This is a genomic window from Streptomyces sp. BBFR2, assembly GCF_044497305.1.
Lineage (GTDB): Bacteria > Actinomycetota > Actinomycetes > Streptomycetales > Streptomycetaceae > Streptomyces.
Window position 1 is genome coordinate 286814 of record NZ_CP172415.1, and the last position, 56667, is coordinate 343480.

Annotated in this window: 46 protein-coding genes (2 of these 46 only partly in view); 23 read left to right on the top strand and 23 right to left on the bottom strand. The window is 73.9% G+C overall.

The window, feature by feature from the left end; translation table 11 throughout:
• Positions 1 to 3294: the 3' portion of a type VII secretion protein EccCa gene (gene eccCa / locus ACGH2B_RS00985; protein WP_399082484.1), read on the top strand. The gene continues 801 nt to the left of window position 1, outside the view; the window shows 3294 of its 4095 coding nt (coding positions 802–4095); the start codon falls outside the window, past its left edge; its stop codon occupies positions 3292 to 3294.
• 204 nt (positions 3295 to 3498) lie between these two features.
• Here eccCa and ACGH2B_RS00990 read toward each other — a convergent pair whose 3' ends face one another.
• Positions 3499 to 6285 carry a SpoIIE family protein phosphatase gene (locus ACGH2B_RS00990; protein WP_399082487.1) on the bottom strand — a complete coding sequence of 929 codons (2787 nt, stop codon included), beginning with the start codon at positions 6283 to 6285 and terminating at the stop codon, positions 3499 to 3501.
• Between the two features lie 476 nt (positions 6286 to 6761).
• Between ACGH2B_RS00990 and ACGH2B_RS00995 the strand changes: the two genes are divergently transcribed.
• Entirely contained in the window at positions 6762 to 7448 is a 687-nt protein-coding gene (locus tag ACGH2B_RS00995) for a TetR/AcrR family transcriptional regulator (protein WP_399082490.1), read from the top strand.
• Positions 7449 to 7598: 150 nt separating this feature from the next.
• On the opposite strand, the gene ACGH2B_RS01000 is transcribed toward ACGH2B_RS00995, so the two are convergent.
• Complete coding sequence (locus tag ACGH2B_RS01000; RefSeq protein WP_399082493.1) at positions 7599 to 8606, bottom strand: DUF6214 family protein; 1008 nt, start codon at positions 8604 to 8606, stop codon at positions 7599 to 7601.
• A 415-nt stretch (positions 8607 to 9021) separates the two neighbouring features.
• Positions 9022 to 9393 carry an ArsR/SmtB family transcription factor gene (locus tag ACGH2B_RS01005; RefSeq protein ID WP_399082496.1) on the bottom strand — a complete coding sequence of 124 codons (372 nt, stop codon included), beginning with the start codon at positions 9391 to 9393 and terminating at the stop codon, positions 9022 to 9024.
• A 269-nt stretch (positions 9394 to 9662) separates the two neighbouring features.
• Between ACGH2B_RS01005 and ACGH2B_RS01010 the strand changes: the two genes are divergently transcribed.
• Positions 9663 to 10319, top strand: a complete 657-nt coding sequence (locus ACGH2B_RS01010; RefSeq protein ID WP_399082499.1) for an endonuclease — start codon at positions 9663 to 9665, stop codon at positions 10317 to 10319.
• Between the two features lie 35 nt (positions 10320 to 10354).
• Here the strand turns inward: ACGH2B_RS01010 and ACGH2B_RS01015 are convergent, their stop codons facing one another.
• The 3 genes from ACGH2B_RS01015 to ACGH2B_RS01025 all read right to left on the bottom strand — a co-directional run bounded on the left by ACGH2B_RS01015 (position 10355) and on the right by ACGH2B_RS01025 (position 16498).
• Positions 10355 to 12733: a phosphoketolase gene (locus ACGH2B_RS01015; protein ID WP_399096606.1), complete on the bottom strand. Its 2379-nt coding sequence runs from the start codon at positions 12731 to 12733 to the stop codon at positions 10355 to 10357.
• Between the two features lie 1673 nt (positions 12734 to 14406).
• Entirely contained in the window at positions 14407 to 15321 is a 915-nt protein-coding gene (locus ACGH2B_RS01020) for a hypothetical protein (RefSeq protein WP_399082502.1), read from the bottom strand.
• 361 nt (positions 15322 to 15682) lie between these two features.
• Complete coding sequence (locus ACGH2B_RS01025; RefSeq protein WP_399082505.1) at positions 15683 to 16498, bottom strand: SigB/SigF/SigG family RNA polymerase sigma factor; 816 nt, start codon at positions 16496 to 16498, stop codon at positions 15683 to 15685.
• Between the two features lie 408 nt (positions 16499 to 16906).
• On the opposite strand from ACGH2B_RS01025, the gene ACGH2B_RS01030 reads away from it, so the two are divergent.
• Positions 16907 to 17095, top strand: coding sequence for a DUF6381 family protein (locus ACGH2B_RS01030; RefSeq protein ID WP_399082508.1), 189 nt, complete (start codon positions 16907 to 16909; stop codon positions 17093 to 17095).
• 170 nt (positions 17096 to 17265) lie between these two features.
• On the opposite strand, the gene ACGH2B_RS01035 is transcribed toward ACGH2B_RS01030, so the two are convergent.
• Positions 17266 to 18078 (bottom strand): VOC family protein, encoded by an 813-nt coding sequence (locus tag ACGH2B_RS01035; protein WP_399082511.1) that lies wholly within the window; start codon positions 18076 to 18078, stop codon positions 17266 to 17268.
• Between the two features lie 577 nt (positions 18079 to 18655).
• Here ACGH2B_RS01035 and ACGH2B_RS01040 point away from each other — a divergent pair.
• From ACGH2B_RS01040 to ACGH2B_RS01055, 4 genes are all read left to right on the top strand, one after another.
• A complete protein-coding gene (locus ACGH2B_RS01040; RefSeq protein WP_399082514.1) occupies positions 18656 to 19198 on the top strand; it encodes a type 1 glutamine amidotransferase domain-containing protein in 543 nt (180 codons plus the stop codon).
• 152 nt (positions 19199 to 19350) lie between these two features.
• A complete protein-coding gene (locus ACGH2B_RS01045; protein ID WP_399082517.1) occupies positions 19351 to 19767 on the top strand; it encodes a DUF2795 domain-containing protein in 417 nt (138 codons plus the stop codon).
• Positions 19768 to 19805: 38 nt separating this feature from the next.
• Positions 19806 to 20468, top strand: a complete 663-nt coding sequence (locus ACGH2B_RS01050) for a phosphoribosyltransferase (protein WP_399082520.1) — start codon at positions 19806 to 19808, stop codon at positions 20466 to 20468.
• 45 nt (positions 20469 to 20513) lie between these two features.
• Positions 20514 to 20984 carry a DUF5709 domain-containing protein gene (locus tag ACGH2B_RS01055; protein ID WP_399082523.1) on the top strand — a complete coding sequence of 157 codons (471 nt, stop codon included), beginning with the start codon at positions 20514 to 20516 and terminating at the stop codon, positions 20982 to 20984.
• Positions 20985 to 21110: 126 nt separating this feature from the next.
• Here ACGH2B_RS01055 and ACGH2B_RS01060 read toward each other — a convergent pair whose 3' ends face one another.
• Positions 21111 to 21830, bottom strand: coding sequence for a DNA polymerase ligase N-terminal domain-containing protein (locus tag ACGH2B_RS01060; RefSeq protein WP_399082526.1), 720 nt, complete (start codon positions 21828 to 21830; stop codon positions 21111 to 21113).
• Positions 21831 to 22124: 294 nt separating this feature from the next.
• On the opposite strand from ACGH2B_RS01060, the gene ACGH2B_RS01065 reads away from it, so the two are divergent.
• The 3 genes from ACGH2B_RS01065 (at position 22125) to ACGH2B_RS01075 (ending at position 25248) form a co-directional block, all read left to right on the top strand.
• Positions 22125 to 23222: an NADH:flavin oxidoreductase/NADH oxidase gene (locus ACGH2B_RS01065; RefSeq protein WP_399082529.1), complete on the top strand. Its 1098-nt coding sequence runs from the start codon at positions 22125 to 22127 to the stop codon at positions 23220 to 23222.
• A 138-nt stretch (positions 23223 to 23360) separates the two neighbouring features.
• A complete protein-coding gene (locus ACGH2B_RS01070) occupies positions 23361 to 23942 on the top strand; it encodes a DUF4352 domain-containing protein (RefSeq protein ID WP_399082532.1) in 582 nt (193 codons plus the stop codon).
• A gap of 220 nt (positions 23943 to 24162) precedes the next feature.
• Positions 24163 to 25248, top strand: a complete 1086-nt coding sequence (locus ACGH2B_RS01075; RefSeq protein WP_399082535.1) for a WD40/YVTN/BNR-like repeat-containing protein — start codon at positions 24163 to 24165, stop codon at positions 25246 to 25248.
• A gap of 133 nt (positions 25249 to 25381) precedes the next feature.
• Here the strand turns inward: ACGH2B_RS01075 and ACGH2B_RS01080 are convergent, their stop codons facing one another.
• Positions 25382 to 26059 (bottom strand): uracil-DNA glycosylase, encoded by a 678-nt coding sequence (locus ACGH2B_RS01080; protein WP_399082538.1) that lies wholly within the window; start codon positions 26057 to 26059, stop codon positions 25382 to 25384.
• A gap of 402 nt (positions 26060 to 26461) precedes the next feature.
• Between ACGH2B_RS01080 and ACGH2B_RS01085 the strand changes: the two genes are divergently transcribed.
• The 4 genes from ACGH2B_RS01085 (at position 26462) to ACGH2B_RS01100 (ending at position 30460) form a co-directional block, all read left to right on the top strand.
• Positions 26462 to 27466, top strand: a complete 1005-nt coding sequence (locus tag ACGH2B_RS01085; RefSeq protein ID WP_399082541.1) for a phospholipid scramblase-related protein — start codon at positions 26462 to 26464, stop codon at positions 27464 to 27466.
• A complete protein-coding gene (locus ACGH2B_RS01090) occupies positions 27459 to 28466 on the top strand; it encodes an N-acetylglucosamine kinase (protein ID WP_399082544.1) in 1008 nt (335 codons plus the stop codon). The genes ACGH2B_RS01085 and ACGH2B_RS01090 overlap by 8 nt, the downstream gene beginning before the upstream one ends.
• Before the next feature lie 383 nt (positions 28467 to 28849).
• Entirely contained in the window at positions 28850 to 29806 is a 957-nt protein-coding gene (locus ACGH2B_RS01095; protein ID WP_399082546.1) for a sirohydrochlorin chelatase, read from the top strand.
• A gap of 276 nt (positions 29807 to 30082) precedes the next feature.
• Positions 30083 to 30460: a nuclear transport factor 2 family protein gene (locus tag ACGH2B_RS01100; protein ID WP_399082549.1), complete on the top strand. Its 378-nt coding sequence runs from the start codon at positions 30083 to 30085 to the stop codon at positions 30458 to 30460.
• Positions 30461 to 30467: 7 nt separating this feature from the next.
• Here ACGH2B_RS01100 and ACGH2B_RS01105 read toward each other — a convergent pair whose 3' ends face one another.
• Together ACGH2B_RS01105 and ACGH2B_RS01110 are read right to left on the bottom strand one after the other, a co-directional pair.
• The gene (locus ACGH2B_RS01105; RefSeq protein WP_399082552.1) at positions 30468 to 31523 is read right to left on the bottom strand and encodes a lactonase family protein; all 1056 of its coding nucleotides are present in this window, start codon (positions 31521 to 31523) and stop codon (positions 30468 to 30470) included.
• Between the two features lie 177 nt (positions 31524 to 31700).
• Positions 31701 to 33197, bottom strand: a complete 1497-nt coding sequence (locus ACGH2B_RS01110; RefSeq protein WP_399096609.1) for an FUSC family protein — start codon at positions 33195 to 33197, stop codon at positions 31701 to 31703.
• A 537-nt stretch (positions 33198 to 33734) separates the two neighbouring features.
• On the opposite strand from ACGH2B_RS01110, the gene ACGH2B_RS01115 reads away from it, so the two are divergent.
• Complete coding sequence (locus tag ACGH2B_RS01115; RefSeq protein WP_399082555.1) at positions 33735 to 35528, top strand: coagulation factor 5/8 type domain-containing protein; 1794 nt, start codon at positions 33735 to 33737, stop codon at positions 35526 to 35528.
• A 143-nt stretch (positions 35529 to 35671) separates the two neighbouring features.
• Entirely contained in the window at positions 35672 to 36151 is a 480-nt protein-coding gene (locus ACGH2B_RS01120; protein ID WP_399082558.1) for an Lrp/AsnC family transcriptional regulator, read from the top strand.
• A gap of 67 nt (positions 36152 to 36218) precedes the next feature.
• On the opposite strand, the gene ligD is transcribed toward ACGH2B_RS01120, so the two are convergent.
• Positions 36219 to 37223, bottom strand: coding sequence for a non-homologous end-joining DNA ligase (gene ligD, locus ACGH2B_RS01125; protein WP_399082561.1), 1005 nt, complete (start codon positions 37221 to 37223; stop codon positions 36219 to 36221).
• A 74-nt stretch (positions 37224 to 37297) separates the two neighbouring features.
• Here ligD and ACGH2B_RS01130 point away from each other — a divergent pair, with 74 nt between their 5' ends.
• The 3 genes from ACGH2B_RS01130 (at position 37298) to ACGH2B_RS01140 (ending at position 40623) form a co-directional block, all read left to right on the top strand.
• Positions 37298 to 38362, top strand: coding sequence for an ATP-dependent DNA ligase (locus tag ACGH2B_RS01130; RefSeq protein WP_399082564.1), 1065 nt, complete (start codon positions 37298 to 37300; stop codon positions 38360 to 38362).
• Between the two features lie 238 nt (positions 38363 to 38600).
• On the top strand, positions 38601 to 39338 hold the full coding sequence (locus ACGH2B_RS01135) for a class I SAM-dependent methyltransferase (RefSeq protein ID WP_399082567.1): 738 nt from the start codon (positions 38601 to 38603) through the stop codon (positions 39336 to 39338).
• 205 nt (positions 39339 to 39543) lie between these two features.
• Positions 39544 to 40623, top strand: a complete 1080-nt coding sequence (locus ACGH2B_RS01140) for a chitinase (protein WP_399082570.1) — start codon at positions 39544 to 39546, stop codon at positions 40621 to 40623.
• Positions 40624 to 40650: 27 nt separating this feature from the next.
• Here ACGH2B_RS01140 and ACGH2B_RS01145 read toward each other — a convergent pair whose 3' ends face one another.
• The 3 genes from ACGH2B_RS01145 to ACGH2B_RS01155 all read right to left on the bottom strand — a co-directional run bounded on the left by ACGH2B_RS01145 (position 40651) and on the right by ACGH2B_RS01155 (position 43620).
• Positions 40651 to 41187, bottom strand: a complete 537-nt coding sequence (locus ACGH2B_RS01145) for a DUF4232 domain-containing protein (RefSeq protein WP_399082573.1) — start codon at positions 41185 to 41187, stop codon at positions 40651 to 40653.
• Between the two features lie 255 nt (positions 41188 to 41442).
• Positions 41443 to 42312 carry a D-alanyl-D-alanine carboxypeptidase family protein gene (locus ACGH2B_RS01150; RefSeq protein WP_399082576.1) on the bottom strand — a complete coding sequence of 290 codons (870 nt, stop codon included), beginning with the start codon at positions 42310 to 42312 and terminating at the stop codon, positions 41443 to 41445.
• A 204-nt stretch (positions 42313 to 42516) separates the two neighbouring features.
• A complete protein-coding gene (locus tag ACGH2B_RS01155; RefSeq protein WP_399082579.1) occupies positions 42517 to 43620 on the bottom strand; it encodes an NAD(P)-dependent alcohol dehydrogenase in 1104 nt (367 codons plus the stop codon).
• 436 nt (positions 43621 to 44056) lie between these two features.
• Between ACGH2B_RS01155 and ACGH2B_RS01160 the strand changes: the two genes are divergently transcribed.
• Positions 44057 to 46252, top strand: coding sequence for an FUSC family protein (locus ACGH2B_RS01160; protein WP_399096612.1), 2196 nt, complete (start codon positions 44057 to 44059; stop codon positions 46250 to 46252).
• Between the two features lie 109 nt (positions 46253 to 46361).
• Here the strand turns inward: ACGH2B_RS01160 and ACGH2B_RS01165 are convergent, their stop codons facing one another.
• The gene (locus ACGH2B_RS01165; protein ID WP_399082582.1) at positions 46362 to 47147 is read right to left on the bottom strand and encodes a LysR family substrate-binding domain-containing protein; all 786 of its coding nucleotides are present in this window, start codon (positions 47145 to 47147) and stop codon (positions 46362 to 46364) included.
• A gap of 59 nt (positions 47148 to 47206) precedes the next feature.
• On the opposite strand from ACGH2B_RS01165, the gene ACGH2B_RS01170 reads away from it, so the two are divergent.
• A complete protein-coding gene (locus ACGH2B_RS01170) occupies positions 47207 to 47617 on the top strand; it encodes a DUF5997 family protein (protein ID WP_399082585.1) in 411 nt (136 codons plus the stop codon).
• A gap of 62 nt (positions 47618 to 47679) precedes the next feature.
• Here the strand turns inward: ACGH2B_RS01170 and ACGH2B_RS01175 are convergent, their stop codons facing one another.
• Genes ACGH2B_RS01175 through ACGH2B_RS01195 form a run of 5 tightly spaced genes read right to left on the bottom strand, consistent with a single transcriptional unit; the run spans position 47680 to position 53010 of the window.
• Positions 47680 to 48888 carry an MFS transporter gene (locus ACGH2B_RS01175; protein ID WP_399082588.1) on the bottom strand — a complete coding sequence of 403 codons (1209 nt, stop codon included), beginning with the start codon at positions 48886 to 48888 and terminating at the stop codon, positions 47680 to 47682.
• Positions 48889 to 48892: 4 nt separating this feature from the next.
• Positions 48893 to 49456 (bottom strand): GNAT family N-acetyltransferase, encoded by a 564-nt coding sequence (locus ACGH2B_RS01180; protein WP_399082591.1) that lies wholly within the window; start codon positions 49454 to 49456, stop codon positions 48893 to 48895.
• Entirely contained in the window at positions 49446 to 50654 is a 1209-nt protein-coding gene (locus tag ACGH2B_RS01185; RefSeq protein ID WP_399082594.1) for a type III PLP-dependent enzyme, read from the bottom strand. Before ACGH2B_RS01185 ends, ACGH2B_RS01180 begins: the two co-directional genes overlap by 11 nt.
• Positions 50651 to 51967 (bottom strand): DUF6271 family protein, encoded by a 1317-nt coding sequence (locus ACGH2B_RS01190; RefSeq protein ID WP_399082597.1) that lies wholly within the window; start codon positions 51965 to 51967, stop codon positions 50651 to 50653. The genes ACGH2B_RS01185 and ACGH2B_RS01190 overlap by 4 nt, the downstream gene beginning before the upstream one ends.
• Entirely contained in the window at positions 51949 to 53010 is a 1062-nt protein-coding gene (locus ACGH2B_RS01195) for a phytanoyl-CoA dioxygenase family protein (protein ID WP_399082600.1), read from the bottom strand. The genes ACGH2B_RS01190 and ACGH2B_RS01195 overlap by 19 nt, the downstream gene beginning before the upstream one ends.
• Positions 53011 to 53657: 647 nt before the next feature.
• Between ACGH2B_RS01195 and ACGH2B_RS01200 the strand changes: the two genes are divergently transcribed.
• Positions 53658 to 55169, top strand: a complete 1512-nt coding sequence (locus ACGH2B_RS01200; protein ID WP_399082603.1) for a glycoside hydrolase family 3 protein — start codon at positions 53658 to 53660, stop codon at positions 55167 to 55169.
• Positions 55170 to 55297: 128 nt separating this feature from the next.
• On the opposite strand, the gene ACGH2B_RS01205 is transcribed toward ACGH2B_RS01200, so the two are convergent.
• Both ACGH2B_RS01205 and ACGH2B_RS01210 read right to left on the bottom strand, forming a co-directional pair.
• Entirely contained in the window at positions 55298 to 56116 is an 819-nt protein-coding gene (locus ACGH2B_RS01205) for an ABC transporter ATP-binding protein (RefSeq protein ID WP_399082605.1), read from the bottom strand.
• Positions 56117 to 56122: 6 nt separating this feature from the next.
• On the bottom strand, positions 56123 to 56667 hold the 3' portion of the coding sequence (locus tag ACGH2B_RS01210) for a FecCD family ABC transporter permease (protein WP_399082608.1). 532 nt of this gene lie beyond the right edge of the window; the window shows 545 of its 1077 coding nt (coding positions 533–1077); the start codon falls outside the window, past its right edge; its stop codon occupies positions 56123 to 56125.

Consider the following 56667-nt stretch of genomic DNA (forward strand, 5'->3'; position numbering starts at 1 on the left):
GAGGAGGACGCGACGGGTGAGGCCGGTGTGGTCCCGCTGGTCGCGGAGGACTTCGACGGGGTCGCCGACCATCTCGCCGCCTGGCTGACCGCCGCGCACGAGCAGGCCGCCGCCGCCCGCCGCACCTTCACCTCCGGCCGGGACGCCGCCGCCAACCGCCGCCGGCTGATCGTCCTGCTCGACGGGTACGACCCGCGCAGCGCCTGGGCCCGCTCCCCCATCGCCACACAACTGCTGGCGGACGCCGGTCCCGGTACCGGTGTCACCGTCGTGTGCGTGGTCAGCCGTGAGGCCGACGAGCCGACCCGGGCCGATGTCCGGGTGCACGTCGGCGACGAGGGCGAACTGCGCATCGAGAACCGCCGCAATGACCACCGCGGTGGTGGCGTCCCGTATGTCGAGGGCGCCGTCGCCGACGAGCCGGCCCCGGCGCTGTGCGCGGCGACCGCCCGCGCGCTGGCGCCGCTGCGGCTGTCCGCGGAGGGCGAGGAGATCCTCGCCCAGACCATGTCGCTGCCGAACCTGCTGGGCGTGCCGGACCTCGACTCGTTCGATCCGGAGGACCTGTGGATCGAACCGGACTCCGAGGACGTCCTGCGCTTCCCGGTCGGTTTCGACGCCGAGGGCAAGCCGCTCGCCCTGGACCTCAAGGAGGCCGCCCAGGGCGGTATGGGCCCGCACGGCCTGGTCGTCGGCGCCACCGGCTCCGGCAAGAGTGAGCTGCTGCGGACGCTGGTCGGCGGGCTGACCGCGATCCATTCGCCCGACATCCTCAGCTTCGTCCTCGTCGACTTCAAGGGCGGTGCGACCTTCGCGGGCGTCACCGAACTGCCGCACGTCGCCGGTCTGATCACCAACCTGGTGGACGATCTGGCCCTCGTCGACCGGGTCCGCGACGCCCTCCAGGGCGAGCAGCAGCGGCGGCAGAAGCTGCTGCGGGACGCCGGTAACCTCGACAACGTCCGCGAGTACCAGCTCCGCCGGGCCGCCGGGCAGACCGGTCCCGACGGCAAGCCGCTGGAGCCGCTGCCGTATCTCCTCGTCATCGTCGACGAGTTCGGTGAGCTGCTGTCCAGCCGTCCCGACTTCATCGACCTGTTCGTGCAGATCGGCCGGGTCGGCCGAAGCCTCGGTATCCATCTGCTGCTCGCCACGCAGCGGCTGGAGGAGGGCAAGCTGCGCGGTCTGGAGTCCAACCTCTCGTACCGGATCTGCCTGCGGACGTTCTCCGCGGCCGAGTCCCGCGCCGTCATCGGCACCCCGGACGCCTACCAGCTCCCGCCCATCCCCGGCTCCGCGTACCTCAAGGTCGCCGACTCGGTGTACGAGCGGTTCCGTGTCGCGCACGTCTCCGGGCCGCACGAGAGCGCCGAGGAGCGGAACGCCGTCGAGGGCCCGGTGTCCGCGGCTCCCGTCCTGTTCGGGCTGCGGCATGCGCCGGACCCGGACGCGGAACCGGCGCCCGAGCCCGAGCAGCGCGCCCGGCCGATGCTGACCGGTCCCACCGAGATGCAGGTGCTGGTCGAGCGGCTGCTGCGCTCCGGGCAGGCCGTCCACCAGGTGTGGCTGCCGCCGCTGCCGCGGGCGCTGCCGCTGGACGCGCTCACCGGTCCGCTCGCCGCGGTGCCGGACACCCCGGGGCTGCGCGCCCAGTGGTGGCCCGAGCACGGTTCGCTGAAGCTGCCCGTCGGCGTCGCGGACATCCCCGTGATGCAGCAGCAGCACCCCGTCGTCCCGGACTTCGCGCACGAGTACGGGCACCTCGCCCTCATCGGCGCGCCCCAGTCCGGCAAGAGCATGTTCCTGCGCACCCTCATGCTCTCCGCGATGGTCACCCACTCCCCCGACGAGGTCCAGTTCCTCTGTGTCGACTTCGGCGGCGGCGCGTTGCAGCCGTTCGACCGGGCGCCGCACGTCAGCGGGGTGGTCGGCCGGCACGACCTCGAACGGGTGCAGCGCGCGCTGGCCGAGGCGAGCCAGTTGCTCACCGAGCGGGAGCAGCTCTTCCGGGAGCTGGGCATCGACTCCGCGGAGGAGTTCCGGCGCCGCCGCGCGACCGGGCAACTGCCCGACGGCGTCCGGAGCGCCGACATCTTCCTGCTCCTGGACAACTGGGCCGGGCTGCGCGGCGAACTGCTCGACAAGATCGACATCGACGCCGTCATCCTGGACATCGCGGCGCGCGGTCTCGGCGTCGGCATCCACCTGGTGCTGACCTCCAACCGCTGGGGTGACCTGCGGCTGGCGCTGCGGGACAGCATCGCCGCCCGGCTGGAGCTGCGGCTCAACGACCCCGGCGAGTCCGAGATCGACCGCCGTGCGGCGCGCCGGTTCGTGTCCTCGACGGCCCCGGGCCGCGGTCTGGCCCCCGGCGGTGTGCAGTTCCAGGTGGCGCTGCCGCGGCTGGACGGGATGGACACCCTCGACGGGCTGGCCGAGGCGCAGCAGGACGCCCTCACCAAGATCGCCGACTCGTGGCCGACGGCCGCGGCGCCGCCGATCCGGATGCTGCCGGAGCGGATCTCCCGCACCGAGATGGCGGCGCTGCCCGCCGCCTCCGACCGCCCGTCGGCGGGCGTGGCGATCGGTGTGGCCGAGCAGGACCTGCTCCCCGTCCACCTGGAACTGACCGACGCGGATCCGCACTTCCTGGTGTTCGGCGACTCCGCCTCCGGCAAGTCGGCGTTCCTGCGTAGCTGGCTGACGGGGATGGCCGAGCGGTACTCCGCGTGGGAGGCCCGTTTCATCGTCATCGACTACCGGCGTTCGCTGCTCGGCATCGTCCCCGACGAACACCTCGGCGCGTACGCGGGCGACCCCACCGCCGCCGCCTTCTACGCCGAGCAGGTCGCGGAGAAGCTCGCCGAGCGGATGCCGCCGGCCGATGTCACCCACCAGCAGCTACGGGACCGCGACTGGTGGGAGGGGCCGGAGCTGTACGTCGTCGTCGACGACTACGACCTCGTCGCCAACGGGCGGCAGTCGCCGCTTGCGCCGCTCGTGGACTATCTGCCGCAAGCCCGTGAACTGGGCTTCCACCTGGTCACGGCGCGCCGGGTGTCCGGTTTCGCGCGGACCGCGATGATGGATCCGATGCTGACCCGGGTCAAGGAGCTGGGCGCCTCCGGGCTGGTGCTGTCCGGCGAGCCGAAGGAGGGCGTGATCCTGGGCTCCGAACGTGCCGAGCCGCGCGTCCCGGGCCGCGGTGTGCTGGTGCAGCGCCGCGCCCCGCGCACCGTGCTGCAACTCGCGCTCACCGAGGCGGACGCCGCCGAGCCGGGCGACGGCTACTGACCGCCGCACCGCGCTGAAGCCCGTACGTCTGTGGGGCCCGGTCCGCCGGGCCCCACAGGCATGTCCGGGGCCCGGCGCCCGTCCGTGGACGGGCCCGGGACGGCTCCCGCGCGCGCGGGCGGGCGGCGGCGGGAGGCGAGGTACGGCTCCCGCGCGCGGACGGGCGGCCGTCTCATCCGGCGCCGTCCTCATCCGCCGCCGCCCTCATCCGCCGTCGTCGTCCCACTGGTCGAGCAGGTCCGCGTCGCTCAGCGCGCCGACGGGCGGCACACCGGGCTCCAGAGCCTGTTCGGTCCACACCACCTTGCCGCTGTCGGGGTAGCGCGTCCCCCAGCGTTCGGCGAACTGCGACACCAGATACAGCCCGCGGCCGCCCTCGTCGGTCATCGCGGCCCGGCGCAGATGCGGTGCGGTGGGGCTGCCGTCGGACACCTCGCAGATCAGGCTGCGGCCCCGCAGCAGCCGGACGCGGACCGGGCCGGTGGCGTAGCGGATGGCGTTGGTGACGAGTTCGCTGAGGATGAGTTCGGTGGCGAAGGCGAGGTCGCCCAGGCCCCAGGAGTCGAGCCGCGCGGCGACCTCCGCGCGGACCTCGGCGACCGCCGCCGGATCGCCGGGCACGGCCCATTCGGCGACATGGTCGGCGTCCATCCGGCGGGTGGCTGCGACGAGCAGGGCGATGTCGTCGCCGGGCCGCGGCCCCACCATGGCGTCGAGGACAGCCTGGCAGGTCTCCCGCGGTCCGGCGCCGGGCAGCGAGGCGAGGACGTCGCGGAGGGCGGCGAGTCCGGTGTCGAGGTCACGGTGGCGATCGCCGATCAGCCCGTCGGTGAAGAGCACCAGCCGGCTGCCCTCGGGCAGTTCCAGGGTCAGCGTCTCGAACGGCTCCCCGCCGAGGCCGAGCGGCGGCGAGACGGGGACGTCGGGGAAGCTGACCGTGCCGTCGGGCAGGACGAGCGCCGGGCCCGGGTGCCCGTTGGTCGCCATGGTGCAGCGGCCGGACGCCGGGTCGTAGACCGCGTACAGGCAGGTCGCGCCGGAGACCTGGGCGGTGTCGGCGGCGCCGCTGTCGTCGATCCGGGCGACCAGTTCGTCGAGGTAGCCCAGGAGTTCGTCGGGCGGCAGGTCCAGGGCGGAGAAGTTGTGCACGGCGGTGCGCAGCCGGCCCATGGTGGCGGCGGCGTGCAGACCGTGACCGACGACGTCCCCGACGACCAGCGCGACGCGGGCGCCGGGCAGCGGGATGACGTCGAACCAGTCGCCGCCCACCCCCGCCTGCGCCGGGAGGTAGCGGTAGGCGACGTCCACCGCGTCCTGATCGGGCAGCCCGCCGGGGAGCAGGCTGCGCTGGAGGGTGACGGCGGTGGCGTGTTCGCGGGTGTAGCGGCGGGCGTTGTCGACGCAGACCGCGGTCCGTCCCACCAGTTCCTCGGCGAGTGCCAGATCGTCCTCGTCGAACGGTCCGGACGCCGCGGTGCGCCAGAACTCGGCCAGGCCCAGCACCCGGCCGCGGGCCCGTACCGGCACGCTGATCAGCGAGGCGAGGCCGAGGGCGTGGATCCGCTCGGCCCGCCCGGCGTCGACCGGCGCGGTGGCCCCGTCCGCGGTGGCCCCGGAGCGTCCGGGCCCGCCGGTCAGCTCCGGCACCTGGGACAGATCGGGCACGAGGACCGCCTCCCCCTCGGCGAGGGCCCGGGCGTGCGCGGCGGGCCGTACCGCGGTGACCGGCTCGCCGACGGGGAAGATGGCGCCGCCGCCGTCCGGCACCGCGGTCATCGCCGTCCGGCGCAGCGGATGGCCCGCGATATCCGGTTCGTCGCCGCTCAGCACCGGGTCGGCGAGGTCGATGGTGGCGACGTCGGCGAAGCGCGGTACGGCGACGTCGGTCATCTCGCGGGCGGTGCGCCGCACGTCCAGGGTGGTGCCGACCCGGGCCCCGGCGTCGTGCAGCAGCCGCAGCCGTTCCCGGGCGGCCTCCGCGCGGCCGGTGACCGCCTGGAGTTCGGTGGTGTCGCGGAGCGTGGCGACGCTGCTCGCCGTCCCGCCGGGCCCGTCGGTGAGGCGGACGTTGATGACCAGCATCCGGTCGCCCGCCGGGCGGACGGCGTCCGACACGGCACGGTGGTCGGTGAGCAGCGCGGCGACGGACGGCTCCAGGCCGAGTGCGGTCACCTGCCGCCCCTCGGCGTCCGGCCCGAGGTCCAGCAGCCGCCGCGCCTCGTCGTTGGTGAGCAGCAGCCGCCCGTCGGCGTCCACGATCAGCACCCCTTCGCGGACGGCGTGCAGCACCGCGTCGTGGTGCTCGTACATCCGCGTCATCTCGGCGGGCCCCAGACCATGGGTCTGGCGGCGCAGGCGGCGGCCGACGAGGACGGTCCCGGCGGCGGACAGCGCCAGAACGGCCGCGGCGCTCCCGAGCAGCACCGGCAGTTGCGCGGTGGTGCTGCTCTGCGCCCGCTTGACGGTGACGCCGACCGAGACCAGCCCGGCGGTCGAGCCGTTGCCGCGGGTGACCGGTACGACGGAGGTGACGGTGATGCCGTGGACGCCGGGGATGGTCCGGGTGAAGGCGCCCTGGGTGAGGGCGTCCTGGTACATGCCGCCGGCGTGCTGGCCGATGAGGGACGGGGAGGGGTCGGTGTAGCGGACCCCCTGCGGACTGAGGACGACGACGAAGTCCACATCGGCGACGTCGCGGATCGCCTCGGTGCGCGGCTGCAGTTCCGCGGTGGGATCCCGGCTGTCCAGCGCCTGTGCGGTGCCGGGCGCCCGGGCGAACGCCTCGGCGACGGCCCGGGAACGGTGCTGGGCGTCGCGGGTGCTGGCGCTGCGCGACTGCAGGAGCAGCCCCAGCGCGGCGACGCTCACGAGAACGACCACCAGCACAAGCTGCACCATCATCAGTTGTCCCGCGAGGCTCCGCGTGTTCCAGGGGAAGCCCAGGGCCCGCGGTGCAGCGGAGCCCGGTACCCGGTGCCCGTTCTTGCGCATGCGCTATCCGTCACCCGCCGGATCGCCACACACGCCTCGGTCGGATACCGGCCCGGCCCTGTGGCTGAGAAGCTGGAAGCATATCGACGCAAACATACTGATTTATCACTATGTTTCCGGGAGGCCGCGACCACCGCCACCCGTTCCGCCGCACCTCGATCGCCCATACCGCCCCTCCCGTACCCCAACTTTTCAGCCATTCAGGAGGTTTGCGGAGAAATCCGGAGGGAGTGCCGCATCACATGAGAAATGCACGGCGACGGCGTCCGAGGGGCCGGAATGCGAGGGCGCCCGCGCGCCGCGCCCTTGCGAACCCTCGCCCGGACGCGGCGCACGGGCGCCACCACGGCCCGGTTCGGACGATCCCCCGCGTCGTCCGAACCAGCCCGTACGGCCGGATTCACCCCTCGAAGAGCCAGGTATCCGGCGTGCGCTGAGTATACTGGCTGCCAGCCAGCCAACGCAGGAGTTACAGGATGTCCCCTCGCAGCGCATCGGTCAATGAAGAACTGCGGCGGCGTTCCCGCGAGCGGCTGCTCCAGGCGACGACCGACCTCGTGGGCGAGCGCGGCTACGACGCCACCACCCTCGGCGACATCGCCCTCCGGGCCGGCACCGCACGCGGCCTGGTCTCGTACTACTTCCCCGGCAAGCGGCAGCTCCTGCAGTCGGCCGTGCACCGTCTGATGCACCTCACCCTCCAGGAAGCGCTGGAGCGCGACCCGCGCCCCGAGGGCCCCGGCGCGGGGCGGGAGCTGATGGCCCGCGCCATCGACGCGATCCTCGGACTCACCCGTGACCACCCGCTGCTGATGCGCACCCACATGGCGGGCATCCTCACCGCCGACGGCTTCATCCAGTGCCCCGAGCAGCAGCGGCTCGCCCATCTCCTCCGCGAAACCGTCGTCGCCTACGGCTCCACCGACCCGGACGCCGACTACCCCCTGCTGCGTGCCCTGCTGATGGGCGCCGTCGTCCCCCTCCTCCTCCCCGGTGCTCCGACCCCCCTGCCCCGCCTGCGCGCCGAACTCTTCCAGCGGTACGGACTCGACTGGGAGTCCGGCTTCCCCCCGGAGGGGGCCTGCCCCGACGGACAGCCGGGAGCGCGGACGGCCGGGGCGCGGGTGGCCGCACCTCGGGACGGGGAGCCGGGGGCGTCCTAGGGCTCCGGCGCGGGCCTGTCGTCCGTGCCGCCCTCCGCGTCGGGCCACCGGTCGCCCCGGGGCGCGTCGGCGAAACCCCGCCCCGGATCGTGCTCCAGGAGGCGCGGCGGGGCCTCACCCGGTATCCCTACGGGGCCCCGCCCGGTTTCCCTACCGTCTGTGGTGCCGGGGCGTCAGCAGGCCCGCGTCGCGTGCGCCGGCGATCAGCCGCAGGGCCCGGCGCCGGCTCCGTCCGGTCGCGCTCATCACCGCCGCCACGGGATCCCGCCCATCCCGCTGCGCCTCGCGGTACGCGTCCGCCACCGCCTTGCACCGCTCCCCGGCCCGGGCCCTCCTCGCCCGCCCTTCGGCCCCGGCGGGGTCGGCGTCCTCGGTCCGGGAGGCGGACGAGGACGGGGCCGCGGTCTCCGTGGGACCGGCGGCGCTCCGGCCTGCGGGGGGCTCGGTGGCGGGAGTGCCGGGTGGTCCGGCGCCGGGGTCGGTGGGCGCACCGGCGTCCCGGTCGGCCGTGCGGGCCGCAGCGGGTGCGGCCGGTGGCCGGGCGCTCCGGTCGGCTGCGCGGTCCACGGCAGAACCGGCCGGTTGACCGGCGTTCCGGTCGGTGCGGTCCGTGGCGGGGTCCGCCGGTGGCCCGGGGGCGATGCCGGTGGCCGGTCCGGAGCCCGGAATCGCCGCCGGGGACGGTGCCGAAGCCGCCTCAGAATCCGTTTCCGGCGCCCTCTCCGGCGCCCTCGCCGCTTCCACCGCCCCGTGCGCCGGCTGACACGTCACCGCGTCCGTCGCGCGCGCCGCCGGCTCCGTAGCGGTGCCCGCATCGGACTCCACGTCCGCCCCGGCCAGCGGACCGGAAGCGGCGGACGGCATCGCCCCGTGCGCCTCAGGGCGGGCCCCGCCGCCCCGCGCGGCGCCGTCGGCCGGGCCGGAGGGGGCCGACGGATCGGTGGCGGGCGCCGGTACGGGCCGGGGCCGGCGGGCGCGGCCGATGGCGATGCGGCAGGCGTCGTCGAGCGGGCCCTCGATCCAGCGGGCGAGGGCGGCGAGGCCGCTGAGCGGCAGCGGGGGATCGGCCCGCAGGTCCTCCACGGTGATGCCGTCGTCCTCGACGGTGACCAGCACATCGATCCGGGCCCCGTCCGGGAACGTCAACCGGGCGCTCACCCAGGGCTCCAGCGGATCCAGCCGCGACGGCGCGGTACCGGCCGCCGCCGAGGGGCCGTCCCTGTCCGGGAGGCCCGCACCCTCGCGGGGCGGGGCGGCCGAGCCGTGTCCACGCAGCTCCCAGGCGGGCCAATCACCCCGCCCATCCTGCGCTTCATATCGTTCACTAACGGTATAAAAGTCGCTTTCCGACACGGGGGAAACCTAGCGCCCGCCCCGCCCGGCCCAGCCACGCGGCACGCTCATCGCACCGGGACTACCCCGATAGCGCAGCTCACCTCACCGGAGGAACGCGGCTCACCTGCCCGGAGGCCCGCCATCCGGCGCTGTTCACGGGGTACGGCGGCAGACCCGGCCACCCCGGACGGCGCCACGGACGGCGAGCGGCGCGCCCGATGACGGCCGACGCGCCGCTTCAGCGCTCGCCGAGCCGGTCGGCCTGGAGGCCGGCCGCGCGCAGGACGCCGTCGAGCAGACCGGGGAACAGCGCGTCGAGGTCCGCCGTCCGCAGGGCGTTCATCTTCGCCGTGCCCCGGTAGGTCTGCTGGATGACGCCGTTCTCCCGCAGGACGCGGAAGTGGTGGGTACAGGTGGACGGGCTCACCGGCAGCGGGATGTCCGCGCAGGCCAGCTCGGTACGTACGGACGCCAGGCGGCACACGATCCGCAGCCGCATCGGGTCGGCGAGGGCGTGCAGCACCTCGGCGAGACGGATGTCCTCGCGGCGCGGGTGCTCCAGGGAGCGCGTGCCGGTCGCGGTGCCGGCGGACGGCGTCTCGGTCGGCATGGCGGCTCCTGAGGTGCGGCGACGGGGATGGCGGACCGGCGGCCCGCGACCCTCATTGTACGAGGAACATCGTAATTCGCTGACCGCCGTCGGACGCCTTCCCCCATCGCCCGCACCGGCCGTCCCCGCTCCCCCGGGGCGTCCCGGCCACCCTGGTCCACCCCGCGCGCCGCCCCCGCACACCCGTGAGACAACGGAGAGAGGGAGGGAGAAGCCGACCGGAGCGACGGCCGCCGTGGCGCACGGGGCCGGGAGCGGAGGTGTGGAGGATGACGAGGAAGCGTGACCGGGACGTGGCCGGGGTCCTGCTGGAGCGGCACGGCAGGACGTACGCGGCGGAGGCGGGCATCCGGATGAAGGACACCCCGCAGCCGCTCTACCAGCTACTGGTGCTCGCGTTGCTGCTCAGCGCCCGGATCCGGGCCTCGGTCGCGGTGGCGGCGGCCCGCGAGCTGTTCGCCGCCGGGATGCGCAGCCCCCGCTCGATGGCCGAGGCCACCTGGCAGCAGCGCGTCGACGCCCTGGGCGAGGGCGGCTACCGGCGCTACGACGAGCGGACCGCCACCCAACTCGGCTCCGGCGCCACCCTGCTGCGCGACTCCTACGGCGGCGATCTGCGGCGGATGCGGGACGCGGCCGGCGGCGACCCGGACGCGATCGGCGACGCCCTCCAGGAGATCCCCGGCATCGGCCCGGCCGGAGCCGCGATCTTCCTCCGCGAGGCGCAAGGCGTGTGGACCGCCCTCGCCCCGTACCTCGACGGCAAGGCCCTCCAGGGCGCCGAACGGCTCGGACTCCCCCAGGACCCCGGGCGCCTGGCCGCACTCGTCCCCGACCAGGACATCGCCGCGTTCGCCGCCGCACTCGTCCGCGCCGCGCTCGACGCCCAGGTGGTCGACGACGTCCTCGACGCCTGCGGCGGCTGAACCGGAACGCCGCCGCGTATCCGGGCGGGCCGCCGTCAGCCGCCGTCCCACGCCCAGTCGGCGACCTCCGGGAGGTCCGTGCCGTGGCGGCGGGTCCAGGCGTGGTGGCGGGTACGGGCGTCGGCCATGGCCTGGCGTACCGCGACGGCGCGGGCGCCGAGTCCGGGCACCCGGTCCACGACATCCATGACCAGCCGGAACCGGTCGAGGTCGTTGCGCACCACCATGTCGAACGGTGTGGTCGTCGTCCCCTCCTCCTGATAGCCGCGTACATGCACGTGGTCGTGGCCGGTCCGGCGGTACGTCAGCCGGTGGATCAGCCAGGGGTAGCCGTGGTACGCGAAGATCACCGGCCGGTCGCGGGTGAAGACCGCGTCGTACTCGGCGTCCGGCATCCCGTGCGGATGCGCGTCGCGCGGCAGCAGCCGGGCCAGATCGACGACGTTGACGACGCGGACCGCCAGGTCGGGCAGGTACCGGCGGAGCAGCCAGGCGGCGGCCAACGCCTCCTGGGTGGGCACATCGCCCGCGCAGGCCAGCACCGCGTCCGGCCCCCGGCCGCCGTCCTCCGTCCCGGCCCACTCCCAGACGCCGACGCCCCGCGCGCAGTGCGCCCGCGCCTCTTCCAGGGTCAGCCAGTCGAACGTCGGCTGCTTGCCCGCCACGATCACGTTGACGTGGTCACGGGAGCGCAGGGCGTGATCCGCGACCGAGAGCAGGGTGTTGGTGTCCGGCGGGAGATACACCCGGACGACCTCGGGGCTCTTGTTCAGCACGTGGTCGACGAAGCCGGGGTCCTGATGGGAGAAACCGTTGTGGTCCTGGCGCCAGACATGTGAGCTGAGCAGGTAGTTCAGCGACGCGACGGGGCGGCGCCAGGGCAGCCGGCGGGCGGTGCGCAGCCATTTGATGTGCTGGTTGACCATCGAGTCCACGATGTGCGCGAACGCCTCGTAACTCGCGAAGAGTCCGTGCCGGCCGGTCAGCAGATACCCCTCCAGCCAGCCCTGGCACAGGTGCTCCGACAACACCTCCATCACGCGGCCGTCGCGCGCCAGATGCTCATCGGTCGGGAGCGTTTCGGCCTGCCACGCCTTGGCGGTCGCGCCGTAGAGCGCCTGGAGGCGGTTGGAGGCGGTCTCGTCGGGCCCGACGACGCGGAAGTCGCGGCGCGCGGCCGTCGCCGCCATCACGCCTTCGAGGAACGTGCCGAGGACCCTGGTCGGCTCGTGCGTCCCCCGCCCGGGGGCCTCGACGGGCACGGCGTACTCCTCCAGCGGCGGGATCGGCAGGTCGCGCAGGAGGAGCCCGCCGTTGGCGTGCGGGGACGCGCCGAGCCGGCGGTCGCCCACCGGGACGCGCGCCAGCACCTCCGGCCGCGGGCGCCCGTCCTCGTCGAACAGCTCGGCCGGGCGGTACGACAGGAGCCACGACTCCAGTTGCCGCAGGTGGGCGGGGTTCTCGCGGACGCCGGGCAGCGGCACCTGGTGAGCCCGCCAGGTGCCCTCGACCGGCACCCCGTCGACCTCGTGCGGGCCGGTCCACCCCTTGGGCGTACGGAGCACGATCATCGGCCAGCGGGGCCGCTCGGCCGAGCCGTCCGCGCGGGCCCGGCGCTGGATCGCGGCGATCCGGTCCAGCGCGCGGTCCATGGCGGCGGCCATCGCGAGGTGCACCGGTCCGGGCTCGTCACCCGTGACGTACAGCGGTTCATGGCCGTAGCCGCGCAGCAGCGCGTCCAGCTCCGCCTCGGGGATACGGGCGAGGACGGTCGGGTTGGCGATCTTGTAGCCGTTGAGGTGCAGGATCGGCAGGACCGCGCCGTCGTGCACCGGATCGAGGAACTTGTCCGCGTGCCAGGACGCCGCGAGCGGCCCCGTCTCCGCCTCACCGTCACCGATCACGCAGGCGACGACCAGCTCCGGATTGTCCAGCGCCGCCCCGTACGCGTGCGCCAGCGCGTACCCCAGCTCGCCTCCCTCGTGCAGCGACCCGGGCGTCTCCGGGGCGACATGGCTGGGCACGCCCCCGGGGAACGAGAACTGCCGGAACAGCTCCGCCATCCCCGCCGCGTCCCTGGAGACGTCCGGATACGTCTCGGAGTACGAGCCGTCCAGCCAGGACTGGGCGAGAACGGCCGGACCGCCGTGCCCCGGCCCCCAGATGCATACGGCGTCCAGGTCACGGGCCTTGATCACACGGTTGAGGTGGGTGTGGACGAGGGTGAGCCCGGGCGAGGTCCCCCAGTGGCCGAGCAGCCGGGGCTTGATGTGCTCGGGCCGCAACGGCTCGGTGAGCAGCGGGTTGCTCCGGAGATAGATCTGCCCCGCGGCCAGATAGTTCGCCGCCCGCCACTGCGCGTCCAGCTCCGCCAACTCGACGGGAGAGAGAGCGGTGGGCGCGGCGACCTCCATGGGGGCGGTGCCCTCGGGACCGGCTCCGTTCGTGCCGTCGGGCCCGGAAACCTTGGCGCCGTTGTTGCCGCCCTCGTTGGCGCCGTTGGGGTCAGTGCCATCGGTGGGGGCGCTGCCCTGGGCGGGGGCGCCCCTGCTTGCGGGAGGTACGGCGTCGACGGGGTCGGGAGGGTCGGTGGGGTGAGGCATCCGGGTCATCTCCTGGGATGGGGGCGCGGGGTGGTCTCCGTGGTCGGGTGGGCTCCGGGGCGGAGCGGTCGGGCTGGGGTGAAGTGGGCCTTGTCGGTTCGGGTCGGTTCGAGTGGGGGGCGGCTCGGACGGGCTGGTGTGGTGGGCTGCGGGCAGCCGGGAGGCCGCCGCCGGCCGACCCCTACCTGTCAGCATCGCTCCGGGCGGTCAGGGCCGCTCGGTCCGGACGGGCGGGTCCGGTCCCGGCGGGTCCGATCGACTCGGTTCCACCCCGGGCGGGCCGACCGGTTCCGTCAGTCCGGTGGTTCGGGTACGGACGGCTCGGCGTCGGTGTCGGGGTCGGCGTCCGGCCGGTGGCCCGGCTCGGGCCCGTCCGGCGATTCCGGCTCGTCGGCCCCCGGGCCCCGCGGCTGGCCGGGCACCGGACCTCGCGGCTGCGGGTCCCTCGGCACCGGGCCCGGCTTGTCGGGCACCGGCTCGGTCCCCGATCCGGCCACTCGGGCCCCTCCCGCCACTGCGTCGTTCGTCCTCATCGTCATCCCTTCCTCCAGAACTGTTCGGAACCGCCGCGCCAAGCCCTCCCGGCACCCGCCCCGGCCTGCGCCCTACCGGTCGGGTCATCAGCGCTGCCACCTGCCGGCTCCGGCGGCCACGGTCCGTCCGTACGTACAGACCAGCCCTGGGAGGCTCCGGCTCGGTCCGTACCACCTCACGCGAAGGAGTCGAAGTCCCCGTACGGACCGCCGGGATACGGCGGGCGGGCCCGGTACGAACGGCTCCCGGGAAGCGGAGGGATGCGCCTCCCGACCGATATGCGACACCTGGAAGTCAACGAGGACTCCGTCTCCGGATGCCGCTTCAGCCGACACGGAGGAGGACGCCGATGTCGCGACGATCCAGGGACCAACTCCGTCCGTACGCCCCCGACCAGCAAGTTTCAATTGTCGGAGCGGCCGGTCTGCGTCGCACACGGCGGCGCGTGGCACTCAGGACCGGCTTCGCCGATCGGGGCGCCGGTGGTCGCCCCGGGCCCCGGGCCGACCCGGGCCCGTCGCCCCGCGGCGACAACGACACCGGTCGAACCGGCCGTCACCAACCGTCGAGCCGATTCGGGCCACCCGTCGGCCATGCCTCCCGGTTTCCCGATTCCGCACGCCCCACACATGGCGACGGCGACCGCGCACCCGAGACCCCGTCCCCTCCCACGGGCAGGCACCAGGCCATATCCGGCGCCGACCGCCCACACGCAACGTTCACGGAGCCGGAGGAGCGGGGCGGTCCGGGCCGTCCCGGCGCACACGGAGACCCGTGGTGCGCGCCAGGCACCACTGAGACCGCAAGACAGCGGCGGCTCGGCCCACGACGGCGGCCGCCCCTGGCGGGAAAGGAAGCGTACGGCCATCGGGCAAGGCGTCCCGGCCGACAGCGAGACCGCTCGGCCGAGGCGGAGGCACTCGCCCGACGCCGAAGGCGGCCCACCCGCCTCAGTCGAGCGCTCGGCGTCCCGCGTTCCGGCCGTCGGTGTGCCGGCTGGATGCCGGAGGGGCCGGCAGACCTATCGGGTTGGGGAACGGCAGCAGTTTGGCGGCGAGGACGCGGTGGGTGACGGGTTTCAGATCTCTCAGGAGTTGTTCGGTCCGGGCGGTGGTGAGGGGTCTGAGCAGCCGGGCCGCGAGGTCGTCGGTGTGCTGCTCGATCTCCGCCCGCTCCGCCGCGCCGAGGGCCGTCACCGTGCCCTCGGCGTCGACCAGGCCGCGCAAGCAGAGGCGTGCCGTCGCCGCGGCCCATTCCTCCTCGGTCCAGCCGCGGCCGTCGCGCATCGGGTCCTCGGGGACGATTCCGCAGGCCACGGCCAGGACAAGGGCTTCGCAGCCGTCGAGTCCGTGGTCGGCGAGCACGGAGAGATGGGCGTCGCCGCGGAATTCGCGGAGGGTGGTGGCGAGTTGCCAGAGATCTTCGACCGGATCGGCGCGGTCGCAGAGCGCCTGATTGGCGGCGAAGAGCGGCCGTGCGGTGCGCGGGGCGGCGTCGGCCATGGCCCGGAGGGCGGGGGCCACCTTCGCGACGGACGCCTCGATCGCCGGATCGGCGGCCCGCAGCGCACCGGCGGCACAGCGGGCCCGCGCATCGAGGACCCGCTCCGGATGGACCACGTCCCAGGCCGCCGGGAGGGCGCGGGCCGTCATGGCGGGGGCGAACAGGCTCAGCAGTTCGGTGGCGCGTGCCGCGGGCACGGCGCCCAGGGGTGCGGTGCGGGCGGCGAAGTAGCCCATCCAGAAGCCCTTGAGGCCGATGGCTTTCCCGAGGCCGCGGCAGGTTTCGTCGAAGTAGCTGACGGCGTGCAGAGGCTCGGTCAGATGCCAGAGCGTCCGAGCGGCGGCTGACGCCTCCGCCGGCACTTCCGGCCGGGGCCGGCCCCGTTTCCGGCCCGCCGCACCACCCTGGCCGGCCCCGCCGTGTTCCTCGCTCCGGTCATGTTGTCGGCTGCGGTCCTGCACCTGCCCCTGCACCTCTCCCCCGCCCTTCTTCCTTGCGCTGCCTGCCAGTTGATGGCGTCGATGGGGCGAACGCTACCGTCGCGTAGACGGTGTGGGCACGGGTTTCGAGGAAGGTCAGGGGTTGCTCAGGGATATCCCTGAGCGCTCATGGTTGATGACGGTGTGTGATATCGGGGAGAATTCCGGCACGCGGCGGGAACTCACCGTCACCGGGAGTGGAACATCGCAGGTCCAGGCCCTGCCGCCGCTTCGCCGGTACCGGTCACGGCTGCGGGGCGAGGGCCTTCTCCCGTACGTACGCGCAGGAGCGGCGCAGCAGGCGGGAGACGTGCATCTGGGAGACGCCGACCCGGTCGGCGATCTCGCTCTGCGTCAGGCCGAGGTAGAACCGCAGATAGAGGATGTGGCGTTCGCGTTCGGGCAGGGTGCGCAGGCCGGTGGCGGCGGCTTCCCGGTCGTCGACCAGCCCGAGTGCCGGATCCTCCTGTCCGAGGAGGTCACCGAGGGTCTGCTGGGTGTCCTCGCCGCCGAGCGGGCGTTCCAGGGAGAGCGCGGTGAAGGTCTTCTGGGCGTCGAGACCGATGAGCACGTCCTCGTACGGCATACCGGTGTGGGCGGCGACGTCCTGCACGGTGATGGCGGAGTGGCCGGGGCGGTCGGAGAGTTCCTGGCGGGCCCGGTGGACGCGGGCGCGGAGTTCCTGGGCCCGCCGGGGGACGTGGACGGCCCACAGTTCGTCGCGGAAGTGGCGTTTGATCTCGCCGATGATGGTGGGGACGGCGAAGGCGCCGAAGGCGGTGCCGACGCCGGGGTCGAAGCGGTCGATGGCTTTGAGCAGGCCGAGCGCGGCGACCTGGCGGAGGTCCTCGTCGCTCTCGCCGCGGCCGCTGTAGCGCCGGGCGAGGCGGTGGGCCATCGGGAGCCACGCGCAGACGATCTCCTCGCGCAGCCGGGTCCGTGCGGGGCCGTCCGGGAGGGCGGCGAGCCGGTGCAGGGCGACGCGGGTGTCCGGGTCGAGTTGCGGCTTCCGGCGTCCGGTGGGCGCCTGCTGGGCGACGCGTCCGGTGTGGATTGTCATTCCCCTCACGCCTTCCGTTCCGTTCGGCGATCCGCGGTGTGCCTGGTCCGCGGTGCTGTTCCGGCGGCTTTCCGGTCGGTGGCCGGTCTCCGCGGGGCCGTGGTGCGGCTGTGCGTTTCCCGCTCGCCCCGCTCCTGTCCGGGGCTGGGGAAGTGGGTCCGGTAGCTGGGTGCTCGGGGCGTCTCCGCCCGTGGGCGCGGCGTTCCTTCACTCGTCCGCGTGATGTCCCTTCCACTGTGCCGCAGGCCGGAGCGGTACGCGCGACAGCGCCCGGCCACCCGTGACGGAAGGCGGGGAGGGGCGGTGACCGTGGGTGATTCTTCAAGGTGCCGATGGGGGCGGGCGCTGATTCGCTGGTGAGGGGGATGGCCGATACATGGTCCGGTCCGGACCGTTCGAGGAGTGATCATGAGCGCAGACGAGGTGAACAGCCGGCTCCGGCAGATGCGCGAGAAGGCGCAGCAGCTGGAGGACACGGCGCAGCACACCAGTGACCCCGCCGAACGCGACCGGCTCAAGGAGAAGGCGCGGAGGCTGCAGAGCCGCAGTGAGCAGGAGAGCGGTATGAGGAGCGGGGACATCCACCCGTCCCTGTGACCTTGTGAGGGCCCGGCGGCCGGGGGGGGCAGCGGTCGTCAGGGCCATGACCTCATGGACGCCCTCGCTCCGTGGTCGGACGTTCGCGTATCCCGTAGGCGACCCCCTTCGTGTCAGGGGTCGCCTACGGGGGTGTCCGCTCACCTACGGGAGGCCCGGTCGCGGAGGTGTCAGTCGTCCTCGGGGGCGTCCGTGACCGTGAAGAGGGCGCCGTGGGGGTCGCAGATCATGGAGCGCCCGCCGGGGCGTGGGGTCCGGGGGGCCGGGGACATGACGGTTCCGCCGGCGGCGACGGCCGCGGCGATGACGGCGGGCAGGTCGCGGACCTGGAAGTGGACGTGCCACCGGGGCCGCAGATGCGGGTCGGGGGCCTCCTCCACACCGCCGCCCCGCACCGCGGCGACGGGGCGCCCGTCCTGGCGGACGATGACCTGGTCGTCCTCGTAGGCGACGTCGCAGCCCCCGGGGCGCAGGGTGGCCCAGTCGAAGATCTCGGCGTAGAAGATGGCCGCGGCGAAGGCGTCGCGGGTGCGGAGTTCCAGGCAGACGGGGGCGCCTTCGCGGCCGATCGCCCAGCGCAGGGTCTGCCCCTCCCAGAAACCGAAGACGGCGCCGTCACGGTCGGAGGCGAGGGCGGCGCGTCCGGTGCCGAATTCGAGCGGGCCGACGGCGACGGTGGCGCCGCGTTCGCGGACGCGGGCGGCGACGTCGTCGGCGCTGTCGACGGCGAAGTACGGAGTCCACGCCGTGGTGGAGCGCAGACGCTGGGTGAGCTGGGCGATTCCGGCGACCGGGCGGCCGTCGTCCAGCGCCACGCAGAACTCGTCGCCGAGGCTGCCCTGCCGGAACTTCCAGCCGAGGACCTCGGTGTAGAAGTCCTGGGTGGCGCGCAGATCGCGGGTCATCAGGTTGACCCAGCAGGGCGCGCCGTGGACGGGGGCGGTGCGCGCGGCGGCGGTTGCGCGATGCTCAGCGGCCGACATGGTGGACATCTCCCTTTCGCGGGCCACGCGGTCAGCACTCCGCCGGGTCGGCGTGGTGCACTCGGGAACGGTGCGGGTGTGGGGCGGGCGGCCGTGGCCCGGGCGTGGCCGGGCGGCCGTGTCGCTCCAGGGCGAGGCGGCCCCTCTCCGACGGTACGCCTCCGGCGGGTACCCGGCGCGCTCGCGGGGCCGGGCGGGGCATCCGGCCCGGGGAGGGCCCGCGGAACCGTCGCCGGGATGCGATCTCGCCGTATCCGGAGTGCGATGGAGGGGGCCGGGGCGCGCATCGGCGACGAGGGGCGCGCGCGAGCGCTGCGGGCGCCCCGTGTGGCGGGGTCACGGCGCGGTACGTCCGCCCTTTGCGGGATTTCGGCGGGCAGCGGCTTCCGCGTTCCCGGAACGCGATGTGGCCCCACGTCCGGCAAGGGCCGCCCCTCCTCGGAAACGCACGTTCGGAGAAATATGCGTACGGGGGCGAAAGGCGGGGTTCACGGCAAGGGGAAGAGGTGCGGGGCAGGGGTCGGAATGAATCCGGCATTCGATGTATCCGGCGAATCGCAGCGAGAGGACGGACGACATGCAGATCGCGTTTCTGGTGGCCTCCGAGGGCGTGGAGCAGGTCGAGTTGACGGAACCGTGGCAGGCGGTGGTGGACGCCGGCGCGGTTCCGCATCTGGTCTCACCGTCGGGTGGGTCGGTGCAGGCTTTCCACCACCTGGACAAGGCCGATTCGTTCACCGTGAACCGCACATTGGACGAGGCGCGGGTGGAGGATTACGGCGCGCTGGTACTGCCGGGCGGGGTGGCGAATCCGGATGCGTTGCGGCTCGACGAACGAGCGGTCGCTTTCACCAGGGGATTCTTCGACGCCGGAAAGCCCGTGGCGGCGATCTGCCATGCGCCATGGATGCTGATCGAGGCGGATGTGGTGCGAGGCCGCACTCTCACGTCCTGGCCGAGCCTGGCGACGGATATCCGTAATGCGGGCGGTTCCTGGGTCGACGAGCGGGTGAAGATCTGCACCGGCGGTCCGAATACGCTGGTCACCAGCCGTAAACCGGACGACTTGAAGGCGTTCTGCGCGACGCTGGTCAATGAATTGGGCGATGACAGGCGGTGAATTCCCCGGCGGAAGGCCGTGGGGCGGTCGTCCGCCGCAGGCGCTGAAAGGCGCGCGGACGACCGGCCGAACGGCCGTTCGCGGGGCGGTTCCGGTGCGGGTCCCGTGCCCGCCGTCCGTCGCCGTCGACCCGTCGTCACCTGGAGGAGAGCATGGTCATGGAGCACGGCGCGGACAAGATCGGGCCCGCGCGGGACGAGATGATGAAGAAGGAACTACGGGCGGAGATGACGGCCGACCGGTCGCTGCGCGCCGCGGAGGAAAGGGAGCTCCAGCCCTCGGGTGAGGATCAGCCGGAGGTGGCCCAGGCACCCGAGAGTGTTTTCCGCGGGGGCACGCCGCGGGGAATGACGGAGGAGGACGTCGGTATCCGTTCCGAACTCGCGCGGCACCTCGGGCGGAGCATTTACCCGGCGGACAAACCGTCGGTGGTCGAAAAACTGCGCCGGGACCACGCTCCGGACCGTTTGGTTTCCCTCGCCGAAAAACTGCCGGCGGAGGATACGTATCCGAATGTGCAGAGCATCGCGCAATCCCTCGGCCTCGGTACGGAAAGGCGCCGGGGCTGACCGTGGACGGGGCGGATACGGCACCGGGAGGGCGGGGCGTGCGGTATTTCGACCGGCGGCACGCCGGGGAGGCACTCGCGACGCGCTGTCTGGCGCTGGCGCGCACCGGCGTGCTCGCCGACCCGCTGGTGGTGGCGCTGGTGCGCGGCGGTGTCCCGGTCGCGGCGGAGGTGGCACGGGCGCTGGGGGCGCCGCTGGAAGTTCTGGTGGCGCGGAAGATCGGGGTGCCGGGGCGGCCCGAGGTCGGGGTGGGGGCGCTGGTCGGTGAGGAGCCGCCGGTGTTCGACGCGGGTGCGCTGGCGGCGCTGGGGCTGACCGCCGAGCGGCTGTCCGAGGACGTCCGGCGGGAGCGCGCGGAGCTGCGGCGCAGGCAGGAGACGTACCGGGCGGGCCGGCCGCCGCTGGGCGCCGCCGACGTGGCGGGCCGGGCGGTGCTGCTGGTCGACGACGGGCTGGCGACTGGGGTGACGGCGCGCGCCGCGCTGCGGTTTCTGCGGGGGCTGGGCCCGGCGCGGCTGGTGCTGGCGGTTCCGGTCGGGGACGCGGCTGCGGCTGCGGCGCTGCGCGAGGAGGCGGACCATGTGGAGTGTCTGCACCAGCCGCGGAATTTCCGTGCGGTGGGTGAGTGGTATCTCGATTTCGACCAGGTGCAGGACGCGGAAGTCCTCAGTATTCTGCGGGGATCCGGCACCGCAGTGTGAGAAAGCAGGGTGAGAAACCCTCGCATCCGGAGAAGGAGAGCGGACATGCCCGACAGTGCGATGGGGGACGATGTCTATCAGCCGTCCGCTTCCGATCCGCAGGACAATCCCGATGACCTGGATATGGAGGACGCTCTCGACGAGCCGGATCTCGACCAGATACTGGACGAGGGATATTCACCGCCCGAGCGTCCGCTCGCGGTGAATCGCGGCACCACGGCGCGGGAACAGTCCGACGGCGAATCCCTGGAGCAGCGCCTCTCGGAAGAGGTTCCGGAGGTGTGGGAGCCGGACGGGGACGGCATCGGGGACCAGGTGGACGGTGACGGGGAGCCGGTGGACGACCAGGTCGGCGAGGAGCGCGCCGGGCGGCTGCTGACCGCCGAGGAGGGCTTCCCGCGGCACCGCAACGACGTCGTCGCGCACGACGTCGGGATCGACGGCGGGGCGGCGTCCGCCGAGGAGGCGGCGATGCATCTGTGCCCGGAGAGCGGCGAGGAGGCCACCGCCGGGTGAGGGCGGCACCCGGGGGCCGACAGGTGCCTGTCCCCGGCGCCACGCGTCCGGCCATACCGGGTCACGACCGCCGTACCGGGTGGTTCAGGCCCCGGACCGGGAGGCTCCGCCCCCGGGCCAGGTCGTTCAGGAGCCGTGCGGCGAACCGCCGTCCGCGGCATCGCGGGCGTCGGCGGCCACCTGCCCCAGGGTGCGGCCGCTGCGGACGGAGCGGGCACGCAGCGGATCGGGGGCGCCGTGAGCGGCCGCACGGCCGTCGTTCTCCTTGACCAGCAGCCAGGATTCCCGGTCGCCCGCCTCCTGGCCGGTACGGAAGCGGGTGAGCGCGTAGCCGCCGTGCAGTTTGGCGCCGTCGAGCCAGAAGGAGGCGTGGCCCCGCTCCAGCGCCTCGGCGAAACTGCCCGCGCGGTCCCGGCCCTTGCCCGGGAGGGGGCGGTAGGTGCCCTGGTCCCAGACGATGACGGTGCCCGCGCCGTATTCACCCCGGGCGATGACGCCCTCGAACTCCCGGTAGTCCAGCGGGTGGTCCTCGGTGGGCACCGCGAGCCGCTTGTCGCGCGGGTCGGCGGACGGCCCCCTGGGCACGGCCCACGACTTCAGTACGCCGTCGACCTCCAGCCGGAAGTCGAAGTGCATCCGGCGGGCGTCGTGGATCTGCACGACGAAACAGGGAGCCGCTCCGGGGGCGGCCGGTCCGCCCCGTGGCTCCCCGGTGCGGTCGAAGTGCCGCCTGTCCCGGTAGGCGGCGAGCCGGTCGGCGCCCTCCGGGGCGGCGCCACCGGCCGCCCCGGGGGCGCGCGAGGCGTTCCGCCCGCCCCGGTCGTGCGTCGTACCGTCGCCGTTCATGTCCGCTCCTCCGCCCCTCTGGCCACACCGGCGCGTCCACGGGGCCGCGCGCCCCGCACGCCCATGTTTGCGCCCGCCGGACGGGGCGGCCACCGCAGCGCGGCGGGGGCGTGCGCGCGGATACCGGGCTCGTCCGGGGCGGGCGGCGGCACCCCTCATCCGCCCGGCGCCCGGCAACTCGTACGAGATCCATCGTAGTTTGGCAGACGGCGTACTACGATGGCTATCGTATGAGCGGCGGGGCCCCCGGCCGCCGCCCTTCACCGCGGCCCTTCCACGTCAAGGAGACCTCCCTTGAGCACGCTCTTCACCCCGTACACCCTGCGCTCCCTCACCATTCCGAACCGGATATGGCTGGCGCCGATGTGCCAGTACTCCGCCGCGGAGACCGGGCCGCTCGCCGGGGCGCCCACCGACTGGCACTTCGCCCACCTCGCGGCGCGGGCACTGGGCGGGACGGGGCTGCTGCTCACGGAAGCCACGGCGGTCAGCCCGGAGGGCCGCATCAGCCCCGCCGACCTCGGGCTGTGGAACGACACCCAGACCGAGGCGTTCCGGCGGATCACCGACTTCGTGAAGTCCCAGGGCAGCACCATCGGCGTGCAGTTGGCCCACGCGGGACGCAAGGCATCCACCGCGGCCCCCTGGACGGGCGGCAAGCCGGTCGGCCCGGAGGCGAACGGCTGGACGCCCGTCGCCCCGAGCCCGCTCCCCTTCGACGAGATCAGCCCCGTCCCGGACGAGCTGACCACCGACGAGATCCAGCAGGTCGTCGCGGACTTCCGCGCCGCCACCCGCCGCGCCCTCGACGCCGGCTTCCAGGTGGTGGAGATCCACGGCGCGCACGGCTACCTCATCGGCGAGTTCCTCTCCCCGCACAGCAACCACCGCACCGACGCGTACGGCGGCTCCTTCGAGAACCGCACCCGGCTCGCCCTGGAGGTCGTGGACGCCGTACGGGAGGAGTGGCCGGACGACCTGCCGGTGCTCTTCCGGATCTCGGCCACCGACTGGCTGACGGAGAACCCGGAGGACCCCTGGGAGGGCTGGACCGTCGACGAGACGGTCCGCTTCGCCTCGGTGCTCCACGAGCACGGCGTCGACCTCCTGGACGTCTCCAGCGGCGGCAACGCTCCCCGGGCGCGCATCGAGAGCGCTCCCGGCTACCAGGTGCCGTTCGCGGCCCGGGTGAAGGCAGAGACGCCGCTGCCGGTCGCCGCCGTGGGCCTCATCACCGAGCCCGCCCACGCCGAGAAGATCCTCGCCGACGGGGAGGCCGACGCCGTGCTCCTCGGCCGGGAGCTGCTCCGCGACCCCTCGTGGGCACAGCGCGCCGCCCGGGAGCTGGGCGGCGAGGTGCACGTCCCGCACCCGTACCACCGGGCCGTCTGACCTGGCCGCCGGCCTCCGCCCCCACCGGGCGGAGGCCATGGGTCCGCCCTGCCTCCCGGCATGATCACTGTCACTCCGATGACGTAATCTGACGCCAATCGCGGGCAGGTCGGCCCGCCTGAACCGTCGGGGTACGCCATGCGTCCATCCATCCGTGCCGTCTCGCTCATCGCGGGCGCCGTCCTCACCGCCGGCCTGGCGACAGGCTGCTCCTCCTCGGGCGGCGACTCCGGGCCCACCGCGTCGAAGACCGGGGCCCCCGCCGGTGACCTCGCCGTTCAGCCCTCGGGGAAGTCCGGGAAGACCCCGATCACCATCGGCGAATCCGGGACGTACCAGGCCGTCGACAGTGCCTCGGGCGCGCGGACGCAGATGTCGGTCACGTTCAAGGACATGCGGGCGGTGCAGGCGTCGGAGATCCACGCCACCAAGCCGCCCAAGCACCAGTACGCCGTCTTCACGTTCACCGTGAAGAACACCGGCGACAAGAACGGCGCCTTCCACCCGCAGAAGCTCAAGTGGACCGACGGCCAGAGCCCGGAGCAGCCCGCCTTCACCAGCGAGAAGTCCGGCTCCGGGCAGAACCTCGACACCACGTACCGCCCGGGTCAGACCGTCACCAGCGATGTCGTCCTGGACATGCCCGGGGGCAGCGGAGCGCTCCGCTACTACGACGGCTCCGGCCCCGTCTCCCTCTCGTTCGAGGTACCGGCGGACTGACACCCCCGGCCGGAACGACGGCGCGCCGCACCGGAATCCGGTGCGGCGCGCCGTCGTGTGCGGGCTTCGCGCGGGCGGCTCCGGCGGTCGGCCGATGTCCGGTCCCCGCGCCCCGACGGGCCGTGTGAGCTGCGCCGATGGCGCGCCGGGACGCCGTTGTCAGTGGTCGGGTGCAGACTGGCGGCATCTGAGACAACGGCGTCGCGGAGGTGTTCGGATCATGACCGATGTGCTGCTCGCGGTAGGCACACGTAAAGGGCTTTTCGTCGGCCGCAGACGGCACGGCGCATGGGAGCTGAGCGGCCCCCATTTCCCCGCGCAGGCGGTGTACTCCATCGGGATCGACACCCGCCGGGAGACACCACGGCTACTGGCCGGCGCCGACAGCGCGCACTGGGGCCCGTCCGTCTTCCACTCCGACGACCTCGGCGAGACGTGGCACGAGCCCGCGAGACCGGCGGTGAAGTACCCGGAGTACACCGGCACTTCGCTGGAGCGGGTGTGGCAACTGCATCCGGCCGGCCCCGCCGCGCCCGATGTGGTGTACGCCGGTACGGAGCCCGGCGGGCTGTTCCGCTCCGAGGACCGCGGCGAGACGTTCGAGATGGTCAGACCGTTGTGGGAGCACCCGAGCCGGGAGCGGTGGGTGCCCGGCGGCGGCGGTCTCGCGGTGCACACCGTGGTCACCGATCCGCGTGACGCGGACGCGGTGACGGTCGCGGTGTCGGCCGCCGGGGTGTTCCGCACCACCGACGGCGGCGCCAGTTGGGAGCCGTCGAACACCGGGGTCAAGGTGTCGTTCCTGCCCGAGGAGTACCCCGAGTTCGGCCAGTGCGTCCACAAGATCGCGCAGGACGCCGCCAACCGCGACCGCCTCTACCTCCAGAACCACTGGGGCGTCTACCGCAGTGACGACGCGGGCGCCCGGTGGACGGACATCGGCGCGGGGCTGCCCACCGACTTCGGCTTCGCGGTGGCCGCCCATCCGCACCGCGCGGACACCGCCTACCTGTTCCCCATCACCGCCGACATCGACCGCGTCCCGGCCGGTCACCGGTGCCGGGTCTACCGCACCTCCGACGCCGGAGCCTCCTGGGAGCCGCTCTCCCGCGGTCTGCCGGAGGAGGACCACTACGGCACGGTCCTGCGTGACGCCCTCTGCGTGGACGACAGCGACCCCGCGGGCGTCTACTTCGGCAACCGCAACGGCGAGCTGTACGCCAGCGCCGACGACGGGGAGAGCTGGCAGCAGCTCGCCTCCCATCTGCCGGATGTGCTGTGCGTACGAGCATCGGCGGTGGCCTGAGGACACGGGGCTCCGTCCCCGGCGCCGGGCTCCCCTGCCCCGGGCCGCCCGCGTGGTGCGGGATCCGGGGCCCGGCGCCGTGCAGCACCGGGGCGCCCCCGTTCGGACGGGGCACCCCGGTGTGCGAGTCAGCTCACGGAAGTCGCCAGTCCACCGGCTGGGCGCCCTGGCGGATGAGGAGGTCGTTGGTACGGCTGAAGGGACGGGAGCCGAAGAAACCGCGGTCGGCGGACATCGGGGAGGGATGGGCCGATTCGATCGCCGGGTACGCGTCGAGGAAGGGGCGCAGATTGCGGGCGTCGCGGCCCCACAGCACGGACACCAGCGGCTTGCCGCGGGCGGCGAGCGCGCGGATGGCCTGCTCGGTCACTTCCTCCCAGCCCTTGCCGCGGTGCGCGCCGGGCTTGCGGGGCGCGGTGGTCAGCGCCCTGTTGAGGAGGAGGACGCCCTGCCGGGTCCACGGGGTCAGATCACCGTTGGACGGGCGGGGCAGGCCGAGGTCGGAGTGGAGTTCGCGGAAGATGTTCTCCAGGCTCCCCGGCAGCCGCTGGACCTCGGGCGCGACCGCGAAGCTCAGTCCGATCGCCATACCCGGTGTCGGATACGGGTCCTGACCCACGATCAGCACCCGTACGTCGTCGAACGGTTGCTGGAAGGCGCGCAGGACGTTGGCGCCCGCGGGGAGATAGGTCCGGCCGGCGGCGATCTCCTGACGGAGGAAGTCGCCCATCTCGGCGATACGTCCGGCGACGGGGCGCAACGCCTCGGCCCAGCCGGGTTCCACAAGTTCGTTCAAGGGTCGTGCTGCCACAACAACTCACCCTACCGGCCCAGCACCGGGGCCCGTTCCGCCCGCCGGGGTCCGGCCCGTCCATGACGGGTCGGGGTGTCGCGGGCGGGGCCGCCGGTACGGCCGGAGACATCGATGTTGCCGGTACGGCCGGAGCCTCCGGCACGGACCGGCCCGGGCGGGGCGGCCGGCCCGCCGAAGCCTGGTACGGCCCGCCCGCGCGGCCCGGTGCGGCCGGAGCCACCGGCGCGCACGGCCCGGCGCGGGACGGAACGGCCGGAGCCACCGGTGGGGCCGGCGCTCCCCACAGCCGGCGCCCCCGCCCCGAGTCTTCCCTTCCCGCCTCCCCACCGGCCCGGCCGACCGGTACGCGGGCCGGTGCCGGGGCCCTGCGGTGTCATCACGGCCCGGTACTGTGCCGCCATGACACATGCGAACATCCCTGCGGGCTGGTACGCGGACCCGCAGGGGACTCCTCACCAACTGCGCTGGTGGGATGGCGCCCGTTGGACCGAGCACACGCACGCCGCCGCCCCGCAGCAGCCGCAGGGCCAGGCTCCGGCCCAGCAGGCCCCCCAGCAGCAGGCCCCCCAGCAGCTTCCGCCGCAGCAGACGCCGCAGCAGCCGCAGGCGGCTCCGGCCGGTTCCGGTGCGCCGCAGCAGATGCCCGCCGGATCCGGGGCGCCGTACGGAGCGCAGCAGGCCGGGGCGCAGCAGGCCCCCTACGGGCAGCCCGGCCACCCCCAGGCGCAGGCGGCGCCCGGCCATCCCGGTGCGGCGCACCAGGTCCAGCAGCAGGCGGGCGTCGCCCCGACGGGTCCCGGCGGCGGGACGCTGTTCACCGAGCCGGTGCTGGTGGTGAACCAGAAGGCGAAGCTGATCGAGGTCTCCAACGAGTACGGCGTCTTCGACCAGAACGGCAACACCCTCGGCACGGTGGTCCAGGTCGGGCAGAGCACCGCGAAGAAGGTGCTGCGGGTGGTCTCCAGCCTGGACCAGTACATGACGCACAAGCTGGAGATCCGGGACGCGTACGGGCAGCCGCAGCTCGTGCTGACGCGGCCGGCGAAGTTCATCAAGTCCAAGGTGCAGGTGGCGCGTCCGGACGGGCAGCCGGTCGGTGAGATCGTCCAGCAGAACGCCATCGGCAAGATCAACTTCGGGATGATGGTCAACGGCCAGCAGATCGGCGCGATCAAGGCCGAGAACTGGCGGGCCTGGAACTTCGCGATCGTCGACCACACCGACACCGAGATCGCCCGGATCACCAAGACGTGGGAGGGCCTGGCGAAGACGATGTTCACCACGGCCGACAACTACGTCCTGCAGATCCACCGGCAGCTTCCCGACCCGCTGCTGAGCCTCGTCGTCGCCACGGCGCTGACCGTCGACACCGCGCTCAAGCAGGACTCCCGCGGTCTTGGCTGAGCCGCCGTACGCGGCGGGCCCGGTCGTCCTGGGCGTCGACTCGGGCGGTTCCGGGCTGCGTCTCGCCGTCGCACCGGTCACCGCACCGGACGCCCGGCCGGAGAACACGTACGCGTCGGACATCCCGGTGCGCACCGGGGAGCGCGGGATCGACGCGCGGCAGTTGCTGGACCAGTTGCTGCCCGCCGCCGAGAAGCTGCGGCAGGCGGCGGGGGCGTCCGGCTTCGCGGCGGTCTGTGTCGGTGCGGCCGGAATGGCGACGCTCGGGCAGGAGCTGCGGGACGTGCTGCCGCGGGCGCTGGCCGACGCCTTCGGGGCACACCGTCTGGCGCTGGCCGCCGACGCGGTGACCGGGTACGCGGGCGCGCTGGGGCAGCGGCCCGGTGTGGTCGTCGCCGCCGGTACGGGCCTGGTGGCGCTCGGCGCGGACCCGGCGTCCGGGTCCGGCTGGCGGCGGGCGGACGGCTGGGGGCATCTGCTCGGCGACTGCGGCGGCGGGGCGTGGATCGGCCGGGCGGGCCTGGAGGCGGCACTGCGGGCGTACGACGGGCGGTCCGGCGGCTCCCCGGCGTTGCTGCGGGCCGCCGAGGAGGAGTTCGGGCCGGTCGGGGGCCTGCCGGGGCAGTTGTATCCGCGGGCGGACCGGCCCGCGGTACTGGCGTCGTTCGCGCCGTACGTGGCGCGGGAGGCGGCCGGTGACGCGGTCGCCGCGGGCATCGTCCGCGCGGCCGCGGCGCAGATCGTGGACACGGCGGCGGCCGCCTGCCCTCCCGGGGCGGGGCGGACCGTGGCGCTGACCGGCGGGCTGTTCCGGCTGGGCGAGGTGTTGCGGGCACCGGTGCGGGCCGGGTTGGCGGCACGGTTGCCGGAGGCGGTGTGCATGGAGCCGGCGGGCGGCCCGCTCGACGGTGCGCTGCGGCTGGCCGCCGCGCTGGCCGCCGATGCGGTGCGGCTCCCGGTGGACGGCGCACTGCTCCGGATCGTCCGCCACGGGAAGTGAGTGCCCGGACGGCGTCCCGCGAGGCCGGCCCGTCGGCGCGGGTCGATGGCCGTTCGCCGCCGGGGCGGGACGCGCGGGCCGGGGAACGCCGCCGCGGTGACGGCGCCCGGCGGAAGGTGCTCGCTCCGGATCGTCCGTCATGGAGGGCGGGCGGTACGCCGCCGACGGCGCACCGCCGCACATCGGCGCGGCTCCACGGCCGTCCGCCGCCGGGGCGGAACGCACGGGGCCGGGGAAGCACCACCGCGGAAAGCCTCGTCAGGCGGTGATTCGGGCGGACTTCGGGTGGGCCACCGTGACGCGCGGGATAAATCGGGACGGATACCTCCCGACCGAACCCTCCCCCGGCAGTGTGTCAGTGCGAGGCGTTAGCATGCGGCGCCATGAGTTCCCCCACTGGGCCCGTACCTGGCTCGCCCCGCTTTGACGACGATTCCCCGAGCCCGGCGCCCGGCCTGCCCGTACGAATGCCGCGACCGCGGCAGTCCGGCCGGCACCGCAAGCCGGAGCCGCTCGCCGCACCCGAGGGCGCGCCCGTCCTGGTGCTGGCCGTGCCCGGCACCCCCACTTCCGCCGCCCGGTCCCTGGCGGAGGAGGTGTGCAGCATCGCCCGTTCCGAGCTGCCCGGCCTCGACGCCCGGATCGGTTACGTGGACGGCGACGGCGCGGAGTTCCCGGCGCTGGACGCGGTGCTGGCGCAGGCCGGTGCCGAGCACAAGGCGCGTGCCGCGCGGGGCGACGGCGCGCCCGCCGGTCCGGCCGCGGTGGTCGTGCCGCTGCTGGCCGGCCCCGACAGCTCGCTGCTGCGGCGGATACGCCAGGCGATGATGAACAGCGGTTCCGGTGCCGAGCTGACGGATGTCCTCGGCCCGCACCCGCTGCTCGCCGAGGCGCTGCACGTACGGCTCTCCGAGTCCGGGCTGGCCCGCGCCGACCGGGCGCGGCTGTTCACCGTCGCCACGGCGGCGGACGGCATCATCCTGGCCACGGTGGGCGGCGAGGAGGCCGTGCAGGCCGCGGGGATCACCGGCATGCTGCTGTCGGCCCGGCTGGCGGTGCCGGTGCTGGCCGCCGCGCTGGACGAGGACGGCGCGATCTCGCGCACCGCGGAGCAACTGCGGCTGTCCGGCTCGCGGCAGCTCGCGCTCGCGCCGTACCTGATCGGTCCGGAGATCTCCGACGGGCTGCTGGGGGCGGCCGCGGCCGAGGCGGGTTGTGCGTCGGCGGAGGCGCTGGGCGCCTACGGCGCGGTGGGCCGTCTGGTGCTGTCGAACTACGCCGCGGCGGTCGGCATCACGCTGCGGCCGGCCGGGGGCCCGCAGTTCGCACCGGCGCGCTGAGCCCTGCTTTCCGACGGCGGCTCCCCCGCCGTCCCCAGGCCATGAGGGCCGTTCCGCTTCGCGCGGGGCGGCCCTTCGCGCTGTCCGGCGGCGGGAGCCGGGAGCCGTCCGGCGTTCCGGGCGGCGGCCAGGCGGGCTCCCAGCCGCCGTCGCGGGCGGCCCGCCCCCGGACCACGGCCGCCGGGAGCCTACCGGTGCGCCGGAGGCCGGTCCGCGGGCTACGGTCGCCGTGAGGCCCCAGGCCCGCCGGCCGGGCCGTACCGGAGGGAAGTGCCGATGTCCGTCCCCGATGTGCCGCCGTCCGCCGTCGGCGCCGTCCGTGCCGTGTTCGCCGCCTGCCTCGCGCAGGACCGTCCCGCCATGGAGCGGCTGCTCGCCGCCGATTCCGTCTTCACCAGCCCGCGGGACGACCACCTGGACAAGGACGCGTTCCTCGCCCGCTGCTTCCCGACCGCCGGCCGGTTTTGCTCGTACGGTCTGCTCGACGTGGTGCCGGTGGGCGACGGGGCGGCGGCGAGCGGGGAGGTGTTCGTCCGGTACGCGTACGAGCTGGTGGGCGGCGGGCATTTCCGCAATGTCGAGGTGCTGACCGTGCGGGACGGGCTGGTCGCCGAGGCGCAGGTGTACTTCGGCGGTGCCTTTCCGCCGGGGTGAGCGGGGCTCAGGCGAAGACGACGCAGGAGGCCGCGGGCGCCGGCGTCGAGCCGGCGGGGGCGGGGACGCCGGTGGCGGGGTCGACGGTGAACCACGCCACGTCGCCGGAGCGTTCGTTGGCGGCGTAGAGGAAGCGGCCGGTGGGGTCCATCGCCAGGTCGCGGGGCCAGGTGCCACCGCAGGGCACGCTGGTCACGGGCGTGGCCTCGGCGCCGGAGGGATCGAGGGCGTGGACGCAGATACGGTCGCGGCCGCGGACCGCGGTCCACAGGAACCGGCCGTCCGGGGAGACCACCGCGGCGGACGCGTAGCAGGGCTCCCCCTCCTCCGGCCCGTCGCCGTCCGCGAACAGCGGGGTCTCCCCCAGGGGCGTCAGGGTGCCGTGGGCGGCGTCCCAGCGGCAGCGGGTGAGCGCGGGGGCGAGTTCGTTGACGACGTAGACGTGGCCGCCGCCGGGGTGGAAGGCGAGGTGGCGGGGGCCGCTGCCGGGGCGGAGGCGGACCTCGTCGCGGATCTGCGTCATGCCGGTGACGGGGTCGAGGACGCAGGTGCGGACGGAGTCGGTGCCGAGGTCGGCGGTGAGCAGCCGGGTGCCGCCGGGCGCGGCGTACACGGAGTGGGCGTGCGGGCTCTTCTGGCGCTCGGGGTCCGGGCCGCTGCCGTGGTGGGCGAGGACGGCGGCGGGTCCTCCGAGGGTGCCGTCCGGTGCGATCGGGAGGGTGCTGACGCTGCCGGAGCTGTAGTTGGCGGTGACGAGGTGTCCGGCGGTCAGGGCGAGGTGGGTGGGGCTCGCGCCGCCGACGGGGACCGGCGGGGCGAGGAGCACGGGCCCGTCGGGGGTGAGGCTGAAGGCGGCGGCCGCGCCGTGGTCGGTCTCGCTGACCGCGTACAGACGCCCGCGGTCGCGGCTCGGGGCGAGGAAGGACGGGTTGGTGACCTCAGCGGTGGTGTGCAGCGGGGTGAGCGCGCCGGTCTCCCGGTCGAGGGCGGCGGTGGTGATGCCCGCGCCGCCCGCCTGCGTGAACGATCCGATGTACGCCCGCAGGCCCTGGTCCGTGGTCACCGTGGTGCCGCCTCTCGTCCGGTCGCCCGCCGCCCGCGCCCCGGGCGGCACGGCGACGCTAACAGCCGGGGCGGCGCCGGGGGCGGGATCGCGGCCGGGGGCGCGGGGCCGTGGGGCGTGTCGTCGCCCCCGCCGCCGCGCGGGTGGACGGGCGGCTGCGGGGACGACGACGCGGGCTCAGGCTCCGGCGAGCGGGGCGCGCGGCGGGCTGGCCAGCGGCGCGGCGAGCGCGGCGAGCTTCTGCTCCAGGCCGTGCAGGTGGAGGAGCGGGCCGTCCCCGGCGGGCGGGGCGGGTGCGGGCACCGGTGCGGTGTGGCGGGCGGTCAGGGCGTCCACGGCGGCCTCGACGCGGCGCCAGGCGTCGGCGAGACGGGTGTCGTGCGCGGCGCCGGTCCGCTCGGCGGGGGCGAGCGCCGCGAGGGCGGCGACGTCGTGGGCGCAGGCGTCCAGCAGGGCGAGGACCTGGCGGGCGCGGGCCTTTCGGTGGCGGAGCGGGTTGAGGGGGTGGACCAGCGGCGCGAGGGAGAGGCGGACCTTGCCGAGGAGGGCCTCCAGCTCACCGATCCGTGCGGCCGGGTCCGCGTCGTGGGCGCCGCCGAGGCGGGCGACGGCCTGCGCGGTGCACTCGTGGACGCACCGTACGGCGCGCTGGATCCACGCGTTGGTGGTGGCGTGGGTGGTGACGGGCAGGACGAGGACGACGGCCACGGCGGCGGCGAGGGCGCCGACGCCGGTCTCGGCGAACCGCAGCCCGAGCAGCCCGGGGTGGAGGACGCCGAGGAGCCCGTAGAGCAGTCCGGCCATGACGGTCACGAAGAACATCATGTACGTGTACGACAGCGGTGCCGTGTAGAAGAGGCCGAAGACGCAGCCGGCGACGAGGACGGCGGTGGGGGCGGGGGCGCCGTGCAGCGGGACGGCGAGGAGGAGTGCGGCGGCGATGCCGGTGACGGTGCCCAGGACCCGGCGGAAGCCGCGGACCAGGGTCTCGCCGCACGACGCGGTGTTCACGAAGACCCACCAGACGGTGGCGACGGCCCAGTACCAGCGGTCGGCGGAGACGGCCTGGCCGACGGCGAGGGCGACGGCGCAGGCCACGGTCGCCTGGACGGCCTGCCGGGTGGTGGCGCGGGCCAGTCCCCTGCCGGGCGGCGGCGCGGCGGGCGCGGGGGCCGGGCGCAGGCGCCGTTCGTAGCACCAGGCACCGAAGCGGACGGCGGCGGACACGGCGACGGCGAGGAGCACCGCCGCGGCGAGCGGCGGCAGGTGACCGGGCGCGGCGTGCAGGAACTGCGCCATGAAGAACATCATGAACGCGAAGATCCCGAGGGCGTGGCCGCGCGGCCCCCAGCGGCGGGCGTAGACCCCGGCGGCGATGACGGCGAGGAAGGCCGCGTCGCGCCAGAGGGGGTGCCCGTGCAGCCCCGCCGCGAGCGCCAGGACGGGCAGCCCGGCGGCCGGCAGCAGCGCGGTGGTGACGGCCTGGCCACGCACCGTGGGGTCGGCGACGGTGAAGAGCGCCAGCAGTGCGGCGAGTCCCCCGGCGATGGCCCCGGTGAGGGTGTGGACGGCAAGGCCCGAGGCGGTGGTCGCCAGGCCGATGCCGAGGACGGCCCGGGTCGCGGCGCGCAGCCGCTGCCGTCCCGGGTCCGCTACCCACACCTTCCTCATCAGCAGCGTCATCCTCTTCAGCACCGCTTCCTCTCCGTACGCATCGGTGCGCGGTGGGCCGGGCGGCCGTCGCGCGCATGAAAAAGGCGCCGCGGAGTTCCGCAGCGCCATCGACGGGTCCATCTCAGCATCCGCCCGCCCATTGGTTCAACAGATGCCGGATCCACTGGGCCATTGGTACACCCCGGAGCGGAATACGCGGCTCCGGAGGGGGCCAACGGCCGGGCCGGGGGCGCTGCGGCGGGGCGCCACCCGGCCCGGGCGGGAAACGGGCACCGGCACCGCACCGACGGGCACGGCGGCAGGACCGGCACCCCTCCCCCGCCGCCGACATCTCCTGAACGCTGGTGCACCGGAGGTACGCCGCGCCCCCCGCCGCCGTGGATCGCATTCCCGCAGGCCAGTCGCGAGGCACCCGGAATGGGAACGACCGGGCCGGGCAGAAGGGTTGACGGTCCGTCCACACACCATGACGATGCTGCGCACGAGAGAGCGCTCTCCGGCACATCATGTGTTCACTGTCTGAATCAGGAGGGCTCCATGCCCACTCCCCCCACACCTGAGCGGCCGTCCGGCCTCCCGCGCCGTGCCGTCCTCGCGTCGATGGCCGCCGCGCTGCCGCTGGCGGGCCTGCCGGCCACCGCCTGCGCCGCCCCGCGCCCGGCCCCGGCGCGCGCCGCCGCGCCGCTGCCCGGCGGCGGTGACCTCGGCGAGAACGTCATCGTCCTCGACCCGGCCACGCCCGGTATCCAGGGCAAGCTCGACGAGATCTTCCGCAAGCAGGAGAAGGCGCAGTTCGGCACCGGTCGCTACGCGCTGTTCTTCAAGCCGGGCACGTACGACGGGCTCAACGCGCAGCTCGGGTTCTACACCTCGATCGCGGGTCTGGGGCTGTCGCCCGACGACACCACGATCAACGGCGATGTCACCGTGGACGCGGGCTGGTTCGACGGCAACGCCACCCAGAACTTCTGGCGTTCGGCGGAGAATCTGGCGCTGAAGCCGGTCAGCGGGACCAACCGGTGGGCGGTCGCGCAGGCGGCGCCGTTCCGGCGGATGCACGTCAAGGGCGGGCTGAACCTCGCGCCGGACGGGGACGGCTGGGCCAGCGGCGGCTACATCGCCGACAGCCGTATCGACGGCACCGTGGAGCCCCGCTCGCAGCAGCAGTGGTACACCCGCGACAGCGCGCTCGGCGGCTGGGAGGGCGCCGTGTGGAACATGGTCTTCTCCGGAGTCGAGGGCTCCCCGGCGCAGACCTTCCCCGACCCGCCGTTCACCACGCTGGAGCACACCCCCCTCTCCCGCGAGAAGCCGTTCCTGTACCTCGACGGCGACGCGTACAAGGTGTTCGTCCCCGAGAAGCGCACCGACGCCCGCGGCACGAGCTGGGGCAACGGCACGCCCCGGGGCACCTCGCTGCCGCTGGAGAAGTTCTACGTGGCGAAGCCGGACGCGGACGCGGCGACCCTCAACGCCGCCCTCGACCAGGGGCTCCATCTGCTGCTGACGCCCGGCGTCTACCACCTGGACGAGACCGTCGAGGTCAAGCGCCCCGACACCGTCGTGCTGGGCCTGGGCTACGCCACGCTGATACCGCGGAACGGTGTGACGGCGCTGAAGGTCGCCGACGTCGACGGGGTGCGGCTCGCCGGTTTCCTGCTCGACGCCGGGCCGGAGAACTCCCCCGCGCTGCTGGAGGTCGGCCCCGAGGGCGCGTCGGCGAGCCACGCGGCGAACCCGACGACGGTGCAGGACGTGTTCGCGCGGGTCGGCGGCGCCGGGCCCGGCAAGGTGACCTGCGCGATCGTGATCAACAGCAACGACACGGTCATCGACCACACCTGGGTGTGGCGCGCCGACCACGGCGAGGGCGTGGGCTGGGACGTCAACCGCGCGGACTACGGCGTACGCGTCAACGGTGACGGCGTGCTGGCGACCGGCCTGTTCGTCGAGCACTTCAACAAGTACGACGTGCACTGGCTCGGTGAGCGGGGCCGCACGATCTTCTTCCAGAACGAGAAGGCGTACGACGCGCCGAACCAGGCGGCGGTCCAGGACGGCGACACCAAGGGCTTCGCCGCGTACCTCGTCGACGGCGAGGTCACCGAGCACGAGGGCTGGGGCCTGGGCAGTTACTGCTTCTACAACGTCGACCCGTCGATCCGGCAGGACCACGGCTTCGCCGTCCCCGAGAAGCCGGGCGTCAAGCTGCACGGGCTGCTGGTGGTGTCGCTGGGCGGCAAGGGCCAGTACGAGCACGTCGTCAACGGGGTGGGCGGTCCGACGTCGGGCGACACCACCGTGCCGTCGACGGTGGTCTCCTTCCCCTGAGCCGGGCCGGGCGCGCGGCGGGCGGTCCTTCCGGACGGCCGGATGAGCGGGCCGGCGTACCCGGCGCGGCCTCACCACGCCGCTGAGCTGGGCCGTTGATACAGTCCCGGGGTCGGACACCGCCCCTGGAAAGGCCCTGGAACATGGCCGTGGACGCCTTGGACGCGAAGATTCTGGGGCTGCTGCTGGAGGCGCCGCGGACCAGCGTGCGGGAGTACGCACGGCTGCTGGGCGTGGCCCGCGGGACCGTCCAGGCGCGGCTGGACCGGATGGAACGCGACGGTGTCATCACCGCGTACGCTCCGCGTCTGTCCCCCGCCGCGCTGGACCACCCGGTGCTGGCGTTCGCCCATATCGAGGTGGAGCAGGGGCATCTGGAGGAGGTCGCCGACGCGCTGGCGGAGGTGCCGCAGATCATCGAGGCGTTCTCCACGACCGGCGGCGGCGATCTGCTGGCCCGGGTCGTCGCCCGGGACGCGGAGCATCTGGAGGACGTCATCCAGCGGCTCATCAGCCTGCCGGGCGTGGTCCGCACCCGCACCGAGGTGGCGCTGCGGGAGCGGGTGCCGCACCGGATGCTGCCGCTGGTGCAGGACGTGGGCGGGGCGGACCGGGGACGGTGAGAGCGGGGACGCGGGCACCCGCGCGCCTTTGGGCGGCGGCCGTCGGCGCCTCACCGTCCGGCGGACGTCATTTCCGCGCCCGGCTCGGCTGGACCCGCTTGGGTTCGCCCTTCATCTTCGGGTGTTCGGGCGGGTAGGGCAGATCGCCGAGGCCGTGGTCGCGTTCGTCGCGGGCGGCCAGTTCCAGCGCGTCGTCCAGCCGGAACGCCTCGTCGTCCATACCGGCGTGCAGATCGCCGAGGGCGGCGAACCGCTCCGGCATGGTGACGATGTCGAAGTCCTCGGGAACGGCGTCCGGGACCTCCTCCCAGGTCAGCGGCGCGGAGACTGGGGCGCGGGCGGAGGGGCGTACGGAGTAGGCGCTGGCGATGGTGCGGTCCCGGGCGGTCTGGTTGTAGTCCACGAAGATCTTGGCGCCGCGCTCCTCCTTCCACCAGGCGGTGGTGATCCGGTCGGGCGCGCGGCGCTCCAGTTCCCGGGCGACGGCGATGGCGGCGCGCCGTACCTGCGTGAAGTCCCACTCGGGGACGATCGGCACGAAGACGTGGAGACCGCGGCCGCCGGAGGTCTTGGGCCGGCCGGTCAGGCCCAGACCGTCGAGGACGTCGCGGAGTTCGAGGGCGGCGCGGACCGCGTCGGCGTAGTCGGTGCCGGGCTGCGGGTCGAGGTCGATACGGAGTTCGTCGGGGTGTTCGGTGTCGGCGCGCCGCACCGGCCAGGGGTGGAAGGTGAGGCAGCCGAGGTTGGCGGCCCACAGGACGGCGGCGGGTTCGGTGGGGCAGATCTCGTCGGCGTACCGGCCGCTGGGGAAGGCGATCCGGCCGGTGGGGATCCAGTCGGGGAGGTTCTTGGGCGCGCGTTTTTGGAAGAAGGACTCGCCGGTGACGCCGTCCGGGTGGCGTTGCAGGGTCGTCGGGCGGTCGCGCAGGGCGCGCAGGATGCCCTCGCCGACGGCGAGGTAGTAGCGGGCGACGTCGCCCTTGGTGAAGCCGCGTTCGGGGAAGAAAACCTTGTCCGGGTGGGTCACCCGGACCGTGCGGCCGCCCGCGGTCAGCTCCAGTGCGTCTGCCATGGGGCCACGCTAAGGGGACCGTGGCGGAGCCGCCCGGCGGGCGCCCGTCCGCCCTTCGCCGGACAATCCGGTGCATGGACCTCCCGGTGATGCCCCCCGTCAAACCGATGCTCGCCAAGAGCGCCGCGGCCATCCCGCCGGGCTTCCTGTACGAGGCGAAGTGGGACGGATTCCGGGCGATCGTCTTCCGCGACGGCGACGAGATCGAGCTGGGCAGCCGCTCCGGCAAGCCGCTGACCCGCTACTTCCCCGAGGTCGTCGAGGCGCTGCGGACGCGGGTGCCGCGCCGGTGCGTCCTGGACGGGGAGATCGTCATCGCCCGGGAGGGGCGGCTGGACTTCGACGCGCTGCTGGAGCGGATCCATCCGGCCGCCTCCCGGGTGCGCCACCTCGCCGAGGTGACCCCGGCGAGCTTCGTGGCGTTCGACGTCCTGGCGCTCGGCGACGCGTCGTTGCTGTCCGAGCCGCAGCTCACGCGGCGGACCGCGCTGGTCACGGCGTTGCGGGAGGCGGACGCGCCGGTCTTCACGGCGCCCGCCACCGACGACACGGAGCTGGCCCGGGAGTGGTTCGAGCGGTTCGAGGGCGCCGGGCTGGACGGCGTTGTCGCCAAACCGCCGCGGTCGCCCTACCGGCCCGGCGAACGGGTGATGACGAAGGTCAAGCACGAGCGGACCGCCGACTGCGTGGTGGCCGGGCTGCGGCACCACAAGAGCGGACCGGTGGTCGGCTCGCTGCTGCTGGGTCTGTACGACGACGCGGGGCGGCTGCAGCACGTCGGGGTATGCGCGTCGTTCCCGATGCGGCGGCGCCAGGAGCTGATGGCGGAGCTCACGCCGCTGCTGATGCCGTCGGTGGCCGGGCACCCCTGGGAGGCGTGGACGAGCGAGGAGGCCCAGGCGTCCGGCCGGTTGCCGGGCGGCCCGAGCCGGTGGACGGGCACCAAGGACCTGTCCTGGCTGCCGCTGCGCCCCGACCGCGTACTGGAGGTTGCCTACGACCACATGCAGGGCGACCGCTTCCGCCACACCGCGCAGTTCCGCCGCTGGCGCCCGGACCGCACCCCGGAGAGCTGCACCTACGCCCAACTGGCCGAACCGGTGCGGTACGACCTCGCGGAGGTCCTGGGGAGCGCGTGAGGACGGATGACGACGGCCGCAGGCGGGGCGGCCGGGTCCGCGGGGCGAACGGCCGTGCCGGGCGCGGCCCCCGGCACGCGCGGCCGGGCCCACGGCGCGAGCAGCCGCCCGGCCGAGGCGCCCGCCGACCCCACCGACCCCACCGACCCCACCGACCCCACCGACCGGCAGCGTCCACGACCCCACCGGACCGCGTCCACGACCGCCCGGCCGACCGCCGCCCCTATGCTGAGCCGCCATGTTCACCCGTGAAGGCCCCACGTTCCGCGAGCTGGCCGCGCAGGCGCTCTCCTCCGTCGAGCGGGGTTACGACCTGCTGGCCCCCAAGTTCGACCACACGCCGTTCCGTACGCAGCCCGCGGTGCTGGACGCGACGGCGGCGGCGCTGGCGGAGTACGGCCCCTTCGCGGACGGGCTCGACGTCTGCTGCGGCACCGGTGCGGGGACGGAGATGCTGCGGCGGGTGTGCGGGCGGCGCGTGGTCGGGGTGGACCGCAGCGCCGGGATGCTCGCGGTGGGCCGCGCCGCGCTCGGCGAAGGAGACGGCGGTGGCGACGGTCCCCGGACGGTGTGGGTGCGCGGGGACGCGCGGGCGCTGCCCTTCGCCCCGGTCTTCGATCTGGCGGTGAGTTTCGGCGCGTTCGGGCACTTCCTGCCGCGGGAGTGGCCGGGGCTGTTCGCGCAGGTGCGGGGCGTGCTGCGGCCGGGCGGCCGGTTCGTCTTCCCGGTCGTGGCGCCGGCCCGGCCCGGTTCGGCGGCGTACTGGGCGCTGTGGGCGTTCGACGGGGCGATGCGGGTGCGCAACGCGGTGTGGCGGCCGCCGTTCGTCATGTACTACCGGCCGTTCCGGCCGGGTGAGGTCCGCGCGGCGCTGGAGCGGGCCGGTTTCGCGGTCGGGCTGCGGGCGCTGCCGGAGCTGGGGACGCGGCCGGACGGTGCGCCGCGGTGCCGGCTGGTGGTGGCGCGCCGGGACTGAGCACGGCCGCGAAGCGGACGGCCGGGCCACACGGACGCCGGTGGCCCGTCGGCCGGCACCTCCGGAACCGTTCTGGTCCAGACCTATTGACGAGAGGTCTGGACCACCTTACGTTGTTGGCCGCCGCACCGCCGTACCTGCCCGTCCGGGCCCGCCGCCCGGTCCGCCACCGCGAACCATCGCCCCGCACGGACGAGGAGCCGCCATGTCCGGTCGTCGCACGTCACGCCTGCGCAGAGCAGGTCTGGCCCTGGCCGTCGCCGCGCCACTGCTGACCGCCGCCGTCCCCACCGCCCCGGCCGCCGCCTCCCCCGCGCCGCGCACCACGGCCGACTGCGGGGTGAAGCCCAAGCCCGCCGGAAAGGTCCTCCAGGGCTACTGGGAGAACTGGGACGGCGCCGCCAACGGCGTGCACCCGCCGCTCGGCTGGATCCCGGTCACCGACTCCCGGATGGCCGCGCACGGCTACAACGTCCTCAACGCCGCCTTCCCCGTGGTCCTCTCGGACGGCACCGCGCTGTGGGAGGACGGGATGGACGCGACGGTGAAGGTGCCGACGCCCGAGGAGATGTGCCGGGCGAAGGCCGACGGGATGACGGTGCTGATGTCGATCGGCGGCGCGACCGCGGGCATCGACCTCAGCTCGGAGGCGGTCGCCGACAAGTTCGTCGCCACGATCGTGCCGATCCTGCAGAAGTACCACTTCGACGGCATCGACATCGACATCGAGACGGGCCTGTCCGGCAGCGGCGACATCAACGCGCTCTCGCCCTCGCAGGCCAACCTGATCCGCATCATCGACGGCATCCTCGCCAAGATGCCCGACGGCTTCGGCCTGACCATGGCCCCGGAGACGGCGTACGTCACCGGCGGCAGCGTCACCTACGGCTCGATCTGGGGCGCGTACCTGCCCATCGTGAAGAAGTACGCGGACAACGGCCGGCTGTGGTGGCTGAACATGCAGTACTACAACGGCAGCATGTACGGCTGCTCCGGCGACTCGTACGAGGCGGGCACCGTCGAGGGGTTCACCGCGCAGACCGACTGCCTGAACAAGGGCCTGACGGTGCAGGGCACGACGATCAAGGTGCCCTACGACAAGCAGGTGCCGGGGCTGCCCGCCCAACCGGGCGCCGGGGGAGGTTACCTGGCGCCCGGTCAGGTGTCCCAGGCGTGGCAGCACTACAACAACGGCCTCAAGGGACTGATGACCTGGTCGGTCAACTGGGACGGTTCCAAGGGCTGGACCTTCGGGGACAACGCCAAGTCACTCCAGGGACGCTGATCCGGGGCCCGGCCACAGGGATCGGCCTCAGTTCACCTTCGGCTTCTTGGCGGCCCAGGCGGTCACGTCGAGCTTGTGGTTGTCGACGAGGTCGTCCAGGGCTATGACGCCGTGGGCGTTGCTGCCGGTCGGGGAGACCTGGAGGTACTTGGCCTGGGCGGCGTTCGCACCGCTGTGGGTCCAGGCGAGGTTGGCGTAGGCGGCCTTGCCCGGCTTGAGGGTGATGGCGCGGGCGCCACCGTCCTTGGAGTAGTAGGTGTTGCCGTGGTGCACGGAGGTCTTGAGGCCCGAGTGGCCCTTGCCCTCCAGCGCCAGGCCCGGGTAGCCCTTGATGACGCAGGTCTTCTTGCCGGTGTTCTTGGCCACCAGGTAGATGCCCGCGTGGTTCATCCCGCCGGAACCCTCGGGCAGGTACGCCTTGCCGACCTTCAGGGTGCCCGGGGCGCAGGCGGAGGCGGCGGTGGCGGTCGCGTCGGCCGGGGACGCGGAGGCGACACCCGCACCCGTGACGGCAGCCACGGCGACGGCGGCCGAGGCGAAGGCCGCGATACGCAGACCACGCATATTCATCAACTCCTGTTGTTTCACGGAACGTTCCGGGAAGCGGGGCGGGGCAGTGGTGACAACCGGCGGACCGGCGCCCCGCGCGCTTTCCCTGCGCGTGAGTCTGCTGGGTGTTTCTAAAGATCCACTAACACTCGGCTAACGTCGCGCGTTAACAATCCGATGAGCGCGAACGGCGCAGGGCCCGCCCATGACCTGCAGGTCATGGGCGGGCCCTCACCCCGTCCGGTCAACCGCCCCGGACGGATACCGCGATTACCGCTTGAAGCCGTAGTCCAGCAGCTTCTTGGCGTCCGCCGTGCGGTTGGCGACCGACGAGGACGTCAGGACGGTGCCGACGACGGTCTTGCCCCCACGGGTGGCGGCGAAGACGAGGCAGTACTTGGCCTGCGGACCGGAACCGGTCTTGACCCCGATGGCGCCGGAGTAGCTGCTGAGCAGGTTGTTGGTGTTCTGCCACGACATCGTGCGGTAGCCCCCGTTCTTCATGAGGGTGTGCCGCTTCGTCGCCTTCGTCCCCACGACCTTACGGAACGTGGAGTACCGCAGCGCGCTGGTGGCGAGCTTGGACAGATCGCGCGGGGTCGAGTAGTTCGAACCGTTGCTGATGCCGTCGAAGGAGTCGAAGTGCGTGTTCTTCATGCCCAGGCTCCGGGCGGTGGCGTTCATCTTGCCGATGAACGACTTCACCCGGGCGGCGCGGGTGGAGCCGCTGCCGAACTTGTCGGCGAGGGCGTACGCCGCGTCGCAGCCGGACGGCAGCAGCAGGCCGTACAGAAGCTGACGGACGGTGGCCTTGTCACCGACGATCAGGTGAGCCGAGGAGGCGTTGTTGCGGACGATGTAGTCGCTGTACGCCTTCTGGATCGTGACCTTGGAGTCGAGGTTCAGCCCCCTCTGGGCCAGCACCACCCGGGCAGTCATGATCTTGGTGGTGGAACCGGTGGAGCGACGGGTGTCGGCGGCCTTGTTGTAGAGCGCCTGACCCGTGCCGTAGTTCATCACGAAGCCGCCCTTGGCGACGATCGACGGCGCCTTGGGGGCGGCCGCCTGTGCCGGTGCGGCGAACACACCGGCGGACAGGACGGCACCGGCGGTTACGACTGCCGCGCCGGACCGCCGCATACCTTTGATACCAATTTTCAAGATTTGTACTCCAAATACCCTTGCGGGGCGGCCACATGGGAGGACCGCTCACTCCGAGGACACGCGGTAAGACTGTATGGGTGCATGTCCTAACGCATTCTTTACCACGTCCGAATTACCGGGGTGCACGGAGGGTGAACGGAATTGCCCGGCCCGGGTACCGGGCGGAGACCTGTATGTCCGTCATCCGGGAAAGATGACCACGGGCTTGACGACCGCTCCGTGGTGTGCCGCGTCGATCGCCTCGTTGATCTTCTCGACGGGGAACTCGGTGAGGAGCCGGTCGAAGGGGAAACGCCCCGCGCGGTGCAGTGCGATCAGCCGCGGGATGAATTCATGCGGATCCGCGTCCCCCTCGACGACACCGACCAGAGAGCGGCCGAAGAGCAGATGCCCCTGGTTGATGGTGATGTCGTTCTCGGCGCCCCGGAATCCGACGGTGGCGCAGACGCCCGGCGAGGCCAGACACTCCAGGGCCTGGCGCAGGACACCCGGCAGACCGACGCATTCGACGGAGTGGTCCGCTCCCCCGCCGGTGAGCCGGATGATCTCCGCGGCGGCGTCGGCGGCCACGGGATCGAGGGCGTGGGTGGCGCCCAGCTCCAGAGCGAGGGCGCGCCGGTCCGCACGGGGCTCGACGGCGACGATCACGGCGCAGCCGGCGACCTTCGCGGCCATCACCGCCGAGAGGCCGACGGAGCCGGCGCCGAACACGGCGAGGGAGCTGCCGGGCATCGGATCGAGGGTGTTGAGGACCGCGCCCGCGCCGGTCTGTACCCCGCAGCCCAGCGGGGCCAGCCGTGCCAGCGGCAGGTCGTCGTCGACCCGGATGAGGTTGCGCGGTGAGGTGATGATCTGGCCCGACCAGGACGACTGCCCGAAGAAGTGCCCTCGGAGCGGGGCGCCCCGGTAGCTGTAGGCGGTGCTCCCGTCCGCGCGGGTGCCGCCGAAGTTCAGCGCCATCACGCTGCGGCAGTGGACGTACTGCCCGGCGACGCAGCGGACGCACGCACCGCAGTAGGCGTAGCTGAGGACGACCCGGTCGCCGACCGTCACGCCGGTGACGTCCCGGCCGACCTCCGCCACCACGCCCGCGCCCTCGTGCCCGAGGATGAGCGGCAACTGCCCCTCCTGGGCGGTGGCCATCAGCCCCGTGTCGGTGTGGCAGACACCGGAGGCGGCCACCTTCACCCGTACCTCGTCCGCCCGGGGCGGCGCCACGTCGATGGTCTCGACGGAGAGCGGCGCACCGGTGGAACGCAGTACGGCGGCGACGGACTTGGGCATCGGGCAGCTCCTCGGGTCTCACGGACGGGTCGGCCGGTGGCGTCGCGCACGGCCGCGGCGGCGGATGTCGCGTACGGGACGGCGGTGCGCGGGCGCGCGCCCCCGCGTACGGCGCGAGCACCGTGCGCCCACCGGTCGTCACCATGAGTAACACGTCAACCCCTGCCGGTCCAGGCCGTGTTCGGACGGCGGACACCGGCGCGGCCCGGCTCCGCGCGCCCGGCGTGGCCCCTCGCTCCGGCGGCGCGCCGGGCCGGAGGCCGTCGCGGTGTGTTCACCCGGACGACCGGCTCTGTGCGACGGGAGAACCGCATGCCATGCTGAGGCATCCGCAGGTCAGGGCAGAGGTGGGGAGAGCGTGAGCGCAGGGATACGGCGGGGTGCGAGCGGTGCGTGGGACCGATTCGCGGCATCCGACCCCGGACTGCTGCGGCTGATGGCGGGGCTGCGCACGGTCGCGGCCATCGCGCTGACCCTCGTGGTGCTGACGGCGCTCGGCACCGATATGACCCACACCGTCGCGGGGGCGATGACGGCGATGGTCGCGACCTTCGCCATCAAGGAGAAGCAGGTCCGCGATCAGGCGGTGACGCTGGCGCTGGGGCTGCCCGTGGCGCTGGCGGCGGTGGCGCTCAGCACCCTCCTCAACTCCCGCATCATCGCGGGTGACGTCTTCTTCATCCTGCTGATCTTCGGCGCGGTCTACTGCCGGCGCTTCGGCGACCGCGGCACCGCGCTGGGGCTCATCGGCTTCCAGATCTACTTCGTCTCGCTCTTCGTCGGCTCGTCCGTCGAGGGGCTGCCGATGCTCTGTCTGACGCTGGTCCTGGCCTTCGCGTGCAGCGCCGTCGTCCGGTTCGCCGTCGTCCCGGAGACGCCGCAGCGCATCCTGCGGCGGCTGCGCGACGCGTTCCGGGCGAGGCTGGCGCAGTTGGTGACCAGCCAGATCGAGCTGCTGGACGCCGGGCCCGAGGAGTTGGACGGCGTCGTCGCCGATCTGCGCGAGCGCACCGCCCGGCTGCACGAGGCCGCGTTGATGATCCAGGACCGGCTGGAGGAGGGCACCCGGGACACCGCCACCGCGGCGCTGCTGGAGCGGCGTATCGCGGACGCCGAGATCGCCACCGAGCGGCTGGGGGTGCTGCTGCTCAACGCCCGCAGCGCGGAGCGCGCCAACACCTTGACGCTGCATCTGCCCAACGCGACGGTGACGGCGTCGGGGCCCGACCTCATCGCCGCGGACGCCAAGGTCACCGCGACCCTCCGCCGCGATCTGAACGCCCTGCACCACCTCGTCTCCCGGCCCGCCTCCGCCGACCGGGGCACCGCCGTCGCCCATGTCCGCAACCGGTTGCTGGGCTACCGCGACGAGGAGAAGCTGCCGCGCGCCTCGACCGCCGTCCAGGACGTCTTCCGCGGTCTGGGTGAGGTCGCCCGCGCCGTCATGGGTCTGCGGCTGGCGCTCGACGGGCCGCAGGACGAGTCCAACGACTCCCCGGCGACGACCCGTTCCCGTGAGGAGTTCGACGCGGAGGACGTGGCGCTCGCCGGCGCCGAGGAGGAGCCGGAGGAGGACCGGACGGGGTTGCAGCGGCCCACCACCCGCGCCGCGTTCCAGGTGGCGGTCGGCTCGGTGCTGGCCATCATCGGCGGTGAGTTCCTCTCCACCCAGCGCTGGTACTGGGCGGTGCTGACCTGCTGGGTGGTCTTCCTCAACACCGCGTCCACCGGCGAGATCCTGGTGAAGGGCTACCGCCGGGTGCTCGGCACCGTCCTCGGCGTGGTCGCCGGTGTGGCGCTGGCCGGTCTGGTCGGCGGCCACACCTGGATCGCGTTCGCCCTCGTCCTGCTCTTCATCTTCGCGATGTTCTTCACCGCTCCCCTGTCGTACGCGCTGATGTCGTTCTTCGTCACGGCGATGCTGGGGATGCTCTACACGCTGCTGAACACCTACAGCCTCGATGTGCTGGTGCTGCGCATCGAGGAGACGGCGCTGGGGGCGGTCTGCGGGATCATCGCCGCGATGGTGGTGCTGCCGGTGCACACCGACAGCCGTACCGACGAACTGCTGGGCACCGTCCTGGACCGGCTCGGCGACGTGGTGTCGGCGGCGGTGGAGCAGCTCTGCGGCGGCCCCGCGTCCGATCTGCTGGGCCGGGCGCGGGATCTGGACACCGCGCTGGACGAGCTGCGGGCGTCGACCAAGCCGCTGACGCATCCGATCACCCCGCTGCGCGGACGGCGCCGTACCGCGCGCTATCTGGTGGCGCTGCTGGAGACCTCCGCGTTCCACGCCCGGTCGCTGGCGGCCACCGCGGAGCTGGTGCCGGACAGCCGGAACGTCGCCGCCGATCCGCGGCTGGGCCGGGCCGGGCAGCGGATCGCCCGCAACATCGAGGTGGTCGCGGCCCATGTCCGCGACGAGCCGACCGGGGCGAAGGTCGGCGCCGGCGCCAGCATCGCCGCGATTTTGAAGGAGGAGGGCAGCCGCACCCCGCCGACCGGTTCGGTCGCCTCCCGCGTGCTGCGCCACCTCCAGCGCCTCGACGAGGGCGTGGTCGGTCTCGCCCGTCCTCTGGGCGTCCCGGTCGACGACGGCACGGAGCCGCAGCCGGCCGGGTCGCGGGACTGAGGGAGGTACGGGAGCGGGCCCGGCCGGAGCACCGCTGCTCCGGCCGGGCCCGCTCCGTCACGCCGTGGGGCCGGTCGGCCCGGCGCTCTCCGTACGGCTACGGCTACAGCTACGGCTTGCGGCGGGGCGCGCCGCGGTGGGTGCTCTTCGCGCCGCCGGAGCGGGCGGTACGGCCCTTGGCGGCGCCTCGGCCCGTGCCGCCGCTCTTGCGGGCGGAGCCGTTCTGCCCCTTGGCGGCGGTACGGCGCTTCTCGCCCGTACGGTCCTCGGCCGGGCGGGCGGCGGGGCGGCCGCGGGTGCTGTTGACGGTGCGGCCGCGGACGATGCCGATGAGGTCCTCGACCAGCTCGGCCGGGTCGTCCTTGGGCCAGGACAGGGCGACGCGGGAGACCGGGGCGTCGGTGAGCGGCCGGTAGGTGAGGTCGCGGCGGTGGTGGAGGCGGGCGAGGGACTGCGGGACGGCGAGCAGTCCGATCCCGGCGGCGACCAGCTCGATCGCGTCCGCGGTGGTCTCCGGGCGGGTGAAGGCCGCCTCGCCGGGCAGGGTCTCCCAGCCGAGGGTGTCATCGAGGGGGTGCAGCACCGTCTCGTCGGCCAGATCGGCCGTGGTGACCTCCTCGGCGGCCGTGATCAGGTGGTCCTTGGGGACCACGACGACGGTCGTCTCGGTGTAGAGCGGGATGGCGTGGAGATCGTCGCCGTCGACGGGCAGCCGGACGAAGCCCGCCTCCGCCTCGCGGGCGCGCAGCGTCGCGTGGGCGTCGGCGGCGGGAACCGGTACGAGGGTGAGGGGGACGTCCGGCAGCCGCTCCTGCCAGATCCGCACCCATTTGCCGGGGATCACGCCGGGGACGTACGCGAGGCGGAACGACGGGGTTACTTCCGAGCCTGTCACGCCGCCAGGGTATCCGGTCGTGGTCGGCGGCCCTCCCGGCGCTCGATACCCTTGACCTCATGAAGTCCCAGCAGACCACCCAGACCATGAAGCCCGCGACGGCGGCCAAGAAGCTGGGCGTGTACCTCCAGGCCACGCCCGCCGCGTTCCAGGAGGGCGTGGTGACCCGCGCGGAGCTGAACGCGCTCCAGGCCGAGCCGCCGCAGTGGCTGGCGGAGCTGCGCCGCAACGGCCCGCACCCGCGCCCGGTGGTGGCGGCGAAGCTCGGCGTCTCCATCGCGGGGCTCGCCCGGGGCGGCGTCACCGAGCCGCTGACCACCGAGCAGATCGAGGCGCTGAAGCAGGAGCAGCCCGAGTGGCTGGTCCGTGAGCGTGCCACCCAGGCCGAGGTGCGCAAGGAGGCCGTGCGCATCAAGGAGAAGCAGGCGGCGGAGCGCGCGAAGCAGGAAGCCGAGGACGCCCGGTCCTGACCTGATGAAGGGGGCCTTTCCGTGATCCGCCGGTTCGGCGGAGGACGGAAAGGCCCCCTTCGTCATGCCGCCGGGCTCTCCCCCGGCCCCGCGGCGTGACCGCTCAAGGCGGGCCGCGGCCAGCGGATGCGGGTGGCGCACACCGCGACCACCAGCGCCGACGCGGCGACGGCGGCCATCCCCCAGACCAGTCCGGCGGCGCCCGCGAGGAAGCCGATCAGCGGCGGTCCGGCGAGCAGTCCGGTGGTGCCCATGGCGGCGACGAGGGTGAGGGCGTCGGAGCCCTGCCGCGCGGCGGCGACGTAGACGCACGGGGTGACCGCGGCGACGCCGAGGCCGACGCAGGCGAAGCCGAGCAGCGCCGGGACGACACCGCCGCTCAGCAGGGCCAGGGTGAGCCCGGCGCCCGCGAGGGTGGCGCCGGCCCGGACGACGCGGCCGTCACCGAAGCGGCTGCGCCAGCCGTCGGCGAAGAGCCGCGCGATCACCATCATTCCGGAGACGACGGCGATGCCCAGCGGCGCGACCTGCGCGGAGGCGTGCACCGCGTCCGTCAGGTACAGCGCGGACCAGTCGTTCATGGCGCCCTCGGTGATGGTGCCGAAGACCATCGCGCAGCACATCCACAGCGTCATCGCGGTCGGCAGCCGCCAGGTGCGGCGGGGCCGCTCCGCCTTCTCCTTGCCGTCGTCCGCCGCGGGCGGCTCCTCCCGCAGCAGCCGCGGCGCCGCGAAGGCGACCAGTGCCAGCAGCAGGACGGCGGCGACGGTGAAGTGCGCGGCCACGGACGGGGTGAGGGCGTGGGTGGCGGAGGCGAGCAGTGCGGCGGCCAGGGAGCCGCCGCTGAAGACGGCGTGCAGCCGGGCCATGGCGGTGCGTTCGTGCGCGGCTTCCAGTGCGGCGCCCTGCGCGTTCATCGCCACGTTCAAGCAGCCCACCAGGACGCCGTCGACGCACATCACCGCCAGGGCGGCCGGGTAGTTCGGCGCGGCGGCCAGTGCGAGGAGGGCGAGGGCCAGGCCGAGGGCCGCCAGCGGCGCGAGCCGGTACGAGCCCAGGCGCCGCATCACCGCCGCGACCAGCGGGAACGACACGGCGGCGCCCACTCCGGCGGCCATCAGCAGCAGCCCGACCTCGGCGGCGCTCAGGCCCAGGTCGGCCTTGAGCTGCGGCAGCCGCGCGGTCCAGGTGGCGTACTGGAAGCCCAGGCAGCAGAAGAGCGCGGCGATGGCGCCCAGGGCGCGGCGGAACGGGTCGTCGAGTCGGAACACGCGATCAGCTCACTTCACGGGGCGCGGCGGGGCGGTGGCGCAGGGGGCGCCGCGCTCCGGCGGCGTGTCCGGCGGGCGGGGGCAGCGGGCGGACCATGCGGACGGCGTCCGGTCCGTAGTCGGGGCCGGGGGCGGTCTCGGGGTCGGCGGTGAAGCCGTGGGCCGCCCAGAAGGGGTGGCTGCCGCCGACGGCGATCAGGGAGATCTGGTCGTAGCCGTGCGCGGTGGCCGTCAGCCTCTCCAGCAGCAGCCCGGCCAGTCCGCGGCGGCGCTGCGGCGGGGCGATGACGAGGTCGTGGAGGTGGAGGTTGCGGGAGACGAAGGCGCGGTCCTCGGCGCGGGTGAGCCGCGGGTGGGCGTGGGGCGGGTAGGGCAGGGCCAGCAGATAGCCCGCGAGGCGCCCGCCGGTCTCGGCGGCGAAGCAGGTCGCCGGGGAGACGCGGGCCCGGGACCGGAGGGCGGCGCGGCCCTCGGAGAGGCCGAGGGGGGTGTAGGTGGCCGCCTCCAGGGCGGTCAGGGCGTCCCAGTCGCCGTCGGCGAGCTGCCGTATCCGCACGTCAGGTCTCATCTGCCGGCCGCCTTTCGGGTGCCCGCGCGCCGTCGCCGGTGACGCAGGTGTACGGGAGCGGGTCGAAGCCGTTGAACTGGCGGGTCATGTAGCTGAGGGCGTACGCGCCGGTGGAGAGGATCCAGACGGGGTCGCCGGAGGCGGCGTCCGCCGGGACGGGGACGGGGTGGCCGGACGAGAAGGCGTCGTCGCTGTCGCAGGTGGGTCCGGCGACGACGGCGGGCACGGTGCGGCTGTCCGGCCGGGTGGGGAAGACGAGGCGGTACTGCACGGCGTCCATCTCGTAGAGCCCGTTGAACTTGCCGCAACTGAGGTAGAGCCAGTGGCGGGGTGTGCCGTCGGGGGCGCGGCGGGTGGCGAGGCGGCTGACGTGGGCGCGGATGGCGCCATGGTCGGCGACGAGGTGGCGGCCCGGTTCGATACGGAAGTCCAGCGGGCGGGCGGCGGCGTCGGAGAGGTGCCGCATGCCCTCGCGGAGGACGGCGAAGATCTTGTCGAGCGGCGGGTCGAGGTCGCGTCCGTGCCGGTCGCGGTAGCCGAGGGCGGGCAGTCCGCCGCCGAGGTTGAGGTGGTCGGGGGTGATGCCGCGGTGCCGCAGGGCGGTGAGGACGGCGGCGAGGCGGTCGAGTGCGGTGCGCCAGGCGCCGGCGGTCATCTGCTGCGAGCCGACGTGGACGGAGAGTCCGGCGGGGGTCAGTCCGGCGTCCCGGGCGGTTTCCAGGACGCGGACGGCGTCCTCGGCGGAGCAGCCGTTCTTGCCGGTCAGGCCCCACAGGGCGCCGTCGCCGTCGGTGGCGAGGCGGCAGAAGACGCGGGCGCCGGGGGCGTGGGCGGCGAGGGCGGCGACGTCCTCGGCGCTGTCGGTGGCGAAGTCGGTGATGCCCAGGCGGTGGGCGCGGGCGATGTCGTGGTCGGATTTGACGGTGTTGCCGTAGTGGATGCGGGCGGGCGGGACGCCGGCGGTGAGCGCCTGGGTGATCTCGCGGGGGCTCGCCGCGTCGACGCCCGCGCCGCGCCGGGCGAGGCGGGTCAGGACCTCGTCGGCGGGGCACGCCTTGAGGGCGAACCGGACGTCGGTGCCGGGCAGTTCGCGGATGAGCGCGTCGTAGCGTTCCTCGATGCCGGTGAGGTCGAGCAGGAGGCGGTCGTCGTCGGTGGCGGCGAGGGCGGTACGCAGCCGGGTGCCGGGGCCGTTCATCCGCGCTCCCGGCCCGGGCGGGGTACGGCGGTCGCCGCGCTCGCCGCGACGAGGGGCTGCCACACCTCGGTGAGCAGGGCGAAGTCCTCGATGTCGCGGCGGGCTTCGTCGAGCAGCCGGGCGCGGTGGGTGACGAGGTGGTCGGCGACCTCCGCGTAGCGCCCGCCGAGGCGGCGGTAGCAGCGGTCGAGGACGGTGAGCCGGCGCCGGTTCTCCGCCGGGTCGAGGTGGGCGCTCTCCCGGGCGAAGAGGGCGATGTCGGCGGCGCGCACCCGCTCGTCCGCGTCGAGCAGGGCGGCTCCGGCGTGCGCCATCCGGTCGTAGAGGTGGTGGAGGTACAGCATGGAGAGGAGGAATTTCACGAACCGCAGTTGATAGGCGAGGAATCCGGCGTCGGTGCGGCGCTCTTTCGTGTAGTAGTTGACGATATGGCGGTTGTGCCGCACGCCGGGGAGAGTGGCGCTGCGGGCGAGGTGGAAGAGGAGATAGTCGCTGCCGATGGTGTCGGTGGCCGGGGGCAGCGGGACGTCTTCCTGAATACGGTGGAAGCCGATGTTGCACATGTCGACGTCCATGGGGTCGACGAGTTCCAGAACGGAACGGTCACCGGTGAAAGGGGCGGTTCCGGCGCCGCGGAAGGAGACGTCCGCCAATTCCTTCTTCTCTGCCGCGGACCAGCTTTCGGGGGCCCACAGTCCGACGATTTCCCGGTAGGCGTCGGGGTCGGTGGCGAGGATTTCCCCGATGTCGACGGAGAGTTCGCCGACGAAGGAGGCGCCGGCCATCACCACGGGTTTACCGGCGTGTGCGGCGTCGAGGGCGTTCGCGGTGACGGCGCCGGCCGCGTCGCGGGCGGGTCTGCCGAGGGTGAGCAGTTCGTGGTGGATCGGGTACACGGGCTCGCCGTGGTGGGTCTGGTAGCGGCTGTCGGAGTCCCGGCGGTGGACGGAGCGGCAGCCGAGGGCGGCGGCGAGGAGGAAGGCGCGGTTGGTGCAGGCGCCGTAGGAGAGCCGGCCGGGGAGCATCAGGTCGAGCAGCAGCTCGGGTTTGGCCAGTCCGGCGCGGGCGATGGCGCGCCGCAGGAAGTCGCGTTGGGCGGCTTCGTCGAGGTGGTGGACGGTGACGTGGGCGCCGGCGGCGGCGCGGGCCGCGCGGGCGTGGCGGGCACGGTCCGCGGCGCCCGCGGAGTCGAGGATCAGCAGATCGACCTCGACGCCGAAGTGTGCGGCGGCAAAGGCGGCTTCCTCGCCGAGTGCGGTGAGGGTCGCGGCGCATTCCCGGTTGGTGGGAAGGGTCAGACAGATGCGGTCCATGCCCCGTCTCCGGTCGGCTGTGCGGTGGGGTCGGCGTGCCAGGATTCGAGGCCCAGCAGTTTGGCGCCGAGCGGATTGAGCGTGGCCCGGCCGTAGCGGAGGGATTCATGCCGGAACACGTCGCCGAGCAGCGTCGCGTTCCATTCCGGGGTCCGCAGATGGCGCCAGGAATCGATACGGGAGCGGCGCAATTCCTCGTGGGATTCGAGGGCGGGCATCATCGAGAGATATTGGACCGCCCGGACACCGCCGTCGGAGGTGTTCGGGGCGACGCCGTGCGCGAGTGCGCCATTCCATATCAACAGGTCACCGGCGCGCAATTCGGGGCGGACGACGGGAATTTCGGCCGGGTCGATACGGGGCCGGATCGGGTCGCGGCCCGGTGGCTGGCGGGCTTTCCAGCGGTCGAAATCGCGGAAGAGTTCCGGGGCGCACTGGAATCCGCCGGTGGCGGGGTCGGTGTCGTTCAGGGCGATGATTCCCTGGACGCGCTGGGGCAGGACGCCGAGGGAGGTATCGATGTCCCAGTGGAGCGTGATGTCGAATCCCCGGTCGGTGGCGGGGATCAGCGCGCGGTCGCGGTTGTTGATGTTGGGCGGGTTGAGGTTGAGGCGGTCCAGCGTGACCCACAGTTCTTCGCAGTCCCAGACGTCGGTGAACGCGTCGTGGACCCGCCGCGCCTGCCGGCTGTCCCACAGCAGTTGGTGGTGGTACGCCTCGACGAAGCCGTAGATGTGCAGTTCACGGTCGAGTTCCGAGCGGTAGGGGCGGTCCTGGTACCAGGTGTCGGGGCGGGCGGGGTCGAGGCCCTGGAACTCCCAGGCGAAGTCGAGGAGCCGGGCCGCCGCGGCGGCGGGGACGGCCTCGCGGACGATGACGTATCCGTAGGTCTGCCAGTGGGCGAAGTCGGCCTCGGACAGCACCCGCAGCGGGCGGGTCTTGGTGAGGTCGCGCAGCGGGGTGCGGGCCAGGTAGGTGTCGGCGTCCGCGCTGAAGTACGGGACGGCGGAAGGTGCTCGGTACAGGTGGCCGGGGGCCGGCATGTGTGCACTCCAAAGCTCGAAGGTCCGGTGGCCGCGGGGCCGTTTCCCGGGTGCGCCGCGCCGGGCCCGGTGGGGCGGGCGGCGGGTGCGGGAGGTCCGGACGGGCGCGTCGGTGGCGGTGGGGGGCCGCGCGGGGCGCGGCGGCACGGACGGCCGTCGGTCGGGAGGGATGCGCGTGCGGAAGGAGTCGGTGCGGGTGGTGACGGGGGCGGCGGGCGCTCGCCCGGCACCGTGAGGACGGTGGTCGCCAGGCGGGTCAAGTGCCGGGGCGGGGCGCCGCGCGGCGCCCCGTACCGGGAGGGGCCGGCCCTTCCCGGCAGCGGCGGCGGGTGTGCCGCGCTGCCCGGGGGCGGGTCACAACTGCCCCTTGCTTCACTCGCGTCACACCAAAGTGGACTAGACCACGCCAGCATGTCAACACTCGTCCGAGATTCGACGCGGCGTCAACGAACGGGGCGGGAGCGGCAGTTGACCCTCGCCCCGAAGGGGCGCCGGGCGGCGGCGGGACGGACGGCCGGGAAACGGGGCGGCACGGAGGTGGCCGTCGGGCCCGGCGGCGGGCATCCTTGACAGCGGCAATTGGTACAGGCCAATATCCATTGGCCTGTACCAATGAACATTGTCGGCACTACCCGGAAGGCCGGTCGATGTCCTCCACCATGCACAGCAAGGAACTGCGGCGGCTCGCCCTCTCCGTCCTCCAGCCCGGGTTCACCGGCACCGTGGCGCCGCCGTGGATCCTGCGCGCCATCGCCGAGGGACTCTCCTCCGTGGTGCTCTTCACCCGGAACATCACCAGCGTGGAGCAGGTGGCGCAGCTCGCGGCGCAACTACGCGCGGAGAACCCCGAGTTGATCATCGCCATCGACGAGGAGGCCGGTGACGTCACCCGGCTGGAGGCGGCGACCGGAGCCACCCGGCCCGGCAACTTCGCGCTCGGCGCCGTCGACGACACCGAGCTGACCGAGGCCGTCGCCCGGGACCTCGGACGCCAACTGCACGCCGCCGGGGTGAGCCTGGACTACGCGCCCAGCGTCGACGTCAACTCCAACCCCGACAACCCCATCATCGGCGTCCGGTCGTTCGGGGTGGACGCCAAGGTGGTCTCCCGGCACGCCTCCTCGTGGGTGCGCGGCCTCCAGTCCGCCGGGGTCGCCGCGTGCGCCAAGCACTTCCCCGGTCACGGGGACGTCGCCGTCGACTCCCACCACGGGCTGCCCCGTTACGACGCCAGCGCCGAGGAGATCGCGGCGCAGGCGCTGCCGCCGTTCCGCGCCGCCCTCGACGCGGGCGTCCGCGCGGTCATGAGCGCCCACCTCCTGGTCCCCGCCTACGACGGGGAGGTGCCCGCCACGCTCAGCCGCCGGATCCTGATCGATCTGCTCCGCGGGGAGCTGGGCTTCGACGGGCTGATCGTCACCGACGCCATCGAGATGGGCGCCGTCACCGGTCTCTACGGCATCGACGGCGCCGCCGTGCGGGCGATCACCGCGGGTGCCGACGCGCTCTGCGTCGGCGGCGAGAACGCCGGGGAGGACACCGCGGAACTGCTGGTCGGCGCGTTGGTGGCCGCCGCGTCCGCGGGCACGCTGCCGCCGGAGCGGCTGGCCGAGGCGGCCGAGCGGGTCGGCGGGTTCGCCCGCTGGTCGGCCGCGCTGCGCCGCTCGGTGCCCGCCGATCCGGTCAGCCGCGACATCGGTTTCGTCGCCGCGCGGCGCGCCCTGCGGATCAGCGGCGCGGGCGACGGGGTGCTGCCGCTGGCCGCGCCGGCGCATGTGGTGGAGCTGGTGCCGTCCACCAACCTCGCGGTCGGCAACGCCACGCCGTGGGGCGTCGCCGCGCCGCTGCGCGAGCGGCTGCCCGGCACCACGTCCGTACGGATCCCCCGCCACGAGGTGACCGGCCGTCCCGGGGTGCTGGAGGAGCGGGCGCTGGCCCCGGCCACGGGGCGGCCGCTGGTCGTGGTGGTGCGCGACGCCGCACGGCACGGCTGGATGGCCGACGCGCTCACCTCGCTCGTGACGGCGCGGCCGGACGCGGTCGTGGTGGAGATGGGGCTGCCCGGGGCGGAGGTGCCCGGGGCGGTGCGGCTCTTCACGCACGGGGCGACGGCCGCCTCCGGCGTCGCCGCGGCGGAGGCCCTGGCCGGTCCCCGCTGACCCGGCGTCCGGCCGGAGCGCGGCCGGACCCGGGCCCTTCGAACCGCGGGACGCGACCTGGCCGGGCGCGGTCCGGCGGAGTGCGGGGCGGCGGCGCGTCCGCCGCCCCGCACCGTGGTCACCGCACGTCAGCCGGCCGCCGGCAGCGGTGCGCCCGCGCGGGGGACGACGACCGGCGCCCCGTCGCCCGGGGCCCGCAGGATGTCGGCGTCCAGCCCGTACACCTCCTTGACCAGCGCCGCGTCCACGATGTCCGACGGGGCGCCCTGGGCGACGACGCGGCCGTCCTTCATCGCGACGACGGTGTCGGCGTAGCGGGCGGCGGCCGCCAGATCGTGCAGGACCATCACGACGGTGCGGCCGGCGGCGGCCACCTCGCGGACGAGGGTGAGGACGTCGACGGCGTGGCCGAGGTCGAGGGCGCTGGTGGGCTCGTCGAGCAGCACGACCGGGGTGTGCTGGGCCAGGACCATCGCCAGCCAGCAGCGTTGGCGCTGGCCGCCGGAGAGCCGGTCGAGGCGTTCGGTGGCGAGCGTGGTGGTGCCGGTCGCGTCCAGCGCGGCGCGGACGGCCGCCTCGTCCTCGCGTGACCACTGGCGCAGCAGTCCCTGGTGGGGGTGGCGCCCGTAGCGGACGAGTCCGGCGACGGTGACCGCCTCGGGGGCGCGGGGCGACTGCGGCAGCAGGGCGACGTGGTGGGCGGCGCGGCGGCGGCCGAGGGCCCAGAGGTCGGCGCCGTCGGCGTGCACGGTGCCGGAGTCCGGGGCGTGCAGCCGGGCGGCGGCGCGCAACAGGGTGGATTTGCCGCAGCCGTTGGGGCCCACGATCGCGGCGACCCGCCCGGCGGGCACGGTGAGGGAGACGTCCCGCACGACGGGGCGGCCGGGGTATCCGGCGTACAGGTCGCGGAGTTCCAGGCCGGGGGTGCGGGTCGGCCGGTCGGTCATGGCGGATCAGTCCTTTCGGGCGGGGCGGTCCGCGCGGAAGAGGACCCAGAGCAGGAAGGGGCCGCCGAGGACGCTGGTGACGACGCCGACGGGCAGTTCGACGGGGGCGGCGACGCGACCGAGCGCGTCGGCGGCGACGACGAGGGCGGCACCGGTCAGCGCCGAGCAGACCACCGGGACGCGGGTGGGCCCGGCCATCCGCTGGGCGAGGACGGGCGCGGCGAGACCGACGAAGGCGAGGGGTCCGCCGACGCCGACCGCGATCCCGGCCAGCGCCACGGCCAGTGCGAGGGCGGCGGCCCGCACCCGGCGCAGTTCGACGCCGAGGGCGGCGGCCATGTCGTCGTCGAAGCGCAGCAGTTGCAGCCGGTGCCCGGAGGCGAGGGCGAGCGGGACGAGGACGAGGAGGGCGATCAGCAGCGGGGTGCCGGCGCTCCAGTCGCGGCCGCTGAGGCTGCCGACGGCCCAGAGGAAAACGCCGCCCGCGGTGTTGTCGTTCTCGCGGGACATCAGCAGGTCGCTGACGGCGCCGATGGTGGTGGAGACGCCGA

Coding starts and splice junctions, on each gene's coding strand:
- ACGH2B_RS00990 (WP_399082487.1), bottom strand. CDS start 6,285: ATGCGCAAGAACGGGCACCGGGTACCGGGCTCCGCTGCACCGCGGGCC.
- ACGH2B_RS00995 (WP_399082490.1), top strand. CDS start 6,762: ATGTCCCCTCGCAGCGCATCGGTCAATGAAGAACTGCGGCGGCGTTCC.
- ACGH2B_RS01005 (WP_399082496.1), bottom strand. CDS start 9,393: ATGCCGACCGAGACGCCGTCCGCCGGCACCGCGACCGGCACGCGCTCC.
- ACGH2B_RS01010 (WP_399082499.1), top strand. CDS start 9,663: ATGACGAGGAAGCGTGACCGGGACGTGGCCGGGGTCCTGCTGGAGCGG.
- ACGH2B_RS01015 (WP_399096606.1), bottom strand. CDS start 12,733: ATGGAGGTCGCCGCGCCCACCGCTCTCTCTCCCGTCGAGTTGGCGGAG.
- ACGH2B_RS01025 (WP_399082505.1), bottom strand. CDS start 16,498: ATGACAATCCACACCGGACGCGTCGCCCAGCAGGCGCCCACCGGACGC.
- ACGH2B_RS01030 (WP_399082508.1), top strand. CDS start 16,907: ATGAGCGCAGACGAGGTGAACAGCCGGCTCCGGCAGATGCGCGAGAAG.
- ACGH2B_RS01035 (WP_399082511.1), bottom strand. CDS start 18,078: ATGTCGGCCGCTGAGCATCGCGCAACCGCCGCCGCGCGCACCGCCCCC.
- ACGH2B_RS01040 (WP_399082514.1), top strand. CDS start 18,656: ATGCAGATCGCGTTTCTGGTGGCCTCCGAGGGCGTGGAGCAGGTCGAG.
- ACGH2B_RS01045 (WP_399082517.1), top strand. CDS start 19,351: ATGGTCATGGAGCACGGCGCGGACAAGATCGGGCCCGCGCGGGACGAG.
- ACGH2B_RS01055 (WP_399082523.1), top strand. CDS start 20,514: ATGCCCGACAGTGCGATGGGGGACGATGTCTATCAGCCGTCCGCTTCC.
- ACGH2B_RS01060 (WP_399082526.1), bottom strand. CDS start 21,830: ATGAACGGCGACGGTACGACGCACGACCGGGGCGGGCGGAACGCCTCG.
- ACGH2B_RS01070 (WP_399082532.1), top strand. CDS start 23,361: ATGCGTCCATCCATCCGTGCCGTCTCGCTCATCGCGGGCGCCGTCCTC.
- ACGH2B_RS01075 (WP_399082535.1), top strand. CDS start 24,163: ATGACCGATGTGCTGCTCGCGGTAGGCACACGTAAAGGGCTTTTCGTC.
- ACGH2B_RS01085 (WP_399082541.1), top strand. CDS start 26,462: ATGACACATGCGAACATCCCTGCGGGCTGGTACGCGGACCCGCAGGGG.
- ACGH2B_RS01095 (WP_399082546.1), top strand. CDS start 28,850: ATGAGTTCCCCCACTGGGCCCGTACCTGGCTCGCCCCGCTTTGACGAC.
- ACGH2B_RS01100 (WP_399082549.1), top strand. CDS start 30,083: ATGTCCGTCCCCGATGTGCCGCCGTCCGCCGTCGGCGCCGTCCGTGCC.
- ACGH2B_RS01115 (WP_399082555.1), top strand. CDS start 33,735: ATGCCCACTCCCCCCACACCTGAGCGGCCGTCCGGCCTCCCGCGCCGT.
- ACGH2B_RS01120 (WP_399082558.1), top strand. CDS start 35,672: ATGGCCGTGGACGCCTTGGACGCGAAGATTCTGGGGCTGCTGCTGGAG.
- ligD (WP_399082561.1), bottom strand. CDS start 37,223: ATGGCAGACGCACTGGAGCTGACCGCGGGCGGCCGCACGGTCCGGGTG.
- ACGH2B_RS01130 (WP_399082564.1), top strand. CDS start 37,298: ATGGACCTCCCGGTGATGCCCCCCGTCAAACCGATGCTCGCCAAGAGC.
- ACGH2B_RS01135 (WP_399082567.1), top strand. CDS start 38,601: ATGTTCACCCGTGAAGGCCCCACGTTCCGCGAGCTGGCCGCGCAGGCG.
- ACGH2B_RS01140 (WP_399082570.1), top strand. CDS start 39,544: ATGTCCGGTCGTCGCACGTCACGCCTGCGCAGAGCAGGTCTGGCCCTG.
- ACGH2B_RS01145 (WP_399082573.1), bottom strand. CDS start 41,187: ATGCGTGGTCTGCGTATCGCGGCCTTCGCCTCGGCCGCCGTCGCCGTG.
- ACGH2B_RS01150 (WP_399082576.1), bottom strand. CDS start 42,312: ATGCGGCGGTCCGGCGCGGCAGTCGTAACCGCCGGTGCCGTCCTGTCC.
- ACGH2B_RS01155 (WP_399082579.1), bottom strand. CDS start 43,620: ATGCCCAAGTCCGTCGCCGCCGTACTGCGTTCCACCGGTGCGCCGCTC.
- ACGH2B_RS01160 (WP_399096612.1), top strand. CDS start 44,057: ATGGCGGGGCTGCGCACGGTCGCGGCCATCGCGCTGACCCTCGTGGTG.
- ACGH2B_RS01170 (WP_399082585.1), top strand. CDS start 47,207: ATGAAGTCCCAGCAGACCACCCAGACCATGAAGCCCGCGACGGCGGCC.
- ACGH2B_RS01180 (WP_399082591.1), bottom strand. CDS start 49,456: ATGAGACCTGACGTGCGGATACGGCAGCTCGCCGACGGCGACTGGGAC.
- ACGH2B_RS01185 (WP_399082594.1), bottom strand. CDS start 50,654: ATGAACGGCCCCGGCACCCGGCTGCGTACCGCCCTCGCCGCCACCGAC.
- ACGH2B_RS01190 (WP_399082597.1), bottom strand. CDS start 51,967: ATGGACCGCATCTGTCTGACCCTTCCCACCAACCGGGAATGCGCCGCG.
- ACGH2B_RS01195 (WP_399082600.1), bottom strand. CDS start 53,010: ATGCCGGCCCCCGGCCACCTGTACCGAGCACCTTCCGCCGTCCCGTAC.
- ACGH2B_RS01200 (WP_399082603.1), top strand. CDS start 53,658: ATGTCCTCCACCATGCACAGCAAGGAACTGCGGCGGCTCGCCCTCTCC.
- ACGH2B_RS01205 (WP_399082605.1), bottom strand. CDS start 56,116: ATGACCGACCGGCCGACCCGCACCCCCGGCCTGGAACTCCGCGACCTG.